The sequence below is a fragment of the Gemmatimonadota bacterium genome (assembly GCA_040882465.1).
Taxonomy (GTDB): Bacteria; Gemmatimonadota; Gemmatimonadetes; order Longimicrobiales; family Gaopeijiaceae; genus JBBEBG01.
This window is the reverse complement of record JBBEBG010000036.1, coordinates 1-57,255: the sequence shown is the minus strand read 5'-3', so window position 1 is coordinate 57,255 and position 57,255 is coordinate 1. Positions and strand designations below refer to the sequence as shown.

The 57,255-nt window shown below is 65.9% G+C and carries 53 protein-coding genes, 2 tRNA genes and 1 pseudogene (1 of these 56 only partly in view); 39 read left to right on the top strand and 17 right to left on the bottom strand.

The annotated features are described in order from the left end of the window. The 8 genes in view from WEG36_13180 to WEG36_13145 are tightly spaced (at most 38 nt apart) and all read left to right on the top strand, a layout consistent with a single transcriptional unit that may run on beyond the window. A protein-coding gene (locus tag WEG36_13180; GenBank protein MEX1258561.1) for a DivIVA domain-containing protein crosses the window boundary here: on the top strand, positions 1–317 show its 3' portion. The gene continues 274 nt to the left of window position 1, outside the view; only the last 317 of its 591 coding nucleotides appear in the window; the start codon falls outside the window, past its left edge; the stop codon is at positions 315–317. Continuing rightward, positions 314–1,153 carry a purine-nucleoside phosphorylase gene (locus tag WEG36_13175; protein ID MEX1258560.1) on the top strand — a complete coding sequence of 280 codons (840 nt, stop codon included), beginning with the start codon at positions 314–316 and terminating at the stop codon, positions 1,151–1,153. The genes WEG36_13180 and WEG36_13175 overlap by 4 nt, the downstream gene beginning before the upstream one ends. Then, positions 1,042–4,317, top strand: a complete 3,276-nt coding sequence (ileS, locus tag WEG36_13170) for an isoleucine--tRNA ligase (GenBank protein MEX1258559.1) — start codon at positions 1,042–1,044, stop codon at positions 4,315–4,317. Before WEG36_13175 ends, ileS begins: the two co-directional genes overlap by 112 nt. Positions 4,318–4,319: 2 nt before the next feature. Further along, on the top strand, positions 4,320–5,273 hold the full coding sequence (locus WEG36_13165) for an RluA family pseudouridine synthase (protein MEX1258558.1): 954 nt from the start codon (positions 4,320–4,322) through the stop codon (positions 5,271–5,273). Beyond that, positions 5,270–7,123, top strand: a complete 1,854-nt coding sequence (locus WEG36_13160; GenBank protein MEX1258557.1) for a DnaA/Hda family protein — start codon at positions 5,270–5,272, stop codon at positions 7,121–7,123. The genes WEG36_13165 and WEG36_13160 overlap by 4 nt, the downstream gene beginning before the upstream one ends. Before the next feature lie 38 nt (positions 7,124–7,161). Beyond that, a complete protein-coding gene (locus tag WEG36_13155; GenBank protein MEX1258556.1) occupies positions 7,162–8,796 on the top strand; it encodes a DUF4388 domain-containing protein in 1,635 nt (544 codons plus the stop codon). 16 nt (positions 8,797–8,812) lie between these two features. Beyond that, on the top strand, positions 8,813–9,826 hold the full coding sequence (locus tag WEG36_13150; GenBank protein ID MEX1258555.1) for a hypothetical protein: 1,014 nt from the start codon (positions 8,813–8,815) through the stop codon (positions 9,824–9,826). Between the two features lie 11 nt (positions 9,827–9,837). Next, positions 9,838–10,083 (top strand): hypothetical protein, encoded by a 246-nt coding sequence (locus WEG36_13145; protein ID MEX1258554.1) that lies wholly within the window; start codon positions 9,838–9,840, stop codon positions 10,081–10,083. 44 nt (positions 10,084–10,127) lie between these two features. On the opposite strand, the gene WEG36_13140 is transcribed toward WEG36_13145, so the two are convergent. From WEG36_13140 to WEG36_13125, 4 genes are all read right to left on the bottom strand, one after another. After that, positions 10,128–10,913 (bottom strand): VOC family protein, encoded by a 786-nt coding sequence (locus WEG36_13140; GenBank protein MEX1258553.1) that lies wholly within the window; start codon positions 10,911–10,913, stop codon positions 10,128–10,130. A gap of 52 nt (positions 10,914–10,965) precedes the next feature. Continuing rightward, complete coding sequence (locus WEG36_13135) at positions 10,966–11,889, bottom strand: hypothetical protein (GenBank protein MEX1258552.1); 924 nt, start codon at positions 11,887–11,889, stop codon at positions 10,966–10,968. Between the two features lie 200 nt (positions 11,890–12,089). Beyond that, entirely contained in the window at positions 12,090–14,525 is a 2,436-nt protein-coding gene (locus WEG36_13130) for an ABC transporter permease (GenBank protein MEX1258551.1), read from the bottom strand. A gap of 240 nt (positions 14,526–14,765) precedes the next feature. Beyond that, positions 14,766–15,014, bottom strand: coding sequence for a hypothetical protein (locus WEG36_13125; GenBank protein ID MEX1258550.1), 249 nt, complete (start codon positions 15,012–15,014; stop codon positions 14,766–14,768). Positions 15,015–15,347: 333 nt separating this feature from the next. Between WEG36_13125 and WEG36_13120 the strand changes: the two genes are divergently transcribed. The 5 genes from WEG36_13120 (at position 15,348) to WEG36_13100 (ending at position 23,303) form a co-directional block, all read left to right on the top strand. After that, positions 15,348–16,628, top strand: coding sequence for a TolC family protein (locus tag WEG36_13120; protein MEX1258549.1), 1,281 nt, complete (start codon positions 15,348–15,350; stop codon positions 16,626–16,628). A gap of 35 nt (positions 16,629–16,663) precedes the next feature. After that, positions 16,664–17,818 (top strand): efflux RND transporter periplasmic adaptor subunit, encoded by a 1,155-nt coding sequence (locus tag WEG36_13115; GenBank protein MEX1258548.1) that lies wholly within the window; start codon positions 16,664–16,666, stop codon positions 17,816–17,818. A gap of 8 nt (positions 17,819–17,826) precedes the next feature. Continuing rightward, positions 17,827–20,949, top strand: a complete 3,123-nt coding sequence (locus WEG36_13110) for a CusA/CzcA family heavy metal efflux RND transporter (GenBank protein ID MEX1258547.1) — start codon at positions 17,827–17,829, stop codon at positions 20,947–20,949. A gap of 23 nt (positions 20,950–20,972) precedes the next feature. Continuing rightward, complete coding sequence (locus WEG36_13105; GenBank protein ID MEX1258546.1) at positions 20,973–21,314, top strand: P-II family nitrogen regulator; 342 nt, start codon at positions 20,973–20,975, stop codon at positions 21,312–21,314. A gap of 63 nt (positions 21,315–21,377) precedes the next feature. Beyond that, positions 21,378–23,303 carry a cation-translocating P-type ATPase gene (locus WEG36_13100; GenBank protein MEX1258545.1) on the top strand — a complete coding sequence of 642 codons (1,926 nt, stop codon included), beginning with the start codon at positions 21,378–21,380 and terminating at the stop codon, positions 23,301–23,303. Between the two features lie 4 nt (positions 23,304–23,307). Here the strand turns inward: WEG36_13100 and WEG36_13095 are convergent, their stop codons facing one another. Continuing rightward, on the bottom strand, positions 23,308–23,523 hold the full coding sequence (locus WEG36_13095; GenBank protein MEX1258544.1) for a hypothetical protein: 216 nt from the start codon (positions 23,521–23,523) through the stop codon (positions 23,308–23,310). A 127-nt stretch (positions 23,524–23,650) separates the two neighbouring features. On the opposite strand from WEG36_13095, the pseudogene WEG36_13090 reads away from it, so the two are divergent. From WEG36_13090 to WEG36_13075, 4 genes and pseudogenes are all read left to right on the top strand, one after another. Then, positions 23,651–24,076, top strand: a pseudogene (locus WEG36_13090) (efflux RND transporter permease subunit). A gap of 130 nt (positions 24,077–24,206) precedes the next feature. Continuing rightward, positions 24,207–24,281, top strand: a tRNA-Val gene (locus tag WEG36_13085). Positions 24,282–24,481: 200 nt separating this feature from the next. Continuing rightward, positions 24,482–25,339, top strand: coding sequence for a hypothetical protein (locus tag WEG36_13080; GenBank protein ID MEX1258543.1), 858 nt, complete (start codon positions 24,482–24,484; stop codon positions 25,337–25,339). Positions 25,340–25,376: 37 nt separating this feature from the next. Further along, the gene (locus WEG36_13075; GenBank protein MEX1258542.1) at positions 25,377–25,664 is read left to right on the top strand and encodes a type II toxin-antitoxin system prevent-host-death family antitoxin; all 288 of its coding nucleotides are present in this window, start codon (positions 25,377–25,379) and stop codon (positions 25,662–25,664) included. Between the two features lie 80 nt (positions 25,665–25,744). On the opposite strand, the gene WEG36_13070 is transcribed toward WEG36_13075, so the two are convergent. From WEG36_13070 to WEG36_13050, 5 genes are all read right to left on the bottom strand, one after another. Next, on the bottom strand, positions 25,745–26,266 hold the full coding sequence (locus tag WEG36_13070; protein MEX1258541.1) for a hypothetical protein: 522 nt from the start codon (positions 26,264–26,266) through the stop codon (positions 25,745–25,747). Continuing rightward, positions 26,266–26,463: a hypothetical protein gene (locus WEG36_13065; protein ID MEX1258540.1), complete on the bottom strand. Its 198-nt coding sequence runs from the start codon at positions 26,461–26,463 to the stop codon at positions 26,266–26,268. The genes WEG36_13070 and WEG36_13065 overlap by 1 nt, the downstream gene beginning before the upstream one ends. 640 nt (positions 26,464–27,103) lie before the next feature. Further along, positions 27,104–27,874, bottom strand: a complete 771-nt coding sequence (locus tag WEG36_13060; GenBank protein MEX1258539.1) for a hypothetical protein — start codon at positions 27,872–27,874, stop codon at positions 27,104–27,106. Positions 27,875–28,044: 170 nt separating this feature from the next. Beyond that, positions 28,045–28,126 (bottom strand) — tRNA-Leu (locus tag WEG36_13055). Positions 28,127–28,467: 341 nt separating this feature from the next. Beyond that, the gene (locus tag WEG36_13050; GenBank protein MEX1258538.1) at positions 28,468–28,758 is read right to left on the bottom strand and encodes an SHOCT domain-containing protein; all 291 of its coding nucleotides are present in this window, start codon (positions 28,756–28,758) and stop codon (positions 28,468–28,470) included. A gap of 203 nt (positions 28,759–28,961) precedes the next feature. Between WEG36_13050 and WEG36_13045 the strand changes: the two genes are divergently transcribed. The 16 genes from WEG36_13045 (at position 28,962) to WEG36_12970 (ending at position 43,310) form a co-directional block, all read left to right on the top strand. Beyond that, a complete protein-coding gene (locus WEG36_13045; protein MEX1258537.1) occupies positions 28,962–29,642 on the top strand; it encodes a response regulator transcription factor in 681 nt (226 codons plus the stop codon). Further along, a complete protein-coding gene (locus WEG36_13040; protein ID MEX1258536.1) occupies positions 29,639–31,111 on the top strand; it encodes an ATP-binding protein in 1,473 nt (490 codons plus the stop codon). Before WEG36_13045 ends, WEG36_13040 begins: the two co-directional genes overlap by 4 nt. 145 nt (positions 31,112–31,256) lie before the next feature. Next, complete coding sequence (locus tag WEG36_13035) at positions 31,257–32,072, top strand: hypothetical protein (GenBank protein ID MEX1258535.1); 816 nt, start codon at positions 31,257–31,259, stop codon at positions 32,070–32,072. A gap of 1 nt (position 32,073) precedes the next feature. Continuing rightward, a complete protein-coding gene (locus WEG36_13030; GenBank protein MEX1258534.1) occupies positions 32,074–33,135 on the top strand; it encodes a hypothetical protein in 1,062 nt (353 codons plus the stop codon). A 41-nt stretch (positions 33,136–33,176) separates the two neighbouring features. Next, positions 33,177–33,644 carry a copper resistance protein CopC gene (locus tag WEG36_13025; GenBank protein ID MEX1258533.1) on the top strand — a complete coding sequence of 156 codons (468 nt, stop codon included), beginning with the start codon at positions 33,177–33,179 and terminating at the stop codon, positions 33,642–33,644. Beyond that, on the top strand, positions 33,641–34,603 hold the full coding sequence (locus WEG36_13020) for a CopD family protein (GenBank protein MEX1258532.1): 963 nt from the start codon (positions 33,641–33,643) through the stop codon (positions 34,601–34,603). Before WEG36_13025 ends, WEG36_13020 begins: the two co-directional genes overlap by 4 nt. A gap of 32 nt (positions 34,604–34,635) precedes the next feature. Then, complete coding sequence (locus WEG36_13015) at positions 34,636–35,664, top strand: type II glyceraldehyde-3-phosphate dehydrogenase (GenBank protein MEX1258531.1); 1,029 nt, start codon at positions 34,636–34,638, stop codon at positions 35,662–35,664. Further along, positions 35,661–35,855: a DUF2933 domain-containing protein gene (locus tag WEG36_13010; GenBank protein ID MEX1258530.1), complete on the top strand. Its 195-nt coding sequence runs from the start codon at positions 35,661–35,663 to the stop codon at positions 35,853–35,855. Before WEG36_13015 ends, WEG36_13010 begins: the two co-directional genes overlap by 4 nt. Continuing rightward, the gene (locus WEG36_13005; protein ID MEX1258529.1) at positions 35,845–36,525 is read left to right on the top strand and encodes an isoprenylcysteine carboxylmethyltransferase family protein; all 681 of its coding nucleotides are present in this window, start codon (positions 35,845–35,847) and stop codon (positions 36,523–36,525) included. Before WEG36_13010 ends, WEG36_13005 begins: the two co-directional genes overlap by 11 nt. Continuing rightward, positions 36,522–36,827 carry a DUF5676 family membrane protein gene (locus WEG36_13000; GenBank protein MEX1258528.1) on the top strand — a complete coding sequence of 102 codons (306 nt, stop codon included), beginning with the start codon at positions 36,522–36,524 and terminating at the stop codon, positions 36,825–36,827. Before WEG36_13005 ends, WEG36_13000 begins: the two co-directional genes overlap by 4 nt. 7 nt (positions 36,828–36,834) lie before the next feature. After that, positions 36,835–37,473, top strand: a complete 639-nt coding sequence (locus WEG36_12995; GenBank protein ID MEX1258527.1) for a hypothetical protein — start codon at positions 36,835–36,837, stop codon at positions 37,471–37,473. Positions 37,474–37,545: 72 nt separating this feature from the next. Continuing rightward, entirely contained in the window at positions 37,546–38,229 is a 684-nt protein-coding gene (locus WEG36_12990; protein ID MEX1258526.1) for a DUF6629 family protein, read from the top strand. A gap of 43 nt (positions 38,230–38,272) precedes the next feature. Then, positions 38,273–39,004: a lycopene cyclase domain-containing protein gene (locus WEG36_12985; GenBank protein MEX1258525.1), complete on the top strand. Its 732-nt coding sequence runs from the start codon at positions 38,273–38,275 to the stop codon at positions 39,002–39,004. Positions 39,005–39,216: 212 nt separating this feature from the next. Then, positions 39,217–41,157 (top strand): copper-translocating P-type ATPase, encoded by a 1,941-nt coding sequence (locus tag WEG36_12980; protein ID MEX1258524.1) that lies wholly within the window; start codon positions 39,217–39,219, stop codon positions 41,155–41,157. 1 nt (position 41,158) lies between these two features. Next, positions 41,159–41,872, top strand: a complete 714-nt coding sequence (locus WEG36_12975) for a TIGR00730 family Rossman fold protein (protein ID MEX1258523.1) — start codon at positions 41,159–41,161, stop codon at positions 41,870–41,872. Positions 41,873–42,038: 166 nt separating this feature from the next. Then, the gene (locus WEG36_12970; GenBank protein MEX1258522.1) at positions 42,039–43,310 is read left to right on the top strand and encodes a glucoamylase family protein; all 1,272 of its coding nucleotides are present in this window, start codon (positions 42,039–42,041) and stop codon (positions 43,308–43,310) included. A 104-nt stretch (positions 43,311–43,414) separates the two neighbouring features. On the opposite strand, the gene WEG36_12965 is transcribed toward WEG36_12970, so the two are convergent. Further along, a complete protein-coding gene (locus tag WEG36_12965) occupies positions 43,415–43,675 on the bottom strand; it encodes a DUF5676 family membrane protein (protein MEX1258521.1) in 261 nt (86 codons plus the stop codon). A gap of 625 nt (positions 43,676–44,300) precedes the next feature. On the opposite strand from WEG36_12965, the gene pgm reads away from it, so the two are divergent. Both pgm and WEG36_12955 read left to right on the top strand, forming a co-directional pair. Then, a complete protein-coding gene (gene pgm / locus WEG36_12960) occupies positions 44,301–45,965 on the top strand; it encodes a phosphoglucomutase (alpha-D-glucose-1,6-bisphosphate-dependent) (GenBank protein ID MEX1258520.1) in 1,665 nt (554 codons plus the stop codon). 3 nt (positions 45,966–45,968) lie between these two features. After that, positions 45,969–46,940 carry an ATP-dependent 6-phosphofructokinase gene (locus tag WEG36_12955; protein ID MEX1258519.1) on the top strand — a complete coding sequence of 324 codons (972 nt, stop codon included), beginning with the start codon at positions 45,969–45,971 and terminating at the stop codon, positions 46,938–46,940. 79 nt (positions 46,941–47,019) lie between these two features. Here the strand turns inward: WEG36_12955 and WEG36_12950 are convergent, their stop codons facing one another. Then, positions 47,020–48,042, bottom strand: a complete 1,023-nt coding sequence (locus tag WEG36_12950) for a hypothetical protein (GenBank protein MEX1258518.1) — start codon at positions 48,040–48,042, stop codon at positions 47,020–47,022. Positions 48,043–48,574: 532 nt separating this feature from the next. On the opposite strand from WEG36_12950, the gene WEG36_12945 reads away from it, so the two are divergent. After that, on the top strand, positions 48,575–49,735 hold the full coding sequence (locus WEG36_12945) for a phosphatidylserine/phosphatidylglycerophosphate/cardiolipin synthase family protein (protein ID MEX1258517.1): 1,161 nt from the start codon (positions 48,575–48,577) through the stop codon (positions 49,733–49,735). A 70-nt stretch (positions 49,736–49,805) separates the two neighbouring features. Here WEG36_12945 and WEG36_12940 read toward each other — a convergent pair whose 3' ends face one another. Beyond that, a complete protein-coding gene (locus tag WEG36_12940; protein MEX1258516.1) occupies positions 49,806–50,729 on the bottom strand; it encodes an EamA family transporter in 924 nt (307 codons plus the stop codon). A gap of 244 nt (positions 50,730–50,973) precedes the next feature. On the opposite strand from WEG36_12940, the gene cfa reads away from it, so the two are divergent. The 3 genes from cfa (at position 50,974) to WEG36_12925 (ending at position 53,726) form a co-directional block, all read left to right on the top strand. After that, positions 50,974–52,248, top strand: coding sequence for a cyclopropane fatty acyl phospholipid synthase (gene cfa / locus WEG36_12935; GenBank protein ID MEX1258515.1), 1,275 nt, complete (start codon positions 50,974–50,976; stop codon positions 52,246–52,248). A gap of 230 nt (positions 52,249–52,478) precedes the next feature. Then, on the top strand, positions 52,479–53,093 hold the full coding sequence (locus tag WEG36_12930) for a Spy/CpxP family protein refolding chaperone (protein ID MEX1258514.1): 615 nt from the start codon (positions 52,479–52,481) through the stop codon (positions 53,091–53,093). Between the two features lie 414 nt (positions 53,094–53,507). Next, positions 53,508–53,726 carry an SHOCT domain-containing protein gene (locus WEG36_12925; protein MEX1258513.1) on the top strand — a complete coding sequence of 73 codons (219 nt, stop codon included), beginning with the start codon at positions 53,508–53,510 and terminating at the stop codon, positions 53,724–53,726. A 37-nt stretch (positions 53,727–53,763) separates the two neighbouring features. Here the strand turns inward: WEG36_12925 and WEG36_12920 are convergent, their stop codons facing one another. From WEG36_12920 to WEG36_12905, 4 genes are read right to left on the bottom strand one after another with little or no spacing between them, the layout of a single operon-like run. Further along, a complete protein-coding gene (locus tag WEG36_12920) occupies positions 53,764–54,909 on the bottom strand; it encodes a cysteine desulfurase family protein (protein MEX1258512.1) in 1,146 nt (381 codons plus the stop codon). A gap of 8 nt (positions 54,910–54,917) precedes the next feature. Continuing rightward, positions 54,918–56,075, bottom strand: a complete 1,158-nt coding sequence (locus WEG36_12915) for an FAD/NAD(P)-binding oxidoreductase (protein MEX1258511.1) — start codon at positions 56,073–56,075, stop codon at positions 54,918–54,920. An 11-nt stretch (positions 56,076–56,086) separates the two neighbouring features. Next, positions 56,087–56,437 carry a DsrE family protein gene (locus WEG36_12910; protein ID MEX1258510.1) on the bottom strand — a complete coding sequence of 117 codons (351 nt, stop codon included), beginning with the start codon at positions 56,435–56,437 and terminating at the stop codon, positions 56,087–56,089. After that, entirely contained in the window at positions 56,434–57,120 is a 687-nt protein-coding gene (locus tag WEG36_12905; GenBank protein MEX1258509.1) for a metalloregulator ArsR/SmtB family transcription factor, read from the bottom strand. Before WEG36_12905 ends, WEG36_12910 begins: the two co-directional genes overlap by 4 nt. Positions 57,121–57,255: the final 135 nt, after the last annotated feature.

Genomic DNA, 57,255 nt, shown 5'->3' with positions numbered 1-57,255 from the left:
CGGAGCTGGCCCGGCGTGAAGCGGAGAACGCCGCCCAGGAAATCCGGAAGCGCGCGGAGGACGAGCTGAAAGAGGCGAAGGAGGAAGTGGAACGGACTCTCGAGGAGGGGCGCAGAGAGTTGCAGGAGCTGAATCGGACTCGGAACCGCTTCCTCAGGGCCTACCGCACCCTCCTCGAACGTGAGCTGGACGTCGTGGAGATCGAGGAGTCGAATCCTCCGGGCGGGGATCTCGGGGTCCAGTCCGAACCTCCCGCGCCCGCCGGGGGTGAGAGGCCCGAAGGCATCGGAGACGGGGAGTGGAAGGAGGATTGGTGAGCGCGGGGCCGTCCGGAACGGAGCTTTTGGCCCCCTTCCGGGAGGCGCACGACGAAATTCGGAAGCGCACCTCCCTCACGCCGAAGGCGCTGGTGATCCTCGGCACCGGGCTCGGCGAGATGGCGCACGCGATCGAGGCCGAAGCGGTGATCCCATACAGCGAGATCCCGCACTTCCCCGAGTCGACGGTTGAAACTCATGCCGGTCAGCTCGTCCTGGGCCGGTTGGACGGAGTCCCGATCGCGGCCATGCAGGGGCGGCTGCACCGCTACGAGGGGTACACCCTTCAGGAGGTGACCTTCCCCCTCCGGGTGCTCCGGCTTCTCGGCGCGGAAGTTCTCGTGATCTCGGGGCTCTGTGGGGGGCTCGATCCCCGAATGTCTCTCGGGGACCTGGTCCTCCTGGACGATCAGATCAATCTGATGGGGGACACTCCCCTCGTGGGGCCGAACCTCGACGATCTGGGACCCCGATTCCCCGACATGTCGGAGCCCTTCGATCGGGCGCTCCAGGCGGTCGCCCTCGACGCCGCGGGAGCGCGCGGGTTCCGGCTCGGGCGGGGGATCTACGCGGCCGTCGTGGGGCCGAACCTGGAGACCCGCGCCGAATACAGGATGCTACGGACCGTCGGGGCGGACGTCGTCGGGATGTCCACGGTCCCCGAAGTCATCGTCGCCCGCCACATGGGAATGCGCGTCCTCGGGATCATGATCGTAACCGACCTCTGCCACCCCGACGCCCTCGAGCCCGTGGACATTCCCACGATCATTCGGGTGGCCGGCGAGGCCGAACCCAAACTTTCCGCCCTCATTCGCGACGTCGTGAGGCACCTCTGAAGCGCAATTCGAGTTATCCGGAAGCCCCCGCCTCCGTCCTCGCACTCGAGGAGGAGGTTCTCGGACGGTGGCGGGAGGAAGACCTCTTCCGCCGCACCCTCGACGCGACCGCCGCGGGCGAGCCTTTCGTCTTCTACGAGGGCCCGCCCACCGCGAACGGCCGCCCGGGTCTTCACCACATCATCTCGCGCACGATCAAGGATCTCGTTTGCCGCTATCAGGCGATGCGCGGTCGGAGCGTCACCCGGATCGCCGGGTGGGATACGCATGGGCTCCCCGTCGAGATCGAGGCCGAACGAAAGCTGGGGATCTCCGGAAAACCCGACATCGAAAAGCTGGGGATCGCGCGTTTCAACGAGGTCTGCCTCGAGTCCGTCTTCACCTACAAGGAGGAGTGGGAGAGGCTCTCGGAGCGGATCGGGTACTGGCTCGACTACTCGCGCCCCTATGTGACCTGCCACACCGAATACATCGAGTCGGTCTGGTGGATCCTGAAGGAGCTCGCGGGGAAGGGGCTCCTCTACCGCGGGCAAAAGTCCGTCCCCTATTGCCCGCGCTGCGGCACGGCGCTTTCCTCCCACGAAGTCGCGCAGGGGTACAAGGATATCGAGGATCCGTCGCTTTATTTTCTCTGCGATTGGCTGGACGACGGCGGCGCCCCGGACGCGGAGCGGCGGGCCTTCCTCGTCTGGACGACGACTCCCTGGACCGTCCCTTCGAACACGGCACTCGCTGTCCGGGGAGAGCTGACGTACGCGGAGGTCGCCTGGAAGGGACGCCGTCTCGTCCTCGCGGAGGCGCGCGTCCCGGCGCTTTTCGGGGAAGGCGCCGAGATCGTCCGGCGGTATTCCGGAACGGAGCTCGTGGGGCGCCGCTATCGCCGGCCCCTCGACCTCGTGCCTCTCACGGCCGAAGAAGCCGCCCTCGGCTGGCGGGTCGTGGAGGAGGACTTCGTCTCCGCCGACGACGGATCGGGGGTCGTCCATATGGCCCCCGCTTTCGGCGCGGACGATTACGCGTCCGGCCAGCGCCATGGATTTCCGCTCCTTCGCCCCGTGGACGACCGTGGACGCTTCCGCGAGGAGATCCCCCTCGTTGGCGGGGTCTTCGTGAAGGATGCGGATCCGGCGCTCCTGGAGGAGCTCGAAAGACGCGGCGTCCTCTTCCGCGTTGGAAAGGTGACGCACTCCTATCCGCATTGCTGGCGGTGCGAGTCGCCTCTCATCTACATGGCGCGCGACTCCTGGTTTGCCGCGACCTCGAGCCTCAAGGGGAAGATGCTCCAGAACAACGGCCAGATCGGGTGGCATCCGCCCGAGGTCGGGGAAGGGCGCTTCGGAGAATGGCTCGCGAATAATGTGGACTGGGCCCTGTCCCGCGACCGCTTCTGGGGGACGCCACTTCCGGTGTGGGGGTGTGACCAGGACCCCACCCACGCCGAATGGATCGGGTCGCTGGCGGAAATCGAAGCCCGCGCCGGCCCGCTCCCGGAAGGGTTCGATCCGCACCGCCCGTACATAGACGAAGTCACCTGGGGGTGCGCGGCCTGCGGTGGCACGATGCGCCGCGATCCCTCCGTCCTCGACGTCTGGTTCGATTCCGGTGCGATGCCTTACGCGCAGTGGCACTGGCCGCACGAAAACGACGCGGAGTTCCGGGCCCACTTCCCGGCCGACTTCATTTGCGAGGCGCTCGATCAGACGCGCGGGTGGTTTTATTCGCTTCTCGCGATCGGGACGATGCTCGACATGGGCCCGGCCTACCGGAACGTGATCGTGAACGGGCTCATCCTCGACGCCGAAGGGCAGAAGATGTCCAAGTCGCGGGGGAACACGGTGGACCCGTGGGACGCGGTCGCGCAGTTCGGTGCGGATCCGCTTCGCTGGTACTTCATCACCGCTTCGAATCCCTGGGTGCCGAAACGGTACGATCCGGAAGGGGTGCGGGAGGCGGCGCGGCGCTTCTTCGACACCGTGCTGAACAGCTATCGGTTTTTCGCGCTCTACGGAAATGCGGACGGTTGGGCGCCCGGCGACGAAGACCCGGCGGCGGCCGAGCGGAGCGTCCTCGATCGGTGGCTCCTTTCCCGGCTCGAGGCCACGGTCGCGGGGGTCGGAGCGGAGCTCGACGGTTACCAGCTTACCCGGGCGTACCGGCTCGTGGCCGACTTCGTGGACGAGGACCTCTCGAACTGGTTCGTGCGGCGGTCCCGCCCCCGCTTCTGGGGGAACACCGATTCGCGGGACTCGCGCGCCGCTTTCCGCACCCTTTGGGAGGCGCTTCTCACGGTGGCGCGCCTCACGGGGCCGGTCATTCCGTTCTTTTCCGATTGGCTGCACCGGGCCCTCGACGGGGGAAGCTCCGCGCACCTCGCCCCTTTTCCGCGCCCCGAATCCGGCCGGCGCGATACGGCTCTCGAGGAGGAGATGGATGCCGTGCGGCGACTCGTTTCCCTGGGGCGGGCGGCTCGCGAAGAAGTGCGCATTCGCGTCCGCCAGCCGCTCCGGACCGTTCATGCGGTCCATCCCGGTCCCCGCCGTCCCCGCGCCGAGCTCCTGGCGCTCCTCAAGGACGAGCTGAACGTGAAAGAAGTCCGATTCCTCGACTCGGCGGAGGATCTCGTCCGGCTCGTCGCGCGCCCCAACTTCCGCGCCCTGGGGCCCCGCTTCCAGAAGGGAAGCGAAGCCGCGGCCTCCGCGCTCCGCGCCCTCGGGCAGGACGAGCTGCTGCGGATCCGCTCGGGGGAAGGCGCTGCGATCGCCTTCGGCGGTGAGTCCGTTCCCGTGGATCCCGCCTGGCTCGAGATCGTCGAGGAGGCCGCCGGCGACCTGGTCGTGAAGTCCGAGGAGGGATTCACCGCGGCGCTCGACCCCTCTCTCGACGCGGAGCTCCGGACGGAGGGAATGGCCCGCGAGCTGGTGAACCGGATCCAGCGGCTCCGGAAGGACGCGGGGCTCGAGATCACCGACCGAATCAGGATCGGGGTGCAGGGTTCCGACGAGGTCCGCGATGCCGTGCGAAGCTTTCGCGACTTCATCGCCCGCGAAACGCTCGCGCTGGAAGTCAGCGGCGGGAGCGACGAAGGTGGTGGAGACTACGAGACCGTTCGGGAGGATGAAATAGATGGAGCCCCCGTTCGGCTGGCGCTGAGTCGGGCGGGGTAGCGGTGGCCCGGCGGGTCCTCGTCGTGGAAGAGGAAGGCGACGGGAACCGGCTCGACGCTTGGCTGGCTCCCCGGCTGGAGCTCTCCCGCACTCGTGTCGCCCAGCTCGTGGACGAGGGGAGTGTTCTCCTCAATGGCGAGGTTCCGCGGAAGTCGGAGACCCTCGCCGGTGGGGATCGGATCGAGGTCGAGGTTCCCCCGCCGCGTCCCTCGGAAGTCCTTCCCGAGGACCTCCCCCTCGACGTCGTCTTCGAAGATCCCCATCTCCTCGTCGTGAACAAGGCGGCGGGGATGGTGGTGCACCCGGCGCCCGGACACCCGACCGGGACGCTCGTGAATGCCCTCCTCCACCACGTGAAGGACCTCGGCGGCATCGGGGGGACGCTCCGTCCCGGGCTCGTGCATCGCCTGGATCGGGACACTTCCGGGCTCCTCGTGGTGGCGAAAGACGAGGCTACGCACCAGGCGCTGTCCCTGGCCCTGAAGGAGCGGAAGGTCCGCCGACTGTACCTCGCGGCGGCGTGGGGACATCTTTCAGAAACACATGTGCGGGTAGATGCCGCCATCGGACGGGACCCGCGGGAACGGCGCCGGATGGCGGTGGTTCCGGAAGGGCGGCGGGCGGTGACCCGGGTCAGGGTGCGCGAGCGGTGGCGCGCGGCGGAGCTCCTGGACGTGGGGCTGGAGACCGGGCGGACCCACCAGATTCGTGTCCACCTGGCGTACCTGGGCCATCCGGTGGTGGGCGACACCACGTACGGCGCCGGCTGGGAGAAGGGGATGGGCGGCCCGGACACCCTCTGGGCTCGGGAGCTGGCGCGGAAGGTGCCCCGCCAGTTCCTCCATGCGGCCCGGCTGGCGTTCGTGCACCCGATGACGGGGGAAAGCCTCAAGTTTCAGGCGCCCCTCCCCTCCGACCTGGAGGCGGTGGCCCAATGGGCCCGGGAGGTCGCATGACGAATGAAAAAATTCTGAACGCCGACCCACGCATGACCTTCGACACCTTCGTCGTCGGCCCCGCGAACCGGCTGGCCTCCGCGGCGGCGCGGCGCGCGGCGGAGTCGCCCGGGACGAGCTTCAATCCGCTTTTCCTCTATGCGGCGTCCGGGCTCGGGAAGTCGCACATCCTGTCCGCGATCGCCCATCATTCGGCCCGCGTTCACCCCGAGAACGCGGTCGCGTATCAGACACTCGAGGGGTATCTCGACGAGCTCACCCTGGCGCTCGAGAAAGGCGGTCAGGCGGCGATGCGGGACCGCTATGCGGATCTCATCGTCCTCCTTCTCGACGACGTGCAGTTTCTGACGGGGCAGAGGCAGGCCCAGGAGATTCTTCTCCGCACCCTCGACGGCCTGACAGGGAGGGGAGCGCAGGTCGTCCTCGCCTCGGACCGTCCCCCCGCCGAGATCAACGGGCTCGACGCTCGTCTCCTCTCGCGCTTTTCGGGGGGCCTCATCGTGGACATGGGCTCGCCGGACTACGAGACCCGGGTCGCGATCCTCCAGCGGAAGGCCGGGGAGCGTGGGTCCCGGCTCGCCGAGGGGACAGCCGAGGCGATGGCGCGTTTCCCCTTCCGAAACGTCCGGGAGCTCCAGGGGGCGCTGAACCGGGTGCTCGCGATCCAAGACATGGAGGGACGACCTGTCTCGAGCGAGGAGATCCCCGTCATCCTCACCGAGGCGGACGACTCGGACCAGGGGGCGCTCCCCGAAGAGTCGCCTGCGGCCGCGGCTACCCTCCCACCCGAAGTGGGCGAGCCCCGATGGAGAACGGAGATCCGCGCCACCGTCCGGGCGGCCGAGGCCGAGGGGTTCGAGGCGAACCGCATCGCGAAGCTCCTGGAACGGGCGGACGAGCCGGCCGACTGGGGGGACGCGCTGGAGCGCTTCCGGGCGGCCCTCCGGCGGGCGGGCGAAATCTCCTCGGAGCTCCAGACGCTGGGAAACCCCTGGCCCGAGGCGGCCACGACCCTGCTGCGCGATCCCGACCGGCTCGAGGAGGCCGAACATCTTCTCTTCTCCGCGCGGGAGCGGGCCCGCCCATTCGCACCTCTCCCGGACGGTCCTCGCCTGAACGAGCTCGGGCCCTCGTATCCCGCACTCGCGGTCGGCGCCGCGGACCGGATTCTCAAGGGAGAACGGCCGGACTACAGCCCCCTCTATCTCCACTCGCGCGAAGCGGAGCGGGCCCGCCGTTTCGTGGAAGCGGTCGGGCGCACGCACGTCGAGCGGAATCCATCGGGGCGGGTTGGACTGACCTCGGTCAAAGAGTTCTCCCAGGACTTCATCCGCGCGATCTCCGAGGGGGTGGCGGGGGCGTGGCGCGAGCGGTGGTGGTCGGTGGACGTCCTCCTTTTGCACGGGGTGGAAGATCTTTCCGCCACGGAGCGCGCGCAGGAGGAGTTCTTCCATCTCTTCGAGGCGTTGACTCGCCGTTCCGCCTGGATCTTCCTCGCGTCAGACCGGCCGCCGACCAAGATCGCGAAGGTCGAGGAGCGGCTCCGGTCCCGCTTCGAAGGGGGACTGGTGGTGGAGCTCGGCAAGGGGGGCGCAGCTGCGCCGACGGTGGCGGCCGCGCCGAAACCTACGACTGAGGTGAAGGGGAAGGGGAGCGAGGAAAAAGCGAAGACGGCTTCGCCGCAGAGCGCTCCGCCATCCGGGAAGGAACCGGAAGCCGCGGCCGCCGTGGCGCCCGCCGGAGCCGGGGCGGGCGGGGATGGAGGTTCCGATCCCTGGTTTCCGCCGCCGGACAAGGTCGTTTGGACCTGGCCGGTCCGGGAGGACCGGATCGTGGAAGGGGCCGACTGAGATGACGCGGCTCCCGACTCTCCCCGTGGAGGGGAACGATGGCGATTGAGGGCGAGCTAAGCTCGGTGACTCTGGCCGACATCTGCCAGCTGCTCGCGATGGGAAGGAAGACGGGGTGTCTCACCCTCACCCACCGATCCAACTTCGGCTACGTCTATTTCAAGGGCGGGCGGGTCATTTACGCGACCGTCCTCAACCGTCCGGACCGCCTGGGCGAGCTTCTCGTCCGAAACGATGTCATCGAGCGGAAGGACCTCGCGGCCGCCATGGAGACCCAGTCCCGCCAGCCGGGGAAGAAGATCGGCCAGCTCCTGGTGGAGGCGGGCAGCCTCGAGGAAGAGGAGCTCCAGCGATTCATCACGATGCAGATCGAAGAGGCCGTCTATCACCTCTTCGGATGGGAGGAGGGGACCTTCCACTTCGAGCCCGACCGGGCACCGGAGGCGCACGGCGGGTTCCTGGTCTCGATCAACACCGAGAGCCTTCTCCTCGAAGGAGCTCGCCGCGTGGACGAGCTCTCGCAGATCGAAAAGAAAATTGCGTCCCGCGACCTCATCTTCGCGCCCGATCACCTTCCCAAGGAAGGCGACGAGATCGTCCTCACACCGGACCAGGACCGTCTCCTTCCCCTGCTCGACGGGAAGCGGACGGTGGCGGAGCTCATCGAAGAATCGGGTCTCGGGGAGTTCGACGCCCTCAAGGGGATCTACGGGCTTCTCCACGCCGGCTTTGTCCGTTCGGCGGGGCGGCGGGAGAGTGGGGAAGCTCCGGGCGCGGACGTCGGCCTCGGCCAACGCCTGAATCTGGGGCATGCGTTTTATCGGGCGGGGATGTTGGAGGATGCGGAGCGGGAATACCTCGCCGTTCTCGATGCGGATCCCGTCGAGCGGGTCGCGCGGGCGCGCTTGGGGATCATCGCGCTCCGTTCCGGGAGGCCCAGGGAAGCCGTTGCTCACTACGAGGCCATGGAGAAGGCCGGGCTCGGATCGGACCCGCTCGCCGTCTTGCTCAACTGGGGGTATGCTCTGGAGCTCCTGGAAAACTTCGACGAAGCGCTCGCGGTCCTGACGCGAGCCGCGGCGCTCGCTCCCGGAGACGCTCGCGGTCCGCTCGCCATCGGGATCGTCCTCCTCAAGAAGAACGAGGCCGCCCGCGCCCGCGAGGCTTTCGGGCGGTCCCGCGCCGCGCTCGGGAAAGGCCAAAAGCCGGGGGCGGTGTATTTCGCGCACGCAGTCCTCGCCTCTGCCGCGGCCGGTCAGCTGGAGGAGGCCATTCAACTCGGACGGGAAGGCCTCTCCCTCCATCCGTCGAGCGCGCCCCTCCTCGTCAATCTGGGGGCCGTTCTCGAGCAGAAGGGGGATGGCGGCGCAGCCGAGGCGCTCTACCTGCGGGCCGTCGCCCTGAATCCACCCTCTCCCCATGCCCACCGGAATCTCGGCGATCTCGCGCATGCCCGCGGCGATCAGGCGGGGGCCCGTGCCCACTTCGAACGCGCCGTGCGGCTCGACCCACTGCTGGGCGACGATCTCTACCTCAAGCTCGGAAACCTTGCGTACGAAGAGGGGGACCGGACCTGGGCCCGCCAACACTGGGAGAAGGCGCTGGAGCTGAACCCCGAGAACGAAACGATCCGCTCGAACCTGCAGCTCATTTCAACGGCTCCAGGCGCCTGAGGTTCGGGAGAAGCGAATGGCCGCGTTTCTTCTCCTTCTGGGGCTCCTCCTTTCACAGGAGCCGATCCCGCAGTCCACCGCGCCCACCCAGGAATCCCTCTGGCCCGCGCTCCCGGCGGGGCTCCCCCGCCGAGACCAGGCGAGCGTCCTCCTCCCCCTCGATCCCGCCCTCGAACCGCGTGTGCGTTTCGTTTATTGGCCGGGCGACGAGGAGCGTGCGGCCCGCCTTCTGGCGGCGCTGGAGCGGGCGCCCTACCTCCCCGGCCTTCCCCCCGACATGCCCGGGCGCTCGGCCTTCTACCTCGCGCCGGACATGGAAATCTGGAACGCCCTCACCGGCGGGGCCGTGCCGAGCTGGGGCGCGGGTGTCGCGATTCCAGCCGAGCGCATCGCCGTGATCCCACTCGACGGTGGACCCCTTTCCGGGCTCGCCGCGCGAGACCGGACCGCGCTCCACGAGTGGGCCCACCTCGGCCTGCACGATTACCTCGGTGGGATGCGGATTCCTCGCTGGTTCGACGAAGGGTACGCGCAGTGGGCTTCCGCCGGATGGGACGTCGAAGAGGCGTGGCGGCTCCGGGTCGCGCTCGCGCGCGGTGGAACGCCGCCCCTCGACTCGCTTGCCCTGGCCTGGCCGGTGGACCGAGTTGGCGCGGATCTGGCCTATCTCCTCTCGGCCTCGGCCGTCGAATACCTCGTCGGGGAGAGCGGAGAGAGGGGAATGGAGATCTTTCTCACCCGCTGGCGGGCGCTCGGGGACTTCGAGGAGGCCTTCCGGCAGACGTTCGGCTTCACGACGAGCGGCTTCGAGCTCCGATGGGTGGAGCATGTGAAGCGCCGCTATGGGTGGATGCTCGTCCTTTACCAAACGGCTCCGTTCTGGCTTCTGGGAGGGGTCGCGCTCCTCTTCCTCTTCGGGGTCCGGCGCAGGCGGGACCGGGAGCGGCTCGCGGGATTGCGGGCCAACGATCCTCCCGATCAGCCCGCGTATTGGACAAGCGAGGTTGACCGGTCGGGGGAGGGCGGGTAGCCTTCGCCTCCATGGGCCGTAAGCGAAAAGATCGGGGACGCCCCCAGCCGACCACGGTCGCCGCGCCAAAGGGGCGCGAGACCTCCTCTGCGGGCGGGGGCGTCACCTTTACGGCGTGGACCTGGGGGTTCGGAGGGGCGGGGCTCGTCGCCGCGCTGGCCGGCTTCTTTCTCCTCGCCCAGGGCTCGATGACCCTCGCTCCCATCCTCTTGGTCACCGGCTTCCTCGTCTTTTTCCCGATCGCCCTGACGAAGTAGCGGCCGGGGCGGCCGCGGCCGGTTCCGGAGCCCCGGGGCTCGCCTTATTCGCCGGCGATCACCTGGTGGATCGCGAACATCGCGCCCTGCGGATCCATGCATTGCGCGATCAGGTCGCCGCCCGGCACCTCCATCGGCCCGTTCAGGACGGTTCCCCCGCGCTCCTTCACCTTCGCGGCGGCGGCGCTCACGGAGGGGACTCGCGCGTAGTAGAGCCAGAACGAGGGACCCGGCTGCCCCGCCGGCTTCGTGAACATCCCCCCCAGGTCCATCTCGTCCGTTCCAAAGATCCTGTAAGGCCCCATCTCGCCCATGTCGAACACACTCTTCTCCCTCCACCCGAACAGCTTCGTGTAGAAGTCCCAGGCCCCGTCGAGTTCGGTCGTCATGAGCTCGTGCCACGAAAAGCCACCCACCGGCGGCCTCGCGGGGATCGGCGGCGGCTCGGACGCCGGAGCGAAGAGGGAGATGCCCGCGCCCTGGGGGTCCTGAAGCACGGCGATCCGGCCAACGTCGGGGATGTCTTTCGCGGGCACGACGATCGTGGCACCGAGATCCGCCGCGCGCTTCACGTCCGCGTCCACGTCCGCGGTTCCCACGTAGCCCATCCAGTGCGGGGGCGCACCCATGTTCACGGCGTCCGCCGGGAGCTCCATGAGCCCACCCATGGGCTGCTCTCCGACCATGAGAAGCCAGTAGTCAACCTTCCCGACGGGACCGGACTGGATCCTCCAACCTCCCACGGGCTCGTAAAATCCGCGAGCCGCGGCGGGGTCGGGAGTCATGAGCTCATGCCAGAGGAAGAGGCCTCTTCCGTTCTCGAGCGCCATCTCTGTGTTCTCCTGGGAGGTGTTGGGAATGGGAGGAGCGGTTCGAGGATCCTCAGGGCGCGCTCTGAATCCAGGCGGACCACCAGAGGTCGCGGAGAAAAGTACCGCCTACGGCGAGCCGTGCCAGGGCGAATTCGAGGGCCGCGGTGTCCGGCTCACCGCTCGGATCGAAGCCCAGGTCGCGTTCGAGCTCGTAGAGGCGCACAACCCGGGAGTGGGAGTCCCGGACCAGCGACCAGATCGCCGCGCGCACATTCGGAATCACCAGGGAGGCGGCGGTGATTCGCGCGTCCACCGCCCCTCGTGTGGCGTGCGCGTCCACGAAGTCCGACTCGAAGCGCGCATGGAAATCATTGTCGGTCGTAAATCCGCCGGGATTGGGAGCGCGCGCCTCGTCCCAGCCGTTGTAATGGATCGTCGTGTGGTGGGGATTGGCCGCATCCGCCGCGAAGTGACCGAGGATTCCCGCGTCGTTCACGATCCGTTCTTCAATCCAGGAGCGAATCTCAGGATCGCCGGCGGCCCGCCACCGGACGAAGCCGCTCGTCACCCGCTGGTAAAGCTCGATGATGTGAAAGGGGAGGAATCCAGCGGCTTCGTGCGGGTCCTCGACACCGGCGGCGTATAGCGCATCCAAGTACTCCCAGCGGTCGCGCGCGGCGAGTGCGGCGGCAGGCACGTTTTCGAGGTCTATGTAGTGATCGTAGCGGAACGCCTCGTTCATCTCGCGCCGCCGCCCCTCGCGCCAGCGGTCCGGTTCCGGGTTCAGATAGGCGAGTTGTTCCGCCGCGGCACGGAAGAAGTCGGGCATCTCCGCAGGGAGGTGCGCCGCCGCGACCTCGGCAATGATGCGGTGACCGTCGTTGCCCCAGAGGGCCGGGGCTTGAGACGTTTCAGCTGAAACGTCCCCTGGGCGCTCCGATGCCGGACCGAGCCACAAGAGAGGGAGGAGAACGACACCCGATTGGATCTTCATCGCTTCCCTGGCGGTGTATGGCGCGCGCGCGACCTGCCGCAATACCTGCGCGCGGAGCGGCGGTTCCCGCCTCGAGGGCCGGGTTACCAACCTGGGTTGAAATGGAGTCCGACGGGCCCTACGACTTCAACAACATCGAGAGCTTCGGGGACTCCTGGTCCGTCCGGCCAGAGCGATGAGTCGCCGCTTTCTCCCCCCACCTACTCGTAACGCATCGCTTCGACCGGATCCACGCGCGTTGCGCGCTGAGCCGGGATGAAGCAGGCGACCAAGGCCGTCAGGGCGAGGGCGACGACGACACCGCCGAAGATCCCGGGATCCCAGGGTTCGACGCCGAAGAGCAGGATCCCCAGCCCCTGGGCGAGCAGGAGCGCCAGTCCGACTCCGATCAGCAGTCCGAGGCCCACCTGGAGCGCGCCCTGGCGCAGGATCAGCGTCAACACGCTTCGCGCGTCGGCACCGAGCGCCATGCGCAGGCCGATCTCCCGCGTGCGGTTCCCGGCCGTGAAGGACATGACGCCGTAGAGCCCGATCGTCGCCATGGCCAGGGCGGCGAATCCGAACGCCATGAAAAGCGTCCCGAAGGCCCGGAAGAACCAGGTGTCGAGGTCGTACTGTTCCTGGAGAGACCGCACCCAGTAGAGGGGGAGGGCGGGGTCGAGCGTTCCGACCACATCCTGGATCATGGCCGTGTTCGTCATCGGCGCCTGTTCGGTGCGCACGACGAGGCTCATGAAATTGATGACGTTCTGGGCGAGGGGGATGTACACGCCGTCGTGCCGCGGATTGATCGCTCCGATGGCTCCCCCGAGGTGCAGATTCGGAACGACGCCGACGATCGTTCGCCACGGTTCGTCATCGCCCATCCTGATCTGGGTCCCGAGCGGGTCCTGGTTCTCCGGGAGCATCTCGAGGAAGTGCTCGGTGACGATCGCGACCGGCTGTGAGTCCGCCCCATCCAGGCTGTTGAATCCGCGGCCGCGCACGGGCGCGGCATCCACGATGTCGAAGTACTCCGGGGTGATCACGATGCGGCGAGCGAGGGGATGATCCGAATCGGTGGGATAGGTGACGCCGTCCACCGTGATCGGCCTCATCTGGCCCCCGCGCGCCGGAAGGTCGGAGGTGAATGCGACGGCGCGGACTCCCGGCCGCACCTCCAGGCGCCGCTGGAGCTCCTCGTAAAACTGAAGCTGGCTCTGCGGGGTCGGATAATCGTTCTGGAAGAGCCCGAGCCGGGCGGTGAAGACGTTTTCGGTGTTGAAGCCGTAATCGAAGCGGGCGACGTTGACCACCGTGCGAATCATCAGGCCGGCGCCGACGAGCAAGCCGCACGAGACCGCGATCTGCGCGACGACCAGACCCTTGCTGACGCGCCCTACGCGCATGCCGGAAGATCCCCGTGACTCGTCGCTCAGAATTTCGCCGACATTCGGCCGCGAGGCGCGTAGCGCCGGGATCGTGCCGGCCAGGAGCGTCGAGAGGAAGGTCAGACCGATCACGAAGGCAATCACGGCCGGATCCAGGGAAGCCACGAGCCAGAGCGGAAGCTCCTGGGTCGCGAGCCCCGCGTTGAAGAAATCCATGCTGACCTTGGCGATCACGAGGCCGACTGCGGCCCCGGCGATCGCGAGCACCAGAGTCTCCCCCAGGAGCTGGGAGACCGTCCGGATCCGGCTGGCCCCGAGCGCGGTGCGGATCGCAACCTCCTTGCTGCGCACGAGGGTACGAGCCAGGAGCAGGTTCGCCACATTGGCGCAGGCAATGAGAAGGACGCCGAACACGGCCCCGAGCATCACGTAGAGCATGGTGGCGGCCTGCGGCCCGATGAGATTGTCCATCTCCAGGATCACGGTCGCGCCGATTCCCTCGTTCGACTCGGGATATTCGCTCGCGAGGCGTCCGGCGATCGCGGACATCTCGGCCTGCGCTTCCTCTAGCGTGACACCGTCCCGCATCCGGGCGACGGCGTTCACCTGCGTGGCCTCCAGCGCCGGGCCGCTTCCTCGAGGGTAAGCCAGCGCATCAATGCGGAGCGGCAGCCAGGCGTCCATTTGCGTGGGATAGCCAAACTTCTCCGGCATGACGCCCACGATCGTCGTCACCTCGGCGTTCGCGCGTACCGTCTGCCCGACGATGTTCGGATCGCCGTTGAAGCGGTCCTGCCAGGCGCGGTAGCTGAGGATCATGACCGGCGGCGTGGACGGGTGGTCCTCCTCGGGGCGGAAGGTTCGCCCGAGGATCGGTTGGACCCCGAGAACGTCGAAGAGATGGGCGCTGACATAGGCACCCAGGTATCGAACCGGCTGTCCCTCCGTACCGCCGACGTTCACAGTTTCGGCGAAATAGGCCGCGATGTCCTCGAAGCTGGTTTGGACCGCGCGCCAGTCCTCGAAGTCGTGGATCGTGACGCCCATGAACTGGACGCCTTGAGCCGGGCGGTTCCGGGCAATCCGGACGAGCTCTTCCGAGTCTTCGTAAGGGAGGCCCCGGATCACCGTCACGTAAACGATGCTGAACATCGTCGTCGTGAGACCGATCCCGAGGGCCAGCGCGATGATCGCGGTGGCGCTCAGTCCGGGCCTCCGGACGAGCATTCGAGCGCCATAACGAATTCTGGCGAGAAGGGTGCCCATGCCGATTTCCTCCCGATCCGGTGGGATGAAGTTGCCGACGGGTCGCCTTGCCTGAGACGGCCGAGGGTGATCTAGTCCCTACGAGAAGCTCATGGGAATCGTTTCGAATGCCCGGCCTGGCCCATTGGGCTCGCGTGTTCTCGCAGAGTAAGGGATCGCCAACTTTCGCGGTGTCGGTTCGCCTCGCGAGAGTTGACCGGGCGCATCGCTTCCCACACTTTCCTCAAGTTGTACCCCACTTCAGGATCGGGATTCAAGTAAATGCGTCGTGCCCTCGCACTTGTCGTTCTCGCCGCGCTGCTCGGCTCCAAGGCCGAGGCAGTGGTCGGCGAGCTGCGCGATGGGGATGTGCACCATGAGACCACCGCCAAGGCGCTCGCGCACCAGCAGGATCCGCATGGGGCTCACGCACACGATGCCGTGAATGCCGGTGACGAAGGCGGGCCCGTGTCGGATGGGTCCGCCGACGGGGGGCAAGATCACGAACATGGGTCCTCGTCGGATCACTGCACACATGTGCATGGTGCGGCGGCGATCGGCTCGACCGACGCCCCCGTACCGCCGAACGAGGTATCGTTCGACTTCCGATGCAACGTGTCCAACTTCGACATTCCCTCCGAGTCGCTCTCCCCCCCTCCCCGGCAGTAAGCCCCCCGCAAATCGTTCGTGGGCGCTCCGCTGCGCTCACGGCCCTCTGACTCACTCGTAGCAAGAGCCACGCTACGCAGAGTTACGCCTTGCCTCCGTCGCCGGTCCTCCGGAGCGCCTACTTTTTTGGCGCGACGGACACGAAGGCATGGCATGTCCCACGGGAGGAATGCCTTGAGACTCTGTCCACGACATATCTCAGCCGCTGCGTTGGTCGCAGTAACGACGGTCTGGTCCGCCGGATCCCTGAATGCCCAGGACTCGGCCGTGCCCGCCGATACCCTGGCCGTGGACCTTTCTGAGGCGCGACGCATCGCGCTCGAGCGAAATCCCGGCTTCCTGGGTGAAGGGCAGCTTGTTGGCGTGGCCGCGGGCGGCGTGCGAGGGGCACGCACCTACCCCCTGAATCCGGAGGCCGAGGCTGAGCTGCCGGGGGCACCCGGAGGAGGGGGCTTCCAAGGCTACGAGGTTCTCCTGGTCCAAGGCGTCGAGTGGGCGGGCCAAAGGGGTCTTCGGATCGACGCAGCGGAATCCGGTCTCGCGGGTGCGAACGCGACCCTCGGAGATGCCCGCCGTCGGTTGGTCTCCGCGGTCAGTGAGGCGTTCTACGAGAGTTGGGCCGCCGATCGGCGGCTCGAGGTCGTGACCGAGATCCAGGCCCTGAACGAACGACTCGGCACCGCGGCACGCACGCAGCTCCTCGAGGGCGAAATCAGCGTCATGGAGTCGAATTTCGCGGAAATCGAGGTCGCCCGGTCTCGTGCCCGCGTCCTCGCCGCCCAGCGCGCAGCGACCTCGGCGCGGCTTACCCTGGGTCGATTGCTCGGCATCCCTCCACAAACCGTCGTGCTCGCCCGGGAAGAACCGGAGCTTCCCCTACCGGCCCCCGCGACTCTCCACAGGGAGGCCTTGCTCGCGGCGGCCGTCACCCAGCGACCGGACCTGGCCGCCGCCGACCATGCCGTAAGCCAGGCGGAGACGCTGACCCGGCTAACGCGGCGGAGCGCGATCCCGGATTTGGGTGTCGGCGCCCTCATCCAAGGGGGCGAGGAAGGAGCGTCTACTCGCGTCGGTCTGCAGCTCAGTGTCCCGCTGCCCGTCTGGAATCGGAATCAGGGAGCGGTCGCACAGCACGAATTCGAAACGAGGCGTGCCGCGCTCGAACGGGATGCGATCGCGCTCACGATCCGGACGGAGGTGTTCGACGCCTACAACGGGTATGTGACGGCCAGCGAGGAGGAAGCCCTCTTCGCAGAGCGGGTGCTCACTCCCGCCCGACAGAACCAAATCTTGCTTGAAGCCGCCTACAGGGAAGGGGAGATCGACCTCCCCTCGCTCATCCTCCTTCGCAATCAGCTGCTAGACGCGGAAGTCGGTTTCTGGGACGCATGGCTCGCGAGGAGGCTGAACTTCACACAACTGGACGCGGCGGTTGGGGGCATTGGGATCGATTGAGCCGACTCTGGGAGGGAATCAAAGTGAATCCTGCAATGAAAAATCGGAACGACCTCCACCGAGCTGCGGCCGTGTGGATCGCCTTGCTGGTCATAGGATGCGGCGACAGCCAAGAAGTCGAGGAACTCGCCGTTGAGGCGGTAGAGGAACACGCCGAGGGGGTCCTCCTCGATTCGACCGCGATCGCACTCGCTGGCATCCAGGTTGGCCCCGCGGAAGCAAGGGAGACCAGCGGGCTCCCGGTGACGGGGACCATCACATTCGATGCCAACCTCGTCAGCCACGTTGGGTCGCGCACGGAAGGTCGCATCGTGCGGCTCGACGCGAACATCGGACAGCACGTGTCGGCGGGGGACGTCCTGGCGGTACTCGAGAGCCCCGAGATCGGACAGCTTCGGGCCGAGGATCGCGAAGCAGAGGAGCTTGCGGCGATCGCGAGCGAAAACTATGCGCGCAAGCAGCGCCTCGCCGAGCAGGGGATATCCAGCCGCAGAGAGGTTCTCGAGTCCGAAGCCGAGCTGCGCCGCGCGGAGGCCGCAGTCCGGAGCGTCGAAGAACGTCTCCGCGTTCTCGGAGCAAGCGACGGCGTCGGAGGGGAATTCGCGATCACCGCGCCCTTTGTCGGTACGGTAGTAGCGCGGGACGCCAGCCTGGGCGAGATGGCCGCTCCTGAAAACGAGCTCTTCACGGTGGCAGACCTGGCTCGGCTCTGGATCGAGCTGGACGTCTTTGAACGCGACCTCTCACGGGTCGCGGTTGGTCAGTCGGTCGAAGTCACCACGGCCGCCTTCCCGGACCGCGTGTTCCCGGGCCGTATCGGATATCTCGGCGCAATTCTGGATCCGGTGACGCGTACGATCGATGCCCGCGTCGAGTTGCCCAATCCCGACGCGGCTCTCCGGCCTGGCATGTTCGCCCACGCGGTCATCCAGATTCCGGGTGGAGGGGGGCCTACCGTCGTGGTTCCAGCCGAAGCGATTCAGGACATCGAAGGGCAGCCGTCGGTCTTCGTGCCGACGGAAGTTCCGGGCGAGTTCCGGCCAACTCCGGTCGATGTGGGACAGACGGTCGCTAACGGACTGGTCGAGATTCGAGCAGGCCTCGAGCCAGGTGCGCTGATCGTGCTGACGGGCGCCTTCGCGCTGCGGTCGGAGCTGGCGGCGGGCGAGATCGCCGAAGACGGGCATTAGGAGGCGTCATGCTAAGAGCTACGATTGCGTTCGCCCTCAAAAACCCTCTCCTCATCATCGCATCCACGTGCCTGATCATCGGCGTGGGCATCTGGGCGACGATCCGGCTCCCGATCGACGCGGTACCGGATGTGACGAACGTCCAGGTACAGATCAATACCAACGCTCCAGCGCTATCGCCTCTGGAGGTCGAGCGACAGATCACGCTCCCCGTCGAGCTCGCCATGTTCGGGCTTCCCGATCTCGAGGAGATTCGGTCCCTGTCGAAATTCGGACTCTCGCAGGTCACGGTGATCTTCACCGAAGGCACCGACATCTACTTCGCCCGCCAGCTCGTCCAGGAGCGCCTGCAGGAAGCGAGAGAGGAGATTCCCGAGGGGTTCGGCACGCCGGAAATGGGCCCCATCAGCACGGGGCTGGGCGAAATTTTCCAATACACGCTGGTTTCCAGAAACACGGACCTGAACGACCTGCGCACTTTGCAGGACTGGGTCGTTGCGCCCCAGCTGCGTGGAGTCCCTGGCGTGGCCGAGGTGAACTCTTTCGGAGGCTTCGCGAAGCAGTACCAGGTCGTGCTGCGCCCCGAGGCGCTCGTCCAGTACGGGCTCACTCTTGACCAAGTGCTCGAAGCTGTCGCGGCGAACAATCAAAACGCGGGAGGCGGTTACATCACCCGCGGGACCGAGCAGTTGGTTGTTCGAGGCGTCGGCCAGGTCCAGGATCTGGACCAGATCCGCGGAGTGGTGGTCACGAGCCGAGGCGGGATCCCCGTTCGGGTCGGGGACATCGCGGACGTACAGGTCGGGCACACGATCCGGCAGGGGGCTGTCACACAGGGCGGAGCAGGTGAGGCCGTGATCGGCATCGTCATGATGCGCATGGGAGAGAACTCTCGAACGGTCGTCCAGGCGGTCAGGGAACGTTCGGAGCTCGTGGCCGCAAGCCTTCCCGAAGGAGTCGAGATCCAACCCTTCTACGACCGAACCGAGCTGGTGGACCGGACCCTGGAAACGGTCGAGCGGAATCTGCTGGAGGGCGCCCTGCTTGTGATCGCCGTGTTGTTGCTCCTCCTCGGAAACATCCGCGCTGCGCTCATCGTGGCCCTATTCATCCCCCTATCGATGCTCATCGCCGTGAGCTGGATGGTGTGGGCCGGAATCGCCGGGAGCCTCATGAGCCTCGGAGCGATCGACTTCGGTCTGGTCGTCGATGGGGCGGTCGTGATGGTCGAGAACTCGATGCGGCACCTGTCCGAGCGGGCGCGGGCCGCGAAGGGCTTCATGCGCACCGTATTGGACTCCTGCGCGGAAGTGGCCCGCCCTGTCCTTTTCGGCAAGATCATCATCATCGTCGTGTATTTGCCGATCCTCACGTTGCAGGGAGTGGAGGGGAAACTCTTCCGGCCCATGGCGCTGACGGTCGTCTACGCACTGGTGGGCTCTCTCATCCTCACCTTCCTGCTCACACCGGTGCTGATCTCGATGGCGATGCGTGGGAAGGTGGAGGAGAAGGAAGTCTGGTTGATGCGGAAGGCCAAAGCGATTTACGCCCCGGCTCTGGACTGGACACTTGCCAACACGAGGAAGGTCTTGGTCGGCGCGGGGGTCTCGGTGGCGGCCGGATTGTCCCTCTTTCCACTGCTCGGCTCGGAGTTCATCCCTCGGCTGGACGAGGGATCCCTCGCGATTCAAGTGCTTCGCCTGCCGAGCGTCTCGCTGGAGGAATCCATTCGCCAGAGCACGGTCATGGAAGCCCGTCTTCTCGAGGCCTTTCCGGACGAGATCGAGGACATCGTATCAAAGACGGGTCGGGCCGAGATCGCGACCGACCCGATGGGCGTGAACATCAGTGACGTCATCTTGAGCCTCAGGCCGGAGGAGGAGTGGACCCGTGCATCGACCAAGGCGGAACTCGAGCTACAGATGGCGGAGGTGCTCGATCACATTCCCGGGATGGTGTTCACCTTCAGCCAACCGATCGAGTTGAGGGTCAACGAACTCATCGCCGGGGTGCGGAGCGACCTCGCGATCAAGATCTACGGCGACGATTTGGAGACGCTTCGCCAGACGGCCGCGACGACGGTGGCCGCGGTGTCCCGACTCGAGGGCGCGGAGGGCTTCAGGGCCCAGCAGCTCACGGGGCTCCCACAGCTCGAGGTGTCCGTAATTCCCTCCGAGCTCGCCCGATACGGAATCAACGCATCGGACGTCATGCAGACCGTCGAAGCCGTGGGTGGCGTCGAAGCCACGACCGTTCTGGAAGGGCAGCGGCGCTTCGCCTTGACTGTACGCATGTCCGATGCGGCCCGCAGCAGCGCCACGGCGATTTCCGGCCTGCTCGTGAGCGCGCCGGGAGGGGAGCGCGTGCCGCTTGGACAGCTCGCCCGCATCGGCGAGGTCCAAGGGCCATCGGACCTGAGCCACGAAAACGGGTCGCGACTCGTGATCATCGAAGGGAACGTTCGCGGTCGCGACATGGGCGGTTTCGTGAACGACGTTCAGGCGATGTTCCTGGATGGCACCGTGGACCTCCCGGTGGGCTACAGCGTGGACTTCGGTGGACAGTTCGAGAATCTGGAGCGAGGCACTCGCCGCCTCATGCTGGTCGTGCCGCTCTCGCTGCTCCTCATCTTCCTGCTTCTGTTCGCCACATTCAACTCGATTCGCCAGGCGGCACTTGTCTTCACGGGCATTCCCCTCGCCATCGTCGGAGGGGTGCTCGCGCTCTTCCTGCGCGGCATGCCGTTCACGATCTCGGCCGGCGTCGGTTTCATTGCGCTCTTCGGGATCGCCGTGTTGAACGGTGTCGTATTGGTCAGTTACACCAACGAGTTGAGGCAGCAGGGACGGTCTCTCGAAGAAGCGGTTCGTGAAGGCGGCATGACGCGCCTCCGGCCCGTGCTCATGACCGCGCTGGTCGCGGCTCTGGGCTTCGTTCCCATGGCGCTGTCGCGGGGAGCGGGCGCGGAAGTGCAGCGTCCGCTGGCCACGGTGGTGATTGGGGGCTTGGTCACCGCTACTCTGCTCACGCTCCTGGTTCTTCCGCTTCTCTATCGGATATTCGAAAGCAAGAGCCCCACTCAGAGCGTCGCCCCAAGGGAAGTGGACGACCTCGGATTCTCGACGGTCTGAGAACGAACAGCCTTGGAGGCAACATGAAAATGGTGTTCGCGTTGATACAGCCGTTCAAGCTCGAGGATGTGACCCAACGGCTCGAGACGGTGCCCGGTCTTACGGGCATTACCGTGAGCGAAGTTCGAGGTTTCGGGCGCGAGCATTTGGCCGCCACCCAGCGGCAGCGCGAAGAAGAGATCGAGGAATTCACGGAGAAAATTCAGATCGAGACGATCGTCTCAGACGCGCAGGTGGACGCCGTGGTCCACGCGATCGCGAGCGCCGCGCACACCGGGCGAGACGGGGACGGGCTTATCGCAGTCCTCCCCGTTGAGCGAACCCTTAGGATCGCGACTTTCGAGACAGGGATGGAGTCCGCGTGATCCGGGGACGTGCGGCCTCGTGCGGGGCCTACTGACGCGCGCTACTCGGCTGACCGACCCAACTTGTCGAAACCGACCCGTCCTGCCCATTCGCCATGGCGCACCGCCACGGCCATACGCACCTACATCTCGGGCGTCCTGTGGGTGATCGGCGCCCTCTTCGAATGGCTCTCGGACGTCCCCGTAGAAGGGGGATGGCTACAGATTCGAGCGGATCCCGCCGGGCTCGTGCTGGTCGCGTCAGCATTGATAGGCGGACACAATTTCTTTCCGAAGGCTCTGCGCGGGGTCCGGTACCTCCGCCTGGACATGAATTTTCTGATGACGGTCGCGATCATCGGGGCGCTACTCATCGGAGAGCCGGTGGAAGCTGCGGCGATCGCGGCCCTCTTCTCTTTCGCCGAGCTCCTCGAGGCGGCGGCCGTCTCAAGGGCGCGCAGGTCGATCGAGGAACTCGTGGCGCTTGCCCCCGAAAAGGCCCGGCGGGTACTCCCGGACGGTGGGGAGGAGGAGGTGGTCGCGTCCACCCTGCGCGCCGGCGATCGCGTTCGCATCCGGCCGGGCGAAAAGGTGCCCATCGATGGAACCGTCCTCGACGGTACCTCGGCCGTGGACCAATCCACTGTGACCGGAGAATCCGTTCCGGTGTCGAAAGGTCGAGGAGACCAGGTGTTCGCGGGGACTCTCCTTTCGGAGGGGTTCCTGGAAGTCGAGGCGTCCACGGATTCAGGCAATACGACGCTCGACCGCATCGTTCGGCTGGTGCGGCAGGCACAATCCCAACGAGCCCCGAGCGAGCGCTTCATCGAGCGATTCGCGAAGGCCTACACGCCCGTGGTCACGGGCATCGCCGTCCTCACGATGCTGGTCCCCCCTCTCATGGACATGGGCACGAGCCTCGATTGGTTCACCCGTGGCCTCACGCTTCTCGTGGTGGCGTGTCCGTGCGCCCTGGTCATCGCCACTCCGGTCACGATCATGACGGCGATCACGAGCGCAGCGAGACACGGGGTTTTGATCAAGGGCGGGAAGCATGTGGAGAAGCTTGGCGCGATCTGCGCCTTCGCCTTTGACAAGACGGGCTCTCTCACCGAGGGGCGCCTGGCCGTGACGGACGTGATCGTGGGGGGCGGAGCCAACGCGAGGGATGTTCTTCGCACCGTGGCGGCGGTCGAAAAGCGCTCCGAGCACCCTCTTGCCAAAGCCATCGTGGCGTACGCGTCCGGACTGAGAATCGACTTTGACTCGGTGCGGGTCGCTGACTTTGAGGCTCGTCCCGGATACGGTGTCGTCGCTCGCGTCGAAGGGCAGCTCGTGCGAATCGGCAAACCCAACATGTTCGAGGGTGTCAGCCTGCCCCCGCGCTTGGCAGACCTTCAGGGCGAGGGAAAGACAACGGCCATCGTCGCCGTGGAAGACCGCGTGATCGGCTTGATCGCACTGGCGGATCGACTGAGGCCTGAGGCGCACAATGCGATCGCCGAACTCCGGAGGTTGGGCATCCACGACATGGTCATGCTCACGGGAGACCACGAGCGCGTCGCCCGGCACATCGCCGACCAGCTGGGAATCGTTGAGGTCCGGGCCGGGCTCCTGCCGGAGGACAAAGTGAATGCGATCGTCGAGTATCGGCGCGAGCACGAGGGCGTCGCCATGCTCGGTGACGGGGTGAATGACGCGCCGGCACTCGCGGTCGCGGACGTGGGGATCGTCATGGGCGCCGCGGGATCTCCCGCGAGCATCGAAACCGCCGACGTGGCCCTCATGGGCGACGACCTGCGGCTTCTCCCCTACGCGGTCCGCGTGGGACAGCGCGCGCGACGCCTTCTTCGCTTCAATGTCGGTCTGGCCCTGGCCCTCAAGCTGAGCCTCGCGGTCGGCGCGGTCCTGGGGATGGTGAGCCTGCTCAGCGCGGTATTGCTCGGCGACGTCGGCGCTTCGGCGGCCGTCACGATCAACGCCATGCGAATCGCGCGCCTCCGAGTGTAGTCGGCTACCGGCGAGATCGTCTCCAACGGCGCCACGCGACCACAGACCACACCGCCTCGATCACGCCGAACGGCCACGCTCCTTGGAGGAAGCCGTAGAGCGATCCCGCCGCGCACGCCCCCGCGAATCCGAGGACGAACCAGGCGCTCCGGTGCTCCAATGCGTAAGTGACCAACATGCCCGTCACGGCGAACAGGCCAAATGCCGTCAGTCCGTCCAATTGCCGGTCCTCGTTTCGTTCAAAGACGTACGCACAGTCGCGGCCCGCCTACGATTCGGCGGCCACCGCCGGCCCATGGCTGGCTGGGTATCATCCTCGGGAAACTATCGCCCGCCGGGCAACTTTGGAGGCGCTCCTGATCACCCTGAACATTCCGCTGGCGCTGGTCGGCGGCCTACTCGCTCTGCTCATCGCGGGTGCTCCACTCTCCGTACCCGCAAGCGTGGGTTTCATCGCCCTGTTCGGCGTCGCCGTTGCGAACGGTCTCGTGCTCATCACCTACTTCAATCAGCTGTATGCGACGGAGGGCCTCGTGCTGCGAGAGGCGATCGAACGGGGGGCAATGGTGAGACTGCGGCCGGTCCTCTTGACGGCGGCGTCGGCGAGCCTCGGGCTCGTCCCCTTGCTGCTCGCAACGGGTCCTGGATCCGAAGTCCAGCGACCCCTGGCTCTGGTGGTGGTGGGAGGACTAATCACCTCCACGGTGCTGACGCTCATCGTACTCCCCGTGCTCTACGGCTGGATGCACCGCGGGGCAGATCGAAGCGGCTGATACATCCGGCCGCGGCCAGGTCAACCCTAAGCCATCTCATCCCTGTTGTCTCCTTCCTGCTTTCGCCACAGCTTACGCAGCGGGGAGCGTGCATCGTACTTGTTGCAAGTGACTGTCAAACCGAAGTTTGGGGCGCTTAGCTCAGCTGGTTCAGAGCGCCTGCCTTACAAGCAGGAGGTCGGGGGTTCGAATCCCTCAGCGCCCATGCCGTGTCGAAGACCGGCCTCGTACCGCTGAGGATCAGCGGAGCGTCGCGAAGCTAATCCCTCAGCGCCCGCTATCAAGTGAAGTGAGAGAAGGGCTTTCGGCGGTGCGGAGGAAGGCCGAAGGGAAGTGGGTATGTTGTTGGGTGTTGGGAGCTTGGACTTGACGTTACGTGCACATACGGGGTAATTTTTACCCGTCATGAACGCGCAACGTCAAGTTCTCGCCTCTGAGTCCGAGATCTTTCTCGACCGGAATCCGGTCTTCACGGGCTCCATGTTCGCCGAAGCTCATGGCGAACGCCGACCGTCGCCCCTCCTCGCGGAACGGCTCAAGTACCTCAAATTGACGGGCCGCGTTGTGAGCCTGGAGCGCGGCCTCTATGCCACGCTACGTCCGGGAGAGGATCCCGAAGCGGTTGCCCCTGATACTTACCTGGTGGGGGCGGCCCTGCGCCCGGACGGGGTCTTCGCCTATCACTCGGCCCTCAACCTCCTCGGTGCCGGACACTCGGATTGGAACGTCGTATGTCTCCTATCGAGCCGTCGGCGCCGACCGCTCGAGCTGCGGAACGCTCGCGTCGAGATCCTCCCCCATCCTGTCGCGCTCGTCCGCAAGGAGGCGACCGACCTCGGCGTCCGATCCGTGGGTTACCTTCACACCACGGTCCGCGTGACCGGGAGGGAGCGCACGCTGGTCGATGGCTTCCGGCAACTTCGCCTGGTCGGAGGGCTCGAGGAGCTGGTCTCCTCGGCAGGGGGCTTCGCTTCCCTGGACTTCGACCTGCTCGCAGCGGTGCTCGATGCCTACGACCTCCGGATCCTCTTCGCTGCCGTTGGTTGGTTCCTCGATACGTATCGGGACCACTTCTTCGTGCCGGACGACTTCCTGCTCGACCTCGAGCGACAACGACCCCGCTCGCCGCAGTACCTCCCGAGACGGTGTCGCACCGAGGTCTGGGGGGGACGTCTGGTGCCTCGCTGGAATCTGATCATTGCGGAAGGCGTGCTCAGGGGTGCGGAGCGCGACGAACCGGATTGCCGCCGACGAGAATCGTAGCTATATTGTAGCGCCATTAGCTACAGGAGCTCCGTCCATGAAATTCATTACTTCTCGAGAGGTTCGGAACAATCCCTCACAGTTCCGGAAGGCCGTGGAGCGCGATGACGTCGTCCTGACAGTGGACGGAAGGCCCTTCGCCGTCGCGGTCGGGATCGGTGAGGACGAGATCGAGGAGACTCTCGACATGCTTCGTCGGCTGCGCGCCCTCAGGGCGATGAGTCGGATGCAGAGGAAGGCTGAAGAGCGTGGTGTCAGCGGCATGTCGCCCGAGGAGATCGATCAGGAGATCCGCGAAGCACGAAAGAAACGCCGACCCGCATGAGGGTCGTGATCGACTCGAACGTCGTGGTGTCTGCGATGCTCTCGCCGCATGCCCCGCCGGCCCAAGTGATCCGGCTGGCACTACAGGGTGATCTCGGCCTGCTTCACGATGGCCGAGTCTTGGCGGAGTATCGAGAGGTGCTCTCGCGACCGAAGTGCGGCTTCGATGCCGAGGACGTTCGTGCGATGCTCGCAGGGATCGAATGGATAGGCGAGACCGTATTCGCCCGTCCTCTTTCCGTGGAGTTGCCCGACCCCGACGACCTGCCGTTCCTCGAGGTGGCGGCCACTGCCAGGGCCGATGCCCTCGTGACAGGAAATACCCGCCACTATCGTCCGGTGAACGGTCGGCACGATGTCAAAGTCCTCACTCCCCGAGAGCTGTTGGCTCTTCTGCCGAAAGAAGAGTAACCGCGGGGGCGTGGCCCGCTTGGGGCCCCCGGGGAAGCCCGAGCGGGCCCGGACCCTGGCAAGCTCTTTGCCCATGGCCATGCGACGCGTCGGGAGGGCGAAGTCACCGACCAGGTACCCGGCGATCAACAGAAGCAGGAGCGCCGGTACCTCGATAGCAGGCAGGACGAAGTCCGGAGACCCGATCGACACTATACCTCCTCCTCCTGGTGCCCGGATTCCTTCCCGCCGGCGATCCACTCCAGATACAGCGGCGCCGCGTCCTCGCCCTCAACCACGCTCGAGAATCGCGCCGCGTCGAGCGCCTGGCTCACGGCCTGGTTGCTCACCCCGTGCTCGGCCGCGACCTCGGTCTGGGTGCGTCCGCGAACGCCGCGGATGTATTTCATCGGGTGGACGTCCAGCCTGATCGGATCGTCCAGGTGAGGTCCAGGAGGGTCGAGAGCAGTGCGTCGTGCATCGCGCCCATCCCCCCGAAGGTTTGAGCTTCCGGTCGGCCGTCACGATGGTGAGCCCTTCCAATCGAGCCTGCACGATCAGCATGCGATCGAGGGGATCGCGGTGGTGAAAAGGAAGATCCGCCAGAGCCGCGGCGCGGGCGAACATGACTGAGAGTTTGCTGAAGCCGCTCGCATCGACAGCCGCCTCCAGCCGGCCCGGGAATCTTCAGCTTCCCCAACGAGATCTTGAGAGCGACCTCCCAGACGGAAGCCAGGCTGACATGGACGACGGGCGCATCCTGGATGTTCACGAAGAGAGTGTGGCGGGTTGTCAATAGCCCTACTTACAACGAGGCGGTGTGAACTTCCGAGAGCCGACGGGGAAGCTGAGTGGGGACTCCTGGGCTCTCGTAAATCTCAGAGTGTCCTGCCCCTCGGGAGAACGCCAACTCTGTTCCGGGGCCAGCCGTCCCATCGAACCTCCTACGGTTACGGACGCGCTGCCCCTATGATGCCTATCCGTCGTTGATCCCGCATCGTCGACAAAGGGACCCCCACCCGAAGGCCGGGGTCCCTTTCCCTTTCAGATTTACCCAATTTGGAAGTATTCAAATACGCACTGCACAACCTCACCCGGCTCGACGCTGAAGGTCGCCGTAGCGGTACCGACGTCACCCGAGCTGGGCGGAGGTGCAATACTCTCGAAGCAAGTGATGCCGACCAAGGTATATCCGTTGGGAGCGGACCCCGGCCCGGTTACCAAGTGCGTGCCGGGGGGGACGGATTGTCCAAAGGGAGGAGTCGTGGGGTCCTGGCTGACGAGGGTCGTGTTCACGGCACCCGTGAAGACGAACTCGAGGTCGTTCGCTGGCGGAAACAATTCGATCGCCACCTGGATCTCGCCCGCTTCGGGTTCGGGGTCTTCCGAGCCCAGTTTGCAGCCGTTGTCGTAGATCGCTTGTCCCTCCTCGGTCCAGTTCCTCCCTTGGTGGATGCCTTCCATGGGCGGGATGATGTCTCCCCAATCGTCCGAACTGTGCGTGTGGATTTCGGGGTCGAAGATCGGGCCCTGATGAGACGGATTGGCGTAGTGGTCACCTTGGCCCTCGCCTTTTCCGGCAATCCCGTCGGCAGCGGAGTTGGCAACCGCGATGAGGACGTAGGGGTTGGTGACCGAGTTGGTGCGGTGGCAGATCTGGATCTTGCCCGTGTTGCCTGCGCCATCGGAAGACTGGGTTGCAGAGATCGAAGGATCAGTGGCCTGGAAGGAGTGAGGCTCGACGATTCCGGCCTCACTGCATGCGGCGAGCAATGCGAGAACCGTGACGGCCGCAACGCGCGCAAAACGGCTGCAGTTCATGCTTCCCCCTTGGAGGTGTGATGACTGGCGTGTCTGGGGTTTTCGAGTGATCTGGAGTAAGGCAAGAATTGGGCCGGACGATCGAGCGCGGAGCGTTGGCGCACCGACCACGAAAAAGGCCGCCCCCTAAGGAGCGGCCTGACCCGCGCAAACCGTTCTCATTACTTAAGTTCCGGGAACGAGATTCGAACTCGTAAGGGGTTTCCCCCAGAGGTTCTTGAGACCTCCGCGTCTACCGATTCCGCCATCCCGCCCGAAAAATGTTCTACCCCGAAAATGGCCACGAGTGCGCCGTTCGGCCAAGCCCACATTCCGACCGGACGGGCTGCTCGGGTTCGCCCCCTTTACCCCGGCGACGGCTCGATGCTCACCTCGATCCCCCGCCTAGCGGGCTCTTCGGGTCTCCCGTTCCTTGGAGGCCACCCGAATAGGTCAACGCCACGGTCACGAAGAGCGCACCGATGAACAAGGCCATCCCGAGGCCGATCCTCGATGCGACTTGGACCGCATGGATTGGCCGCGCACGTTCCGTCCACCCGTCGGACGGCGGCTCGATGGACAATCGCCTGGAGCTGACCCCCAAGGGATACCCCTCATGAGGTCTCGTCGGGCGAGCGCAGCTTCCGCAACCGGCGCTCGAACTCTCCCTCGTCGATCTCTCCAGCGGCGAAGCGGCGGCGAAGTATCTCCTCAGGGGATTCCCGTTGCACGTCGCCGGCGGACCGCGCTCCGCCTCGCCCGCGAGGGGTCAGGGCCCACCATGCGAGAGCGACGAAGAGGAAGGCCCAGAGTGTCCACCATCCCCAGTGCATGGACATGTGCCCATCGGCGTGCCATTGCCAGGGGATCTGGAGGGTAACCAGCGATCTCGTGGGTGTGAGCATTTGACCCTCCGGGCAGGGGGAACTTACCACCTCTTATCGCATGAATGTGCAGCGTGGGGCTCCGGATTCCTAGGAATCTCGGCCGCGTCCCTCGCCCGATTCCTTGCTACCGTGTATCAGTTCACCTGATCGGGACCGGCACCCGCGTGGCCTGCGTCGGGGCTGGACCTTCGGTCCGTAAGGTCCCCTGCTCACGGAGTTCCATGCGAATCCTGGTCGTCGAAGATGACCGCAAGGTCGCTCGCTTTCTGGAGCGTGCGCTCCAGGAGGAGGGGTACACGGTGGACGTGGCGGCCGACGGCATCGAAGGTGCCATGAAGGCCCGCGTCGAGAAGTATGACCTCCTCGTGCTGGACGTCATGCTCCCGGGCCGCTCCGGCCTCGAAATCACCCGAGATCTGCGGCGCGAAGAGAGTCCCGCGCCCATTCTTCTCCTCACCGCTCGCGACTCGAAGCAAGACATCGTCGCGGGCCTCGATGCGGGCGCGGATGACTACCTCACGAAGCCGTTCAGCCTGAGCGAGGCGCTGGCGCGTATTCGTGCCCTTCTGCGCCGTGGCGGTTCGCAGCGAACCGATCGCCTGACCTACGATGACGTCGAGTTGGACCGGATCCGCCACGAAGCCCGTCGGCGGGGAGCGCTCCTCGACCTCACGCCGCGGGAATTCGCCCTTCTCGAATACTTTCTCCTCCGCCCGGGACAGGTCGTGCGTCGAACCGAGCTTCTCGAGAACGTCTGGGATCTGAGCTTCGACCCGATGAGCAACGTCGTGGACGTTCACGTGGCCAACCTCAGAAAAAAGCTGAGGGGCTCGAATCTCGATCCCCTCATCCACACGGTTCGAGGCGTCGGGTACATCCTGGAACGCAAGGAGGAAGAATGAAGCGGTCCTTCCGCGACCTCCTCGCGATCCGGTTCGCCCTGATCACGACCGCCGGAATCACGGTCTGTGTCGTCGGATCGTACTTCATCCTCCGGCGAACGCTCGACAGTGAGCTCCGCGCGAACATCCTGAACGTCGCCGCGATTCAGGCGGCCGCGCTCACCGACCGCGAAACCGGAGAGATGCACTTCCACGAGTGGGACCTGACTCCCGCGGAGGCGGCGTCGGTCCGGGAGCTCGTGCGCTACGCCCAGGTATGGAGCGGGAACGGGGAGAGCTTACTGCGAAGCCAATACATGACCGGGGACCTCCCCCTGGAGCCGGAAGCACTTCGGCTCTCGGCGGCGGGACAACTCGTATGGGAAGACGCCTCCTTCGAGGGAATTCCGGTGCGATCCGTGTTTTATCCCCTCGTGCGATTGGGAGACATGCATGCGGAGCATGTGCTCCAAGTCGCCGCGCCCCTCGAAGGAAGGAATACCCTGCTCGGCCGGGCGGCGCTGTCCGGTTTCCTTCTGATCGTGCTCGTGGGGATCGGAAGCGTTTTGGGTGGTCGCTGGCTGGCAATTCGCGCGATCCGGCCGGTGACCGAGATCATCGACGAGGCGGAGGCGGTCGGCGCGGGGTCTCTCCGCCGGCGAATCGGTGCGCATGCCGATACTCACGAGTACGAGCGGCTGGTGCATGTGCTGAACGACATGCTAGATCGAATCCAGGCGGCCTTCGAGGTTCAGCGCCGCTTTACCGCCGACGCGAGCCACGAGCTTCGCTCACCGCTGACCGCGATGCGGGGCGAGCTGGAGCTCGCGCTCCGACGAGACCGCGGTACGGAGGAGTACAAGGAAGTTCTGGTCAGTGCCTGCGAAGAAGTCATGCGCCTGAGCCGCATCGTGGAGGGGCTCCTCATTTTGGCACGATCCGATTCCGGCGCCGTGGAGCCGCGGCTGGAACGCGCCGATCTGACGAAACTGGTGGGACAGGCGATCGCACGGACCTCCGGAGATTCCGAAGCGCATTCGGTACAAATTGAGCTCGTCGCACCCGATCCGGTTCCCGGCGTCTTCGATCCGGACCTCGTCACCCAGATGGCCGGAAATCTCGTGCAGAACGCGGTGAGGTTCGCTGGAACTGGGGGGCGGGTGACCGTCACAGTGACTTCCGAGGAGGGTGAGGCGAGGATTTCGGTCGAGGATTCGGGCCCGGGGATCCCGGCGGGGAGCGAGCTGGCGATCTTTGAACGCTTCTGGCGCGCGGATCCGAGCCGCTCGCAAACGATGCGGAACGAGGGGACGGGGCTTGGTCTCGCGATCGCGAAGGTCATCGCCGAACAGCATGGGGGATCCGTGACCGCATCCAACGATTCGCGCCTCGGCGGAGCCCGAATCGAGGTTCGAATTCCAACGCTCTTTCCCCATTCGGAGGCGATGGCTCCCGCTCGTGGGTCCGCCCCGACAGCCGCCTCGAGCTGATCCGATCCCCATCAGTCGCGGATGAAGCCTTCTTCACGCGGCCTTCATCTTTTCTTCATCGCCGGCCCCGTAACTTGGTGGGTGCCGGTCCGGAGCGATCTCCCGGCTCCGCCCGGTCTCCCTCTGACTTCTTGCGGAATCCGCGATGCAACGCGCTTTTCGGTTGCTGGGTCTTCAGCTTCGCCGAACGATCCTCTGGGCGGGGCTGTTCGCCATGGGGGCGTTGGTCGCTCCCACGGCCCTTCTAGCCCAGACAGACTTTTACAATCTCGACCACGGGCGGCCCCTTCGAGTCGAGGATGCCTATACCACGAAGCGCTGGGCCTTCGAGCTCCAGGCCTCGCCCATCTCCCTCGCTCAGGACGAATCCGGCGCGATCCGCTACACGCCTTCGATCGAGCTGAAGCATGGGCTTCTTTCGGGACTCGAGGTGTCCGCGGGGGTCGCCATGGAGAGCGTGCGGGACGGCGCGCACTCGAGCACCGGGCTTCTTGAGGCGACCGCTGCGGCGCTCCTGAATCTCTGGGTCGAGGGTCCGAGGCTTCCGGCGGCCGCCATACGTCTGACGGGCCGGATGCCCGGCGAGTCGGAGGAATCCGCCTCCCTGGAAGTCGGCGGGATCCTCACGCGTAGCCTCGTCGGTCCGGTGCGGATGCACCTGAACGGCGCCGCGATCGTCGGCCAGGACCGAGAAGAAGACTGGTGGGCCGGAATCGCGCTCGACTATGTCCTTCCGTTCCAGCACACGATCCTTCTGGCCGAGACCTGGACGGCTTCGGATGGAAGCGACGAGCAGCGAGTGCATTCCGCCGCCGGATTTCGGCTGCAGCTGACGCCCACGCTCGCCATGGACGGCGGACTGGGACGGGACTGGTCCGGACATGGACGACGGGATTGGATCACGACGCTGGGCCTGACTTACGAGTTCGGAGTGCGCGCTCTCATGCCCGGAGGCTCCTGAGATGAAGGTTCGCCCGCTTTGGCCCCATGCCGCAGTGTTGGCGCTCACCCTGAGCACGGCGCCGCTGTCCGGTCTCCTCGCGCAGGAACGTGTGTACCATCCGCTGCATCTTCCGGCCGACCACAACTGGACGTTCCGGTCCGAGTTTCCGGCCGTGGACCGGCTCTTCAACGGGTTCGACTTCGGACACGGCATCCTATACGAGACGCTCCTGACGCGACCCGAGGCGCCCGTGGAGCTTCTGGAGTCTGAGATCTTCGATCGCCTCGCTCTCGAGATTCTTCCGAACCCGCCCCGGCTCCCCATGCCGGAGGCTGCATTCATGCCCCGGTACGCACGGCTGGCGACTCGTGCGAAGGAGATGTTCGACTGGTCGCATACTCTACATAGGCAGACCTACGATATCCTGGCGGACCGGAGCCTGAGCGAGGCCGAGCGGGATCGCGCGATGGACGAGCTCCTCGAACACTACCTGGCGAACGACCTCGCGTTCTCAGCCGTCCCGAAGGGAATGGAAATCATGGACGGCCAGTACTTTTCGATGGCGTTCCGCCAGGAGTATCCGCGCTTTAATGGGCTGATCTGGGCGTACCACTGGCTCCAGGTCGGCATCTACGAGCCCCTGCTGCTCTACGACGACCCGGCTGCCCGACAGGCGGCGGTCCAGGCGACCGTCTCCCGATTCTGGCAGATGCTCGAGTCGCCTCCCGGCAATCTGCCGTCCATGATGCCCATGACGCCGGCGATCGCTCCGACCTTTACGGCGCGTTATCCGCGCTTCGCCGCGGTGTTCGACAATCTTCACATGATGCACGACGTGATCTCGGACATCCTCGCGTCCCAGGCCGTGGCGGAGGGCGGAAAGCGCGACGAGATCTACCGGCAAGCCGACCTCTTCAGGGATCCGGAAGCCATGGCAGTGACCGACGAGGCGTGGATTGCCATGGCCCAGGCGCACGGCGTCGCTGCACAAGGAGGCCCGGCCACGGGCCTCCTTGGCGCTCCGCCGCAGCCGGGTGCGATGCCGGTGATGGATCACGACCATTCGACCGTGAACCCGTAGTGAGAGGGTTGCGAACTTCAGAAGGTAGAGGGAAGACTGCGATGAAAGAGGATCGAGCCGGGACCGCGAACCGCGGGAATAAGCACCACCGAGGCGCTCTCGGACGTGTCGCCGGTAGTGTACTGGTGCTGGGCGCGCTCTCGCTCTTGGCGCTTCCGCTGACCGCCCTTTTCCACCAGCAGCTGCTCCGCTCTGAGCCAGCTCAGGGGGAGAACATTGCCTTGTCGCCGGAGAGGCTCCGGCTTGTGTTCGCTGAGCCGGTCGAGTTGGCGGTCTCCCGAATCCAGCTCATGGGAGGGGACGGTGCGACCGTACCGCTTTCGGCCCCCTCGGTCGAACGCGACTCGGCCAACGTCCTGCTCGCCGGCATCGAGCAGTCGCTCAGTCCCGGCTCTTACATCATACGCTGGCGGACGGCGGGTGCGGACGGCCACGCGGTGAACGATAGCATCATGTTCACCGTGGCGAGTGAGCAGGGCCTGTCGCATCTGGATCATCACGACCCTTGAGTGGGTGGGTGGTGGACTGGACCTTTCACGCCGGCTCGCCTGCGTACGTCGGCGTGCGGTGGGCGCTGTTTGTAGGTCTGCTCGGAGTCTCAGGGGCCGTCTGGTTCCGTTTGTTGGTCCTTCCGCGGACCCGGGACAATTCGAGCGGCGCGGGTGCCGCCCTCGCCGGGCCTGCCGCGCGCTCCGCGTCGGCCTTGGGGCTTGCTATGGCCGCGCTGGTGCTCGTTGCCGCGGTGGCGCGGCTCTACGCGCAGTCGTACTCCCTGTTCGGGCCGGATGACGCGATGGCGCCGGAGTCGTGGAGCGCCGTCCTCGGCACGCGCTGGGGGCGGGGGTGGTGGATTCAGGTGACGGCGGCGGGGACGGCCCTCGTGGGCTTCGTCGCCGCGCGCGGGGACACCGCCGCCGGGTGGACACTCGCAGCGGCCGGTACTCTCGCGCTGGGGTTCACTCCCGCCCTGTCGGGTCATGCGCTGACGGCACCGGGGCCCACTTCGTTGAGTGTGCTCGCCGACGGCGTGCATGTACTCGCCGCGGGCGGATGGCTGGGGAGCCTGATGACATTGGCGGTCGTGGGCATTCCGGCCGCGCTGCGGCTCGAGGAGGGAAGACGCACGCCGGCGGTCGTCGCGCTGGTCCGGGCATTCTCGCCCACCGCGCTGGCGTTCGCCGGAGTCCTGGTCGGAACGGGGATCTTCTCCGCCTGGCTGCAGATCGGGTCCGTCGAGGCGCTGTGGGCGACGACCTACGGGAGGACACTCCTCGTCAAGGTCGCGGTCCTCTCGGTGCTCTTCGCGGTGGGAGCTTACAACTTTCTACGGGTTCGCCCGGTTCTCGGGGACGGCGCCGCAACAGGGCGGCTCCGGCGCTCCGCGACCCTCGAACTGCTGGTCGCAGTCGCGGTGCTCCTCGTCACGGCGGTGCTGGTGGCCACTCCGACGCCGCGCGATCTGAGCTGAGCGTTGATTCTGGCATGAACCTGGAGAACGGCATGACGCTCCGAGTGGCGGTGAACGGCTACGGGGTCATCGGCCGAAGGGTGGCCGATGCGGTCACGGTCCAGGACGACATGACCCTCGCCGGCGTTGCGGATGTCGCGACCGACTGGCGTGCGCGGATCGCGGCGCGCCGAGGTATCCCTCTCTACGGGGCGACCGACGATGCGCTGAGGGAGATGAAGGTGGCAGGGCTCGAGCCGAAGGGGGAGCTGCGGTCTCTCCTCGCGGAGGCCGATGTCGTCGTGGACTGCACGCCGAAGGGGGTGGACGCCCGGAACCGCTCCATCTATGAGGAAGCGGAGATTCGCGCCGTCTTCCAGGGAGGCGCGAAGCACGAGCTGGCCGGCCATAGCTTCGTGGCCAGCGCGAACTACGAGTCCGCCCTCGACCGCCGGATGACCAGGGTCGTTTCGTGCAACACCACGGCCACCGTGCGCACCCTCCTGGCGTTGCGGAAAGCCGATCTCCTTCTCCGAGCCCGAGGCGTTCTCATCCGAAGGGCGACCGATCCGTGGGAGAGCCACCGGGATGGGATCATGAACACCATGGTTCCGGAACCGCACATCCCTAGCCATCAGGGTCCCGACGCACGAACCGTGATCCCGGAGCTGGACGTGATCACGATGGCGTCGAAGGCACCACAGAATGTCGGTCACCTTCACCACTGGGTCGTGGAGCTGACCCGCCCGGCCGCCCGGGAGGAAGTCCTGGACGCGTTCCGCGCCGTACCGCGGATCGCTTTCGTGAGGGCTGGCGAGGGGATCGAAGCCCTGAACGTCACGGCAGAAGTCATGAAAGAGATCGGGCGCCCGAGAGGGGACATGTGGGAGGTCGCGCTCTGGGAGGACATCCTGACCGTCCAAGGGCGTGAGCTCTTCTACGCTTACCAGGTGGATAACCAGGCGATCGTCGTACCCGAGACCATTGACGCGATCCGCGCCCTCAGCGGGACCGAGCGGGACCCCACTCGGTCCATCGAGCGGACCGACGCGGCACTGGGGATCCGGCAGGAGTTCCTTTGAGCGAGGCCCGTCCCCACTCCGCCGCGCGAGTGACCCTCCTCTTCTTCCTCGGTGTCGCGGGAGTCCTGCTGATCCTCGAGCATCGGGCCCATCTCTTGGGCGCGTGGCCGCTCCTGTGGCTCGCTGCGTGCGTGGGCGCCCATCTCTTCATGCACCGCGGCCACGCCCGGGGAGGGCACGGTGGCCACTGACGCGCCCGCCTACGGCCTCTGGTTCCTGGCCTTCGTGAACTCGGCCGTCTTCATCCTCTTCGCGTTCAGCTTCGTCCGGCCGCGGACCCGGCGCGACTGGCGATCCTTTGGCGCCTTCAGCGCCTTCCTGGTCGCGCTCTTCGCCGAGATGTACGGGTTCCCCCTGACGATCTTCCTCCTCTCGGGCTGGCTCCAGACCCGGGTCCCCGGCGTGGAATGGATGTCCCACGATGCGGGGCACCTCCTCGAAATGCTCCTTGGCTGGGAGGCCAACCCTCACTTCGGCCCCTTTCATCTCTTGAGCTTCGCTTTCATCGGAGGAGGATTCTGGCTCCTGGCCGCAGCCTGGAGCGTGCTCCACGACGCCATGCGTCGCGGCGCGCTCGCCACCACGGGGCCGTACGCCAGCATGCGCCACCCACAGTACGTCGGGTTCATCCTAATCATGTTCGGGTTCCTGCTGCAGTGGCCGACGCTGCTCACCCTCTTGATGTTCCCCGCCCTGACGGCGATGTACCTGCGGCTGGCGCGGCGTGAGGAGCAGGAAGTGCGCGCCCAGTTCGGCGCCGAGTATGACCGCTACGCCGCGCGCACGCCGCAGTTCTTCCCGCGCCTCAGAGGCCGGGCTTCCGGCACGCCCACTTCACCCTCTCGAGGAGTTGTGCCATGAGATCCGCTCCCACCCCGCTCGACACGTTCGCATTCGGCCTTGCGGGCGCCTCCATCGCCGCGCTCTTCACAACTCTTTGCGCCCTGGCGGTGGCTCTCGCGCCGGAAGCTTCCGTCGCCTCTGCCAGTTACATGGTCCATCTGGACCTGGCCGGGCTGGCACCATCGGTCACCTGGGGCAGCTTCTTTGTGGGGCTGATCTGCTGGAGCCTGGGCACCGGCCTCGTGTTCACCACCACCGCCGCGTTCTACAACCGGTTCCTCGGCCCGGGCGGCGCCGAAGCCCGCGTCCGGGGAGGCTGACCCGACGGTGGATAACGCCGTCGCGCTGGTGCAGGCGTATCTGCGCGTGAACGGGTACTTCACCGTGGCCGAATACCCCGTACTGGAGGTGATGGGCGGCGGCGAGTACCGTACCGCGACCGACCTGGACATCCTGGCATTCCGGTTCCCCCGTGCCGGACGGCTCATGCTGCGGAGTGGCCGCGGCAGGTCCCGCGAGCAGGTCGAGGCCGCCCCGGACCCCGCGCTCGGCGCGCCAGCGCAGCATGCCGACATGATCGTCGGTGAGGTGAAGGAGGGCCGTGCGGTGCTTAACGAAGCCGCGAGCGACCCGGGAGTCCTCCGTGCGGCGCTCGTGCGGTTTGGTTGCTGCCCTCCTGACAACGCGGCTTCACTCGTGGAGAGCCTGCTCCGGGAAGGGCGCGCGGACCTTCCCGTCGGCCACCAGATCCGGATGGTGGCTTTCGGCGCCACCGCAGGCGGCGGCAGGGGATACCACACGATCACACTGGGTCACGCCGTCCGGTTCCTGCAGGATTACCTGCGCGATCATTGGGAGGTGGTTCGCCACTCGGATCACAAGGATCCCGCGTTCGGGTTTCTGGTCATGTTGGAAAAGGCCCTCCGCGGAGCGGGCCACGAAGAAGAGGTACGCCGAGATGTTTAGATCCCCTCGAAGCGTAGAAGGCTCGCCGTAGGCAAGGCGGGTCACATCTGAACTGAGGAGGAATCCCGCGCCATGTGCTTCTCGGCTACCGCGAGTTTTGCGGCCGGCGGGTCTCTGGCGGCTATCGGCGCGGCGACCATCAAGAAGGTGGAGCGGCGATCCGAGCTACCGTTCGCGACGATTCCACTTCTCTTCGGCATTCAGCAGACCGTCGAGGGAGTCGTTTGGCTGACGTTCCGCTACGACGCGCCGATACTCCAGCATGTGATGACCGATGTCTACGCGGTCTTCTCACATGTTCTGTGGCCCATCTACGTCCCCTTCGCCATCGGGTTCCTGGACTCGACACCATGGCGAAGGAAGACGCTTTTCGCCTTTCAGGCCGCCGGCATCGTGGTGGGTCTCTACCTGCTCTATTCGCTCGTGGCCCGCCCGGTGGTCGCACAGGTCATTGGCAAGCACATCGTATACGTGTCGCCCCACTTCTACTTGGTACCGGTGATGGTGCTCTACCTCGCGGCAACGTGCGTCAGCTGCTTCTTCTCGAGTCACAGGTTTGTCAATCTCTTCGGGATCCTGGGGTTTGGGTCCTTTGCCGCAGCATCTTGGGTGCATGCCAGCGCCCTGGTCTCGATCTGGTGCTTCTTCTACGCGATTTTGAGCGTGCTCATCTACATCCATCTGAGATACCGAGGGCTCGGGGGCTTTCCCGCCACGCCGGGAGTGGCAGCTTCTTCCGAGAGGTGGGGCACATGACCTCACCGTACCGCGTGGCTGTCGAACGCGCAGATCGTCCATCATGATCCCCGCGCCGTACGTGTGGTTCGCCTGGTCGAGCGCCTTTCTCCTACCATGGGGACTCCTCTACTGGCGCTTTCCCGCTCACCGACGCGCGATGGTCTGGGCCAGCCTGTTCACGGCACCGTTCGGACTGACGGAGCCGCTCTTCGTTCCGACTTACTGGAATCCGCCGAGCGTCTTCGATCTGGCGCAGCGGACCGGTTTCGACATCGAGAGCCTGATCTTCTGCTTCGGGATCGGTGGTGTGGGGGCGGTCCTCGTGAACGCCCTGACCCGCCGTGCGGCTCAGCCCGTAGAGCCGGGAGAGAGACACCACCCGCGGCACAGGCTCCACCGGCTCGTGTTGTTCGCGCCCTTCGTCATTTTCGTGCTCCTCCTTCCGCTCGGTTGGAACCCGATCTATCCGGGAATCGTCGCTATGCTGGCGGGAGGGACCCTCAGCGCGTGGTGCCGGCCGGACCTGGCCCGGTCCACCGCTTTGGGCGGAGTCGTCTTCGTCCTCTTTTACATGATTTTCCTCGCGGGGCTGGAGCTCACGGCGCCGTCGGGTTACATCGAGGCCGTCTGGAATCTGGATGCGCTCTCGGGGGTCACGCTCGGCTTCATGCCGCTGGAGGAGCTCCTCTTCGCCGCCGGCTTCGGCAGCTACTGGGCCGGCGTCTATGAGCACTTCACGTGGCGGCGTCCGGAGAGCATCCGAACGCATCAACCCGTTTCGGGAACAACATGACTACGCACAAGGACCAGGATCATCACGAGGGGCACGATCAAGAGCACCGTCATGAGCCGGCCCATGACGGGCACCCGGTTCCGGAAGACGGCGATCATGCGGGCGCGCCACACGACGGCCATGCGGGGGTGGAACACGGCGATCACGCAGGCGCGTCACACGGCGATCATGCGGGCGCGGGACACGACAAGCACGCGGGTCACAGCCCGGAGATGTTCCGCCAGAAGTTCTGGCTTTCGCTCCTGTTGACCATACCGGTGGTCGTCTGGGCGGAGCACATCCAGGAGCTTCTCGGCTACCAGGCCCCGTCCTTTCCGGGCTCGGCCCGGATTCCGGCGGTGCTCGGTACCGTCGTGTTCCTCTACGGGGGGCTCGTCTTTCTCCGGAGTGCCTGGGGGGAGCTGAAGAATCGCCTGCCCGGGATGATGACGCTCATCTCCTTGGCCATCACCGTCGCCTTCGTCTTCTCGTGGGTCGTCGAGCTGAACCTGATTGCCGCCGAGGCGCTCTGGTGGGAAGCGGCGACCCTCATCACGGTCATGCTCCTCGGCCACTGGATCGAGATGCGTTCGATCTCGGAGGCCAGCGGCGCCCTCCAGGAGTTGGCGAAGCTCATTCCCGACACGGCGCGGCGGCTGGCGAACGGGGTGGAAGAAGACGTGACGATCGATCAGCTCAAGACGGGTGATCTCGTGCTGGTCCGTCCGGGGGAAAGCATCCCCACCGACGGTCTCGTCCGCAAGGGGCGGAGCGAGGTGAACGAGGCGATGATCACTGGCGAGTCTCAGCTCGTGAGAAAGGAGGAGGGGCAGGAGGTGATCGCCGGAACGATCAACGGAACCGGGTCTCTGCACGTCGAGGTGACCGGGACTGGCGAGGACACGAAGCTCCGCGGGATCATGCGACTCGTGGCGGACGCACAAAAGTCGAAGTCGCGGGTGCAGCACCTCGCGGACCGCGCCGCGCAACTCCTGACGGGCGTGGCCATCGCGGCGGGACTCGTCACGCTGATCGCGTGGCAGGCCGTCGGGGCCCCCATCGATTTCTCCGTCACGAGGGTCGTGACCGTCCTGGTGATTGCTTGCCCCCACGCGCTCGGACTGGCCGTGCCCCTCGTGGTGGCCATCTCCACGACTTTGGGCGTGCATGGAGGGCTTCTCGTGCGGGATCGTCGCGGCCTCGAGGAGGCTCGACTGCTGGACACTGTGATCTTCGACAAGACCGGCACTCTGACGCTCGGGGAGTTTCGCGTGGTGGACATGGGTGTGGCAGAGGGACGGACCGAGGATGAAGCCCTCCGGCTCGCCGCGGCGATCGAATCCGAGTCCGAGCATCCCATTGCGCGCGGGATTGTGAAGACCGCCGCGGACCGTGGCGTGGAAATTCTGCCCGCGGATGGGTTCCGCGCGATCACCGGAAAGGGGGTCGCCGCGACCGTCTCCGGCGTCGAGTACCATGTGGGTGGTCCGGCCCTCCTCGAGGCGGAGCGCGCCGAGGTGCCCGTGACGCTGACGGAGGTCGCGGAGCGCGCGGCCGGGCGTGGGCAGGCGGCCATCTACCTTCTCGAAGAGCGCAAGGCGGTAGCCGTCTTCGCCGTGGCCGACGCCATCCGGGAGGAGAGCCGCGACGCGATCCGCGCCCTCCACGACCGGGGAATCGAAGTAGCCATGCTGACCGGCGACGCGGAAGCGGTCGCGAACGCGGTAGCCGAGGAGCTTGGGATCGACACCGTTTTCGCGCGAGTGCTACCGGAAGACAAGGCCTCCAGGGTCCGCGAACTCCAGGCCAAGGGGAAGAAGGTGGCCATGGTGGGAGACGGGGTGAACGACGCGCCGGCCCTCGCCACCGCGGATATCGGAATCGCGATCGGCGCCGGGACGGATGTGGCGGTCGAGGCGGGACACATCATCCTGGTCCGCTCCGATCCGCGAGACATTCCGAGGATCGTCTCTCTCTCCCGCGCAACCTACAGAAAGATGGTGCAGAACCTGTGGTGGGCGGCCGGCTACAACATCTTCGCGATCCCGCTGGCCGCCGGCGTTCTCGCGCCCTGGGGGATCTTGCTGACGCCGGCGATTGGAGCCGTGCTGATGTCGGGTAGCACCGTGGTTGTCGCCATCAACGCCCAACTTCTCAAGCGTGCGAAGATCTGACGTGAGTGGAGAGAGACCCCTTCCGGCCATGGAGGACCTGAAGCTCGCCAGCGTGATCCCGGCGACCGAGGCCGAGGATCGGGAGAGGGTTCGCCGCATCGCGGAGGAGGCCGCCACCGCGTTCGCGCGGATGGCCCAGGTGCGGCGTGGAGTGACGGTCTTCGGCTCCGCTGGCAACGCGGCCGCGGCTCGATGGGGCGGGCTCGCGCGTCGCGTTTCCCAGGGGCTCTCGGAAGCGGGCTTCACGGTCATCACGGGAGGTGGACCAGGCCTGATGGCCGAGGCCAACCAGGGAGCGAGAAGCGCCGGAGGCGCGTCCGTCGGCCTCACGATCCACCTGCCCGAAGGGGAGCCCGTGAACCCATTCCTCACGCTCAAGGTTCCGTTTCACTACTTCTTCCTGCGCAAGCTGGCCCTCGTGCGCTACAGCTGCGCATTCGTTCTCCTGCCGGGCGGGTTCGGTACGCTGGACGAGTTGTTCGAGGCTCTGAATCTCCGCCGCACGCATCGCCTGGAGCCGTTTCCCGTGATCCTCGTGGGCTCCCAGTTCTGGGAGGGGCTCCTGGTCTGGCTTCGTGACGCGGCGGTCGCCGGCGGGACATTGACGGAGGAAGACGTGGCCCGGATCACGGTCACGGACGACCCCGCCGAAGTGGTGATGGAGGTGATGGAGTGCCACGCCGCCCTGTGTCGACGGCTGGGCGTCGGGCCATGACCGAGATCGCCGAGGTCACCATCCGGAACATCACGGATGTGGAGCGGACGGGCCGCTCCCCGAACGAGGTAACCGTGGAAAGGGGCATGGGCGACACCGGATCGAGACCGTGACCGCCGTCAGCCGGACACAGCTCTCCAATGCGTACGAGCCTCTCCTCGATGACTTGCAGGGCCGCGCTCTCCGGTACTTCCTCGATGAGCCGGCCTCGCTCACCGGTCTCGTGGCCGACAGCACCGGGCCGGATGCCCCGTGCAGCATCGCGGCGGTGGGGATGGGGCTGGGGACCTTTCCCATTGCCGTCGAGCGCGGTTTTCTGCGCCGGCACGAGGCGGCAGCTCGTGTCCTGCGTGTTCTCCGCTTTTTTCGTGACAGTGCGCATGACGACGGGGCGTCATCCACTGGGTTCCGCGGATTCTATTATCACTTCCTCGACATGAGCACCGGTCGGAGAGTACGGCAATGCGAGCTTTCCACCATTGACTCGGCGTTACTCGTCGCCGGCGCGCTGGTGGCGGCGGCGTATTTGGACGGGGATATGCCGGACGAGCGGGAGATCCGCGCGATCTCTGAGTTCCTCTACCGGCGGGTGGAATGGAAATGGGCGCTGAACGGCGGGAGGACGCCTACGCATGGCTGGCGGCCTGAGTCGGGATTCCTCCCCTTCCGCTGGCGCGGCTATGACGAGGCGCTCTTTCTCTACGCCCTCGCCCTGGGCTCGCCGACGCACCCCATACCGCCGGAGAGCTACGCGGAGTGGAGCCGGACGCATGCGTGGAAAACCATCTACGGACGTGAGCTGGTCTATTCCGGGCCGCTCTTCACGCACCAGTACTTCCACCTCTGGATCGACTTCCGTGACATCCGAGACACCTGCATGCGGGAAAAGGGGATCGACTACTTCGAAAATTCCCGCCGAGCCACCCTGATTCAGCAGGAGTACGCGATCCGCAACCCTCTCGGGTTTAAGGGATATTGCGACTGCTGCTGGGGTTTCACGGCCTGCCACGGCCCGCCTCCCGGAACCTTCGTCGTGGATGGCGTCGAGCGCCGCTTCCTGGGCTACAGCGCGCGGGGCGCGCCGTATGGCCCAGATGACGGCACGATCGCGCCGTGGGCCGCAGTGGCGTCGCTGCCTTTCGCTCCGGACGTGGTTCTGCCCACCATTCGGCACTTCAACGACATGCTGGGCTCTTCGAGCCGCTACGCCTTCCAATCTACCTTCAACCCGACCTATCCCGCGCACGATGGTGTGGAGCCCGGATGGGTCTGCCCCCAAGTCTATGGAATCGATCAGGGGGCGGTCGCGCTGATGATCGAGAACTACCGGACAGGACTCATATGGCGATTGACGCGACGCATCCCTCATGTGCGACTTGGACTTCGCCGGGCCGGGTTTGACGGCGGGTGGCTCGAGTCGGATGACCCTGGTTTGTGATTCAATTGGGACCGGCGGGCTCGTTTCTCAGCCTCCGCCATCACTCGCTTCACGGCGAGAAAGCTGTCGCGGCACCGAGCCAGCTGAGGCCGCTCCAGGCGCCGTCACCCCCGGGCCCAGCGTCTCCATAGCGTGTTATAGATCGGCGCGAAGACCAGGCCGACATACGCGCCGTAAAGGAATGACTCGACAAGCCCGATCGTGAATCCACCCGGGGTGAGCCACCGGAACCCCGGCAGGACACCCTCGAGCAAGGTTGTCATGTGTAGCGACTCCGGCACGATGAGGCCGTAAACGACGCACACCAGGTACGTTACTGTGCTGAAGAGCGAAAGAGACCAGGTAACGACCTTAATGTTCAGCATGGTGTCCTCCGTTTCCGTTCGCCGCCGCCGCGTCGTCTCCGGGCGCCCCCCGACCCCCACCGGCCTCGCGATGGGTGTGGCCCCCATGACCGTGACCCCCATGCATCTTCAAATGCATCCACACGAAGAGCGCACCCACCACCAGCCAGAAGAAATTCTCGCGCAGCCAATCCATCATCGTGGCTCCTGCAGCAGGGTCTCACGGACACCTGACCTCTCCCTCGACCTCGGGGTGTCCATGACACCGGGGTGAGCTAGCCATCCGAACCCGAGCATCCGCTTCTCCGCGATGCTAAACGTACCCCGAGGACCATGAACAGAGCGTGAAGAAGGCATGAAGCTTCGTTAACGCGCCTCACAAACACCTCCGTCGATCCCTCCCGCGCGATTGGAAGGGTCCGTGCCCGGCTCGTGGCGGTTCCTCGCGCGACACGTCCAGACTACCTTTTGCCGAGTTGATCCCCGGGATCCACGCGAACACCGTTCTCGTGGGTCGCAATTTGGGCGCTGGCCTGACGCGAGTGCGAGGAGGGACCGTGAAACAGCCTGGGCGGCTCGCTCACGTTTCGCCGCTTAGGGCACCGACGCTGTTGGTTTGGCGGGAAGCGTCGACGGCCGGGCCGCGGTGAGCGTTAGTCCCCGCGCAGGGAAGCCGGCGGAGCCTTCTCAGCTGGTCGACGTGCCTCGGCTCATCACCGCCTACTATCGCGAGTTCCCGGATGGCGCAGTGCCGGCACAACGGATCGTCTTCGGCACGTCCGGGCATCGGGGCTCCTCGTTCGCACGCGCATTCAACGAATCGCACATCCTGGCCATCACCCAGGCCATTTGTCTCTTCCGAAAGCGTGAGCGAACCGACGGACCCCTGTTCCTGGGGATCGACACCCACGCCTTATCGGTACCCGCGGCCGTCACCGCGATGGAGGTCCTGGCCGCCAACGGAGTCGAGGTGATGACGGCGGCGGAACACGATTACACACCCACACCGGCCGTCTCCCACGCCATCCTGACCCATAACCGCGGCCGGAAAACGGGCCTGGCCGACGGCATCGTGGTCACGCCGTCGCACAACCCGCCGGAAGACGGCGGCTTCAAGTACAACCCTCCGCACGGCGGGCCCGCCGGAGCGGCAGTAACCCAGTGGATCGAGAGGAAAGCAAACGAGTTGCTGGAAAGCGCGCCCAACGGCGTTTCGCGGATTCCTTACGATCGGGCGCGCCGTGCGCAGACCACGCACACGCATGACTACCTCAGCGCCTACGTGGACGATCTCACCAGCGTCGTGGACCTCGACGCGATCCGCAGCTCCACGATCCACGTGGGTGTCGATCCTCTCGGGGGAGCCGGGCTGCGTTACTGGGAACGAATTGCCGATGAGTACGCCCTGAACCTACGGGTCATCAACGATGAAGTTGATCCCACCTTTCGCTTCATGACCGCCGACTGGGACGGACGGATCCGGATGGATCCCTCCTCGCCTTACGCCATGAAGCGCCTAATCGACCTGAAGGACCGGTTCGACCTCGCCTTCGCTTGCGACACCGACCATGATCGGCACGGGATCGTAACGCCCGGCTCCGGTCTGCTTCAGCCCAATCACTTCCTCTCGGCCGCCATTGGCTACCTCTCCGCTCACCGGTCCGGATGGCCGGCAGGGGCGCACGTCGGCAAGACGGTCGTCAGCAGCTCGATGATCGATCGCGTGACGGCGAAGTCCGGCCGCGATCTCTACGAGGTGCCGGTCGGGTTCAAATGGTTCGTAGACGGCCTGCTCGACGGCTCGCTCGCCTTCTGCGGCGAGGAGAGCGCAGGGGCGTCATTTCTTCGTCGCGACGGCACCCCGTGGACGACCGACAAGGATGGGATCACCGCCTGCTTGTTGGCCGCGGAGATGACTGCGCGGACCGGCCGCGACCCCGGCGCTCTTTACGACGAGATGACGCGCGAATTCGGAGAGTCGGTCTATGAACGAATTGATGTCTCGGCATCACCGGAGGAGAAGGCCGCCCTCAGGGATCTTTCTGCCGAGCAGATTCGCACGGAGGAGCTGGCGGGCCAGAAGATTCGGGCGCGGCTGACCGTCGCACCGGGCAACGGCCAGCCCATCGGCGGATTGAAGGTCGTCACCGACGACGGCTGGTTCGCCGTCCGACCCTCCGGCACCGAGGATCTCTACAAGATCTACGCCGAGAGCTTTCGTGGCGAAGAGCATCTGCGGCGCATTCAGACGGAAGCGCGGTTGATCGTCAGCCAGGTGCTCGCGGGCCGGTCTCGTTCTCGCAATGGGTGAGTCATGAAGCGGATCGCGGTTCTGACCAGCGGTGGTGACGCAGCGGGAATGAACGCTGCCGTGCGTGCGGTGACGCGCAGTGGTCTCGCACTGGGCTGGGAGGTCTTCGGCGTGCGCAACGGTTACGCTGGACTGATCGACGGAGCTCTGGAGCCGTTGGGGGCGCGCACCGTGGGCGGGATTATCCAACGCGGGGGGACGGTTCTCGGCACGGCGCGATGTCCCGAATTTCACGCTGACGATGTGCGCCGCAAGGCGCTCGACGGCTTGCATCAGCGGCACATCGGAGGTCTTATCGTGATCGGAGGCAACGGGACCCAGGCCGGGGCGCTCGCACTCGCTGGGATGGGGTTTTCCGTGGTCGGCGTCGCCTCCACGATCGACAACGACCTCGCGGGAAGCGACATCACGATCGGGGTGGATACGGCCCTCAATATTGCGCTGGAGGCGATCGACCGCCTGAAGACCACGGCCTCGTCGCACCATCGAGCTTTCCTGGTCGAGGTGATGGGTCGTGGGTGCGGTTACCTGGCATTGATGGCGGGTATCGCGGGTGGTGCCGAGGTTGTCGTCGTTCCTGAGATCGAGACGACGCCCGAGCAGGTAGTCCGGGGACTGAGGGAGGCATACGACCGCGGCAAGGCACATGCCCTGGCCGTTGTCGCCGAAGGAGCCCGGTACGATGCTACTGCGCTGGCCGCCCACTTCGAGGAGCACCACGAAAGGATCGGGTTCGAGTTGCGCGTGACGAGGCTCGGCCACGTGCAGCGGGGCGGCGCCCCGACGGCGTTCGACCGCGTTCTGGCCACCCGGCTCGGCGACCGAGCTGTGGCAGCTCTGTCGCGCGGTGAGACGGGTGTCCTCGTCGGACTTCGGGACAACCGGGTCACTACAACGCCGCTCACCGAGATCGTCGGTGTCCCCAAGAACATCGATCCCGCCTTGTTTGAGCTTGCGGAATCAATGGCGCAGTGAGGCTCGTGGTGGTGGGCCACAGGAGAGCCTCAGGGCGTCCCAAGCTCTCGCTGCAGGAAGCGTGAATGGCGCTCACTTATCAGGCATCTGGGTCACCGTGCTCCCGGTGACGGCACCAGACGCAGTGGCAGTCAACATGGTCACAGGTCGCGTCCGCGCGACGGCTCTTGAAGCGACGGTCGGCCCAGGGAGCGAGCAACCGCTTGAGGGTTGAAGATCCGTATTGCTTCCGGAGCAGTGCTCGGGGATCGTCTCTCGAAGCCATGCGGGCGAGGAACCACCCGTAACGCCGATTGCCCAACACGCTGAAAAGGGCCCGGTTTACGACCGACGTTTTCATCCGAGGCCCCAGGTCGCGTTGCCACATTGCGTCGTAGTCCGTCCTGGTCGAGAGGCTCTCCGCAGCCAGAACCCCCGAGGTGATTGCCAGCCGCATGCCGAAGCCCCACAGCGTGTCCTGAAAACCCGCCTGCTCTCCCACCAGCAGGTGCGGCCCGCTCCGCGCGCTCTCCGGAACGCGAAAATTCCCAAATCCCCCGTGGGGAGTCGGGTCGCGCATTTCCAGGCCGACGAGCCGCTTGAACGCCTCCACGGTTCGCTCGACGTATTGCTTCTCCTGCTTGAACCCTGCGAACATGCAGCTCTTCACGGTGCCACGCCCGTTCCAGGTCAGCAGGTAGGCGTAGCCGCCGGGTGCCAGGTCATCGTCGAGAATGACCCAGAAGCCATCTTCCAGGGCGGTCGAGAAATGGTAGCCTACCGCGATGGCGTCGGCGGCCTTCGGCCCCGTTGCAAGGATTCCGGGGCCCTCGATCCGGTCCAGCCGGCTGTCGAATCGGACTTCGACTCCCAGTTCCGTGGCCTGCTTCAGGAGCGCGCCATCGAGCGTTTGGGGCCCGGGTCCACGTTCGACCATGTAGAAGAGGGGCAGCTCGCTGGACACCGTGTAACCGCGCCGCACGGGGTCGAAGGCCATTCCACGGTAGCAGGGCAAGGTGGCGAACTCAGTGGTGATGCCCTGTCGCCTCAGAACGGCGAGAACATCCGTCCGGGTGGACCAGTTTTCCAGCCCCTGGAAGTCACCTTCGAACCGGTGCCCCACTTCGCCTCGGCGCTCATGTACTATGACCCGACGGCCCGTTCGTGCAAGCGTGATTGCGGCCGCCAGCCCCGCGACTCCTGCCCCGGCGACAACGATCGGCTCGTTCCTGCCGCGGCTGGAATCAGGCACCATAGGGGGCTCGTCTCTCGGGGCGAAGTACCTGTGCAGGGCCTCGGTGCTCGTGGGCCTACTCTGGCCCTGGGTGCAATCCTGCACGACGAACGCTTCGAGTGTGGACGCGAAAGGCCGCGCCCGCAATCGCGCCTGATCCGCTCCCGTCGGAACTCTAAGGGAGGCGGGTCCCGCCCTCCGTCGACGACGCTCCCCGCTCGCCTCTGGCAGCGGTAGGGCCTCGCGGCTCGGAGATCCTACCGGAATGCACGTCCCACCGGTCGAGGATGAGGCTCGAGCGCTTCTCGAGCACTGCTGTGTGCGGGGAGCCCCTGCTGGGTGCGGGAAGGGCTGCGGACCAGGGCGATCGACGCCCTCCTCGCGCCTCCTGGAAGACCCCGGGGCACTCCCGGATCGCGGGGTGCTCGCCGCGGCGGTGCTTCGCGACCTGGCCTCGATCGCCGGATCGGAGGCGCGAGCCGAGAACGCGATACGCATCCTAGTCAACGGCACAGAGAGCTTCGGGGCGATGCTCGAGATGGTTCGGACCGCCGCGTGCGACCTTCGGCTCGAGAACTTCATCTTCCGGAAAGATGCGGTGGGTGGGGTCTTCGCTGAAGAGCTGCGTGTGCGGGGGGAGGCCGGCGTCCGGGTCCGCGTTCTCCACGATCCGGTCGGAGCTGTGATGGCCCGGCGCAGGCCGGTCGATCTCTTCTTCCGAGGGTCGCCGGTGGCGGTCAGGCTCTTCAACGTTCCTCTGACGGGCCGCGGATCGCGGCATCTGGGCCGAGATCATCGGAAGCTCGTCCTGGCGGACCGGAGCAGGATGGTGATCGGAGGGATCTGCCTCGCGGACCCTTGGGCGGGCAACTGTATCCGGCACTGCACCTGGCGCGATTCAGCGCTATACGTGGAGGGTCGGGTGGCAGGCGACGCAGCGGCAGCCTTCGAAGAGGGATGGAAACACGGATGGCAGCTGTTTCGAGGACCGAACGGCGCGGAAGTCGAGGGGGAAAGGCGACCATCGCGTCAGGCAGGAGGGATCCCGGCTCGTCTCGTGGCGGATCTCGGCCGCTCGCGCCGCACACTTCCGCTGCTGGAACGCGTGATCGACGCGGCCGAGGCCGAGGTGCTGATCACGACCCCGTATTTCATCCCGCCCCCGCCTCTCGCGACGGCTCTACGGCGCGCGGTGTCCCGGGGAGTGGCGGTGTCCGTGTTGATCCCAGGGGCGAGCAATCACCGTGTGGCTGCCCTGTCCGGCGAGCACGGCTTGGGCTCGCTCCTGGCCTGCGGCGTCAGGGTGTTTCTCTGGCAGGGAGCCATGATCCATGCGAAGTCTGTCGTGGTCGACGGCCTGTGGACCCTCGTGGGCTCGAGCAACCTCGATCCACTGAGCCTGATCCGGAACGCGGAGCTCAATGTGGAGGTGCACGGAAGCGCCGTGGGCCGAGCGATGGCCGAGCTCTTCCGCGAGGACTGCCGCGAGAGCGTACAGCTGACGTTCACGGGCTGGCGCAAGCGAGCACTACGACGACGCCTTGCAGGCAGGCTCGCGGCGGGACTCTCTCGGTGGCAGTGAGGCCCGGGCGGGCGTCACCCCTCCCCGAATCGTGGGAACCCCAGGCTCATTCGCTCCTCCCATGGGGTCGTCAGGATCCCGAAGCCTGAGGCTCCGTTGGATGCCCCGCGCCAAGCCGCACAATTCCGAACAGTATGATAAGCACCCCCGCCAGTTCCCTCACCTGAATCCTCTCGCCGAACAGAAGCCAGGCGATCGCGAGGCCTACCACGGGGACCGCGAAGAGGAAGATCCCGAGGCGCCCGACTTCCTCTCGTTGCACCAGCCAGTACCACGCCGAAAGACCGCCCGCCGTGCCCACGGCAGCCAGGAAGACGAGAAGTGCGGGGAACGGCGAGTTCCACTGGATTGCCGAGCCGTCCTCCACCAACGCCGAGAGCAGGAGGAGCGGGATCGCACCCAGGACGAGCTGCCACCCGGTGACGGGGAGCAGGTGGCTTCCCACCCGCAGCCGCTTGAGTAGCACGCTCGAACTTGCGGCGCCTGCCGCGGCCCCGAGCGGGAAAAGAACAGCCGCGGATCCGGATAGGCCGGGATCGACGAGAGCCGGGTACGCGATTAGGGCGACTCCGAAGCCACCCAGCACTACCGCCTCAGCCTTCGGCTTCGTGACCCGCTCTCCGAGAAACTGGGAACCTAGGAACACGAGAAAGAGCGGACCCGTGTTGCCCAGGACCGAGGCGATCCCCGCCCCGGTCCGGCCCGGGGCCATGAACATGGCCCCGTACTGGAGGGTCGTGCCCACAAGAGCCAGGACGATGGTGCCGGTCAGCAGGTTTCGCGGGAGGCCCACCCCTCGGCTCACCGCCGCGAGGATCGTGAGAATGATGATTCCGCCGAGTCCCGCCGTCAGTCCGCCGAGGAACAAGGGAGGAGCGAATTCGAGGCCGACCTTGATCGCCGAGTAGCAGAGGGCGTAAACGACGACGAGTATTCCCAGGAGAACCAGGCGCACCGGCTTCACCCCTCGCTGGCGCGCCTCGACCTCACGCATCTTACGGGTTCCGTGCGTCATCGTGGCATCGGCCTGTTTCCAGCGCGGGTACCCGGCCACGGGGAAGATCAGCGAGAAGTCTGGGATAGAGACTCGCCAGAGCCCCTATCGCTCAGCTCTCGACAGATCTGTGCATGAACGTTCCTTAATCCCCGCTTCACCGTGGATTCATCCACCCCACCCTAGATTCATTCAGTTTATGCGAGTTGTACCCTCCCAAACACCTCCGCGTAGGGGTCGAGTCATGCCGTCGGAGGATCCGAGCCCCCGGGCTCGAGGTCCCACGCGATCGGGCTTCTTTTCGGAGCCTCGCGGGGCCGAAGCGGGGTCGAAAGTCGAGCCCCATGAGCCGGGGCGGAGCACCGAGCGTGGCGCAACGGTCTCGGGTCGTTCGGCACCAGGAGGGATCGCCCGACAAATCGTTCAGAAAAGGCTCCTCGAGGCAGGTGTCCAGGTCAACGGAACGGCCGCGCACGATCCGCAGGTCGCGGATGCCCGGTTCTACCGCCGGGTTCTGCGAGATGGATCCCTCGGGCTTGGAGAGTCTTACGTCGAGGGATGGTGGGAGACGGACGCGATCGATGCCTTCATCCACCGGATCGTGGCCGCCGATCTCGCTCGGCGCGCCCGGAGGCGAGGTGCCTGGACAGCCGCCTCCTGGATCAGGCGCCTGAGGAATCCCCAGAGCCGCCGGCGGGCATCACGAAACGCAAGAAGCCATTATGAGAAGGGCTCCGGCCTCTTCCGGGCGATGCTGGATCGGCGGATGACGTACTCCTGCGGGTACTGGAAGGAAGCGCGGACCCTGGATGAAGCCCAGGAGGCCAAGCTCGATCTCATCTGCCGCAAGCTGCGGCTAAAAGAAGGGGCGACCCTCCTCGACATCGGGTGCGGGTGGGGCTCGCTGGTGGCGTATGCGGCAGAGCGATATGGGGTGCGAGCAACCGGGGTCACGGTGTCGCCCGAACAGGCGGAGGTGGCCCGAGCAACCTGCCGGGGGCTTCCTGTCGAGATTCGCGTCCAGGACTACCGCGGCGTCAACGGGCAGTACGACGCGGTCGTTTCCGTGGGGATGTTCGAGCATGTAGGGCCGCGCAACTACCGCACTTACATGGAGGTAGTTCGCCGGAGTCTCGCGCCGGACGGACTTTCCCTCCTCCACACGATCACCGGAAACGCACAGGCCCGTGCGATCGACCCGTGGATCGCGCGATACATTTTTCCCGGAGCCGTGCTTCCCACCCTTGGCCAGATCGCCAAGGCGACGGAGAGGCTCCTTGTCATCGAGGACGTTCATGGCTTCGGTCCCGATTATGACCGTACGCTCCTTGCCTGGCACCGCAGATTCGAGGATGCGTGGCCCATCCTGGAGGGGCGTTACGACGAACGCTTCCGGCGGCTCTGGACCTACTACCTCCTTTCGAGCGCTGGCGCCTTTCGGGCGAGGGGCACCCAGGTCCTGCAGCTCCTCTTGACTCCCCCGGGGCGGATGAGGCCCGATGGCGCAGATGTGCGATAGAGGAAGCTGTATTGGTGCGGCCGAGCGCTGGTTCGTCGCCGGGACAAATTCGGATCGTTAAGCCGACGAAGTGAGCCGGATTGTCCCTTTTCAGGGCGCCGGGAGCTGCGGGGGGAGAGCTACCGGGCCTCTGCCTGCGGCAACTGGGGTCTTTTGGTTGGTCCGGCACGGCCCTTGTTGTTTCGTAGTCGAATCTTGAGGATCCTGCATTCTTCACAGGAGGGAGAACGATGTCAGCTCAGAGGATAGTGAAGCGAACGTGTGCGCTCGCGGTGGGCCTGCTCTTCATGGCGTCGGGCCTGTCGGCCCAGCGGGGCGCGATGCCGGGAGGAGGCCAGGACGCCATGCCTGGTATGATGGGCGGTGGGATGGGAATGGGTGGCATGATGCAGATGATGGCGCAGGGGATGATGGGTGGCGGGATGATGGGACCGGAGATGATGCAGATGATGGGCCAGGGAATGGGGATGATGGCCACCGGCGGCCCGGGTCCGGCCATGATCCTTCGGATGGGAGATGCGCTGAATCTCACAGCCGAGCAGAGGAGCCGTCTCGAGGCCATTCAGGCACAGTATTCTGAATCCGTCCAGCCGCTCATGGCGGTGGCCATGGAGGCGCATGGGAACGCCGCGGCAGCGCTCGAAGGGGATTCGCCCGACCTTGCCGCCTACGAGCAGGGTCTCCGGGAGAGTGCCGACCGGATGGTCGAGGCGCACGTGGCCATGGCGCGGGCTGCCGTGGAGGCGCGGAATGTCCTGACCGCCGAGCAGCGCGAGGGTCTGGCAGGTGGGATGCAGATGATGCAGGGGATGATGGGACAGGGACGGGGCGGGATGATGCCCTGAACGAACCTTCAGTGAGGGGTCCAGGACCATTTCATCCGCCCTCGAGCGGTAGTGGCTCGAGCCGGAAGCGGTCCATCTTCACTCTCTCGGGGGGTAACGATGGCACGAATTCATGCGAAGGCCTTCGGGACCTCTCTCGCCCTGACACCCTCTGGGTTCGTCGTCGGACTGGCGTCCTTCACCCTCACTTGCGGGTTCGCGGGACTCGGCTGGGGAGCCGCCTACAATCGGATCGCCGCGGGAGGCTTTTCGGATCGAGAAGGATCGCACGTGGATAGAACCGAACCTCGAACCAGCGCGGGAGGTCACCGATGGGATCGGCGGCGTTGCTACGGCAGCAACCCTGGTGGGACCAAATGTGGAACCACATTTTGGGGCCCTCCCGGCAGCTGGGGATGGGGTTGGATGGGGTTCATGATGCTCTTCTGGGCGATCGTCCTGTTCCTCCCGATCTGGTTCGCTGCTCAGGCGGTCCGTGGCCAGGGGCGGTATGATGCCGGTGACAATCGTCGAGTCGGCGGGGGAGGTCCGGGGGAGATCCTTCGCGAGCGATACGCGCGGGGGGAGATCGACCGGGACACCTTCCTCCGCATGCTGGAGGATCTCGGCCGCGGACCGACGCCGAGGAGCTGAAGGCCTTCGGGACGCGATGTTCGGGTCAGGAGCCCGCCTACGCGGCGACCGCTCTCCTCCACGCTATGGAAAGCACCCTTACGGCCGCTCGGACGTCCTCCTCCGCCGTCCCGCGGCCCAGCGACAGCCGGACGGACCCGAGCGCGGCTCCCGGTTCGATCCCCATGGCGGTGATCGCCGTGGACGGGCGCTCGTCCCCCTGATGGCAGGCCGAGCCCGTCGAAGCGGCCACGTCGGGAGCGAGGGCGAGGATCGCGGTACCGCGAGCCCGAGGAAAGCGCACATTGAGCGTGTTGGGCAGGCGGTCCCGCACGGGCCCGTTCAGGACAAGGCCCGGAATCGCCGCGACGAGCCCGTCCCAAAGGAGGTCTCGCAACCGCTGAACACGCGCCGCTTCCTCGGCGAGGTTCGCACGCGTGACCTCGCAGGCGACACCGAGCCCGACGATGGATGCGACATTCTCGGTGCCCGGGCGCAGGCCGCCCTCGTGCCCGGCGCCACGGAGGAGCGGCTCGAGGGGCGTGCTCCCGCGCACGTAGAGCGCGCCGACGCCTTTCGGGGCGTTGAGCTTGTGGCCTGCGATCGACAACAGGTCAACGCCGAGGTCATCCACGCGAACCGGGATCTTGCCCGCGGACTGAGCCGCGTCCGTGTGGATCAGGGTCCCCGCCCCGTGCGCTGCACGAGCCGCCTCGGCGAGCGGTTGGATCGCACCCGTCTCGTTGTTCGCGTGCATGATAGTGACGAGGGCCGTTCCCTCACGGAGCGCCGCAACAATGTCACGGACGCGCACGCGGCCGGTCTCGTCGACCGGCAACCAGGTCACCTCCCATCCGCGCCGTTCCAACAGACGGCACGGCTCGGCGGTGGCCGGATGCTCGATCTGGGAGGTAACGATTTGCTTCTTGTGGCGGAGGAAACCCGCAATCCCGCGTATGGCGAGGTTATTGGACTCGGTCCCCCCGGAGGTAAAGACGATCTCACCGGGCGCGGCACCGAGCAGGCCGGCCACCTGGGCGCGAGCGTTCTCGACTGCGTCGCGTGCCCGCCGACCATGGACGTGCCCGCTGGACGGGTTGCCGAAGTACTCGCGCAGGTACGGGAGCATCGCCTCGACGACCTCCGGCAGGAGCGGAGTGGTGGCATTGTAATCGAGATAAATGGGGCGTCCGCCGTCTCTCATCGCGCTTCTCAGAACCACCGCCGTAGCCACTGCTTCTCGAACAGCACCTTACCGGCATGCCAGTGTCTCCCGACCCGGAAGAGCTTCATCTCCGGGACGGGCTCGGCGTAGAAGTTTCCCCTGCCAAGGCCGGCCTTTCCGTCTCCAGTTTCGATGAAGCACTCTCCGTGGCCGTCGAACACGCGCGGCTCGCCCTTTCCGGTGATCGCTCGCGCGATGTTGGCGGCCACTACTTCCGCCTGCGCATGTGCGAACACGCCTGCCTTGGGCAGGGGCTTCCCAAGCTTCAGGGGAATGCCCGTGACGTCGCCGATCGCCCATACACGCTCGAAGCTCGTCTCGAGCGTCTGGCGATCGACGCCGATCCATCCACTTTCACCCGTGAGCCCCGCCTCACGCACGACTCCGGGCGCACGGTGGGGGGGTACATAGGCGAGGAGGTCGTACTCTGCGCGCGCGCCATTCGCGAAGGTGATGCGGCGTGTTCCGGGGTCCACCATAGTGACCTGATGTTCGGGGTGATAGCTGATGCCCTTCTGCTCCACCATGCTCCGCACGGCCTTCGATACCTTCGGCCCCGCGACGCCCATGGGGCCGGGCTCCGCGGCGTAGAGATCCATCTGCACCGCACCGCGTATCTTGCGCTTTCGGCAGTCGTACTCGAGGAGCATGGCGGCCTCATAGGGGGCGGCCGGGCACTTGTAGGCCGGCGTGGCCGTCAGGACGGCGAGCCGGCCGGAGTCAAAATCTCCGAGGGCGTCTCGCAAGCTTTCGGCACCGGTCAGGTCATAGAAGTTATGACCTGCCTCGGCGAGGCCCGGGATCAGCTCGGGGGCCAGCTCGGCGCCGAGCGCAATGACCAGGTAGTCGCCCTCGACGGTGGCGCCGTCCACCACGATCTCGCGGGCCACTGGATCGACACGCTCGATCTCGCCACGGACGACTTCGACTCCCTTCTTCCAAAGGTTGCCGAGAGGTCGGGAGATCTCATCCGGCGATCGCCGGCCGGTCATCAACCAGAGTAGAGAGGGAGCGAACACGTGCCGTTCCTCGCGCTCCACCAGAATGACCCGGTGTTCCCGGGGAAGCTTCTTCCGCACCTCGACTGCGGTGGCCACACCTCCGATACCGCCGCCGAGCACCAGGATGGTTTGCTTGTCGGTCATGGTCCGTTTCCTCAGAACACCAGCACCCGGTCCGCCCACTCGGTCCAGTCGGTCAGCTCTTCCAGCGTGCTCCGCCGCGTACCCTCCATGAGATCTCCGTCGCCGATGCCACGCGCGTCCATGCAGGTTCCGCACACGCCGACGTCACCGCCCCTCCGGGCCACTGCACGCAGCATTACCTCGATGTTGTAATAGCCCTGGGGCACCTTCTGGCCTGACCTGGCACAGCTTGCAGCGTCCCCGATCAGGAACACGCGGATCTCCTGGCCGTCGCGCTTGCCGAGCGAGCCTGCGAGGCGAAGTCCATTGTAGCCGCGCTCCGTCCCGTAGGGGGCATCGTTCAGGATGAACAAGGTCTTCACGCGCTTACCTCCCTCAGGGTCGTCTCGATCGGGAGACCACGAGCTCGCCAGTCGGGCACGCCCTCATCCAGACGCACCGCCCTGAATCCGTGGACCCTCAAAATCTCCACGGCCTCCACCGCCATAACGCAGTATGGACCCCGGCAGTATGCAACAACCTCTCGGTCGCGCGGCAGCTCGGCGAGCCGACGCTCCAGGTCGCCGAGCGGGACGGAGACTGCACCCGGAATGTGTCCGGCACCGTACTCCTCAACCGGCCTGACGTCGAGCACCGTGACCTCGCCCTGTCGCACCCGCTGGATCAAAGCTTCCCGGTCCACGGGTTCCATACCGGTGCGGGATTCCAGGTAGCGCCGAGTGACTTCCTCTATCTCGAGCAACCGCGCTTCGGCCAGTTGCCGCAAGCTCCGGAGGAAGGTGGACACGCTTTCGTCGGCCAAACGGTAGGTCACGTAGAGACCGTTCTTCTCGGCTTCGACGAGTCGCGCTCGCCGTAGCACCTGAAGGTGGTGCGAGGTGTTGGCGAGGGGTTGCGCGACCTGCTGCGCGAGCGCCTCGACGGTTCGGGGTCCCTGGCAAAGGACGTCGAGGATCTCCAGGCGTGGTCCGCTGGCGAGCGACTTGCCGACACGGGCGAGCTGCCCGTAGATGGCGTCCTTGAATTGTCGGGTCACGTGGGTCATTGAATGGCTAATTCAAGTATTCATATGTTCATATTAACATTTGAATACTAATACTGGCAGAGCCGCCATGTCAAGTCATTCAGGAGCCAGAGCGTCGGGCGGATGTCCCCGACCATCGACTCCTTCAACGTCACG

Excerpts from the sequence above, each read along its gene's own strand:
- WEG36_13155 (MEX1258556.1), top strand. The coding sequence starts at position 7,162 with ATGGCGATTGAGGGCGAGCTAAGCTCGGTGACTCTGGCCGACATCTGC.
- WEG36_13080 (MEX1258543.1), top strand. The coding sequence starts at position 24,482 with ATGAACGCGCAACGTCAAGTTCTCGCCTCTGAGTCCGAGATCTTTCTC.
- WEG36_12915 (MEX1258511.1), bottom strand. The coding sequence starts at position 56,075 with ATGACCGACAAGCAAACCATCCTGGTGCTCGGCGGCGGTATCGGAGGT.
- WEG36_13060 (MEX1258539.1), bottom strand. The coding sequence starts at position 27,874 with ATGAACTGCAGCCGTTTTGCGCGCGTTGCGGCCGTCACGGTTCTCGCA.
- WEG36_12955 (MEX1258519.1), top strand. The coding sequence starts at position 45,969 with ATGAAGCGGATCGCGGTTCTGACCAGCGGTGGTGACGCAGCGGGAATG.
- WEG36_12940 (MEX1258516.1), bottom strand. The coding sequence starts at position 50,729 with ATGCGTGAGGTCGAGGCGCGCCAGCGAGGGGTGAAGCCGGTGCGCCTG.
- WEG36_13110 (MEX1258547.1), top strand. The coding sequence starts at position 17,827 with ATGCTAAGAGCTACGATTGCGTTCGCCCTCAAAAACCCTCTCCTCATC.
- WEG36_12930 (MEX1258514.1), top strand. The coding sequence starts at position 52,479 with ATGTCAGCTCAGAGGATAGTGAAGCGAACGTGTGCGCTCGCGGTGGGC.
- WEG36_13115 (MEX1258548.1), top strand. The coding sequence starts at position 16,664 with ATGAAAAATCGGAACGACCTCCACCGAGCTGCGGCCGTGTGGATCGCC.
- WEG36_13035 (MEX1258535.1), top strand. The coding sequence starts at position 31,257 with ATGCAACGCGCTTTTCGGTTGCTGGGTCTTCAGCTTCGCCGAACGATC.
- WEG36_12925 (MEX1258513.1), top strand. The coding sequence starts at position 53,508 with ATGATGCTCTTCTGGGCGATCGTCCTGTTCCTCCCGATCTGGTTCGCT.
- WEG36_13150 (MEX1258555.1), top strand. The coding sequence starts at position 8,813 with ATGGCCGCGTTTCTTCTCCTTCTGGGGCTCCTCCTTTCACAGGAGCCG.
- WEG36_12980 (MEX1258524.1), top strand. The coding sequence starts at position 39,217 with ATGTTCCGCCAGAAGTTCTGGCTTTCGCTCCTGTTGACCATACCGGTG.
- WEG36_12985 (MEX1258525.1), top strand. The coding sequence starts at position 38,273 with ATGATCCCCGCGCCGTACGTGTGGTTCGCCTGGTCGAGCGCCTTTCTC.
- WEG36_13000 (MEX1258528.1), top strand. The coding sequence starts at position 36,522 with ATGAGATCCGCTCCCACCCCGCTCGACACGTTCGCATTCGGCCTTGCG.
- WEG36_13015 (MEX1258531.1), top strand. The coding sequence starts at position 34,636 with ATGACGCTCCGAGTGGCGGTGAACGGCTACGGGGTCATCGGCCGAAGG.
- WEG36_13050 (MEX1258538.1), bottom strand. The coding sequence starts at position 28,758 with ATGCTCACACCCACGAGATCGCTGGTTACCCTCCAGATCCCCTGGCAA.
- WEG36_13040 (MEX1258536.1), top strand. The coding sequence starts at position 29,639 with ATGAAGCGGTCCTTCCGCGACCTCCTCGCGATCCGGTTCGCCCTGATC.
- WEG36_13065 (MEX1258540.1), bottom strand. The coding sequence starts at position 26,463 with ATGAAATACATCCGCGGCGTTCGCGGACGCACCCAGACCGAGGTCGCG.
- WEG36_12990 (MEX1258526.1), top strand. The coding sequence starts at position 37,546 with ATGTGCTTCTCGGCTACCGCGAGTTTTGCGGCCGGCGGGTCTCTGGCG.
- WEG36_13145 (MEX1258554.1), top strand. The coding sequence starts at position 9,838 with ATGGGCCGTAAGCGAAAAGATCGGGGACGCCCCCAGCCGACCACGGTC.
- WEG36_13140 (MEX1258553.1), bottom strand. The coding sequence starts at position 10,913 with ATGGCGCTCGAGAACGGAAGAGGCCTCTTCCTCTGGCATGAGCTCATG.
- WEG36_13025 (MEX1258533.1), top strand. The coding sequence starts at position 33,177 with ATGAAAGAGGATCGAGCCGGGACCGCGAACCGCGGGAATAAGCACCAC.
- WEG36_13160 (MEX1258557.1), top strand. The coding sequence starts at position 5,270 with ATGACGAATGAAAAAATTCTGAACGCCGACCCACGCATGACCTTCGAC.
- WEG36_12965 (MEX1258521.1), bottom strand. The coding sequence starts at position 43,675 with ATGCTGAACATTAAGGTCGTTACCTGGTCTCTTTCGCTCTTCAGCACA.
- WEG36_13135 (MEX1258552.1), bottom strand. The coding sequence starts at position 11,889 with ATGAAGATCCAATCGGGTGTCGTTCTCCTCCCTCTCTTGTGGCTCGGT.
- WEG36_13075 (MEX1258542.1), top strand. The coding sequence starts at position 25,377 with ATGAAATTCATTACTTCTCGAGAGGTTCGGAACAATCCCTCACAGTTC.
- WEG36_13105 (MEX1258546.1), top strand. The coding sequence starts at position 20,973 with ATGAAAATGGTGTTCGCGTTGATACAGCCGTTCAAGCTCGAGGATGTG.
- cfa (MEX1258515.1), top strand. The coding sequence starts at position 50,974 with ATGCCGTCGGAGGATCCGAGCCCCCGGGCTCGAGGTCCCACGCGATCG.
- WEG36_13030 (MEX1258534.1), top strand. The coding sequence starts at position 32,074 with ATGAAGGTTCGCCCGCTTTGGCCCCATGCCGCAGTGTTGGCGCTCACC.
- WEG36_12905 (MEX1258509.1), bottom strand. The coding sequence starts at position 57,120 with ATGACCCACGTGACCCGACAATTCAAGGACGCCATCTACGGGCAGCTC.
- WEG36_13130 (MEX1258551.1), bottom strand. The coding sequence starts at position 14,525 with ATGGGCACCCTTCTCGCCAGAATTCGTTATGGCGCTCGAATGCTCGTC.
- WEG36_13125 (MEX1258550.1), bottom strand. The coding sequence starts at position 15,014 with ATGTTCGTGATCTTGCCCCCCGTCGGCGGACCCATCCGACACGGGCCC.
- WEG36_13045 (MEX1258537.1), top strand. The coding sequence starts at position 28,962 with ATGCGAATCCTGGTCGTCGAAGATGACCGCAAGGTCGCTCGCTTTCTG.
- WEG36_12920 (MEX1258512.1), bottom strand. The coding sequence starts at position 54,909 with ATGAGAGACGGCGGACGCCCCATTTATCTCGATTACAATGCCACCACT.